This window comes from Caballeronia sp. ATUFL_F1_KS39 (genome assembly GCF_023630985.1).
In the GTDB taxonomy this organism is placed as follows: Bacteria; Pseudomonadota; Gammaproteobacteria; order Burkholderiales; family Burkholderiaceae; genus Caballeronia; species Caballeronia zhejiangensis.
Map to the genome: position 1 here is coordinate 53,377 of NZ_JALQDZ010000064.1, position 54,954 is coordinate 108,330.

The 54,954-nt window shown below is 62.9% G+C and carries 58 protein-coding genes and 1 pseudogene (2 of these 59 cut by a window edge); 42 read left to right on the forward strand and 17 right to left on the reverse strand.

Translation table 11 applies throughout. The annotated features are described in order from the left end of the window. On the forward strand, positions 1–734 hold the 3' portion of the coding sequence (locus NCR93_RS30695) for a GGDEF domain-containing protein (protein ID WP_008345652.1). The gene continues 484 nt to the left of window position 1, outside the view; the window shows 734 of its 1,218 coding nt (coding positions 485–1,218); the start codon falls outside the window, past its left edge; its stop codon occupies positions 732–734. Between the two features lie 46 nt (positions 735–780). On the opposite strand, the gene NCR93_RS30700 is transcribed toward NCR93_RS30695, so the two are convergent. Further along, the gene (locus tag NCR93_RS30700; RefSeq protein WP_250532391.1) at positions 781–2,280 is read right to left on the reverse strand and encodes an argininosuccinate lyase; all 1,500 of its coding nucleotides are present in this window, start codon (positions 2,278–2,280) and stop codon (positions 781–783) included. A 267-nt stretch (positions 2,281–2,547) separates the two neighbouring features. Between NCR93_RS30700 and NCR93_RS30705 the strand changes: the two genes are divergently transcribed. Both NCR93_RS30705 and NCR93_RS30710 read left to right on the forward strand, forming a co-directional pair. Further along, positions 2,548–3,924, forward strand: a complete 1,377-nt coding sequence (locus tag NCR93_RS30705) for a DEAD/DEAH box helicase (RefSeq protein ID WP_175982151.1) — start codon at positions 2,548–2,550, stop codon at positions 3,922–3,924. Between the two features lie 279 nt (positions 3,925–4,203). After that, complete coding sequence (locus tag NCR93_RS30710) at positions 4,204–6,300, forward strand: hypothetical protein (RefSeq protein WP_502799869.1); 2,097 nt, start codon at positions 4,204–4,206, stop codon at positions 6,298–6,300. Positions 6,301–6,480: 180 nt separating this feature from the next. On the opposite strand, the gene NCR93_RS30715 is transcribed toward NCR93_RS30710, so the two are convergent. The 4 genes from NCR93_RS30715 to NCR93_RS30730 are packed head-to-tail and all read right to left on the reverse strand — an operon-like array spanning position 6,481 to position 10,208. Further along, the gene (locus tag NCR93_RS30715; RefSeq protein WP_175982149.1) at positions 6,481–7,275 is read right to left on the reverse strand and encodes an ABC transporter substrate-binding protein; all 795 of its coding nucleotides are present in this window, start codon (positions 7,273–7,275) and stop codon (positions 6,481–6,483) included. Positions 7,276–7,321: 46 nt separating this feature from the next. Next, on the reverse strand, positions 7,322–8,782 hold the full coding sequence (locus NCR93_RS30720; RefSeq protein ID WP_175982148.1) for an NAD(P)/FAD-dependent oxidoreductase: 1,461 nt from the start codon (positions 8,780–8,782) through the stop codon (positions 7,322–7,324). Next, complete coding sequence (locus tag NCR93_RS30725; protein ID WP_008345641.1) at positions 8,779–9,081, reverse strand: (2Fe-2S)-binding protein; 303 nt, start codon at positions 9,079–9,081, stop codon at positions 8,779–8,781. Before NCR93_RS30725 ends, NCR93_RS30720 begins: the two co-directional genes overlap by 4 nt. 2 nt (positions 9,082–9,083) lie before the next feature. Continuing rightward, positions 9,084–10,208: an NAD(P)/FAD-dependent oxidoreductase gene (locus NCR93_RS30730; RefSeq protein WP_051078950.1), complete on the reverse strand. Its 1,125-nt coding sequence runs from the start codon at positions 10,206–10,208 to the stop codon at positions 9,084–9,086. 102 nt (positions 10,209–10,310) lie between these two features. Between NCR93_RS30730 and NCR93_RS30735 the strand changes: the two genes are divergently transcribed. From NCR93_RS30735 to NCR93_RS30765, 7 genes are all read left to right on the forward strand, one after another. Further along, a complete protein-coding gene (locus tag NCR93_RS30735; protein WP_175982147.1) occupies positions 10,311–11,219 on the forward strand; it encodes a LysR substrate-binding domain-containing protein in 909 nt (302 codons plus the stop codon). Positions 11,220–11,460: 241 nt separating this feature from the next. Next, on the forward strand, positions 11,461–11,865 hold the full coding sequence (locus NCR93_RS30740) for a thioesterase family protein (RefSeq protein WP_008345636.1): 405 nt from the start codon (positions 11,461–11,463) through the stop codon (positions 11,863–11,865). 24 nt (positions 11,866–11,889) lie between these two features. Next, a complete protein-coding gene (locus NCR93_RS30745; RefSeq protein ID WP_250530455.1) occupies positions 11,890–13,239 on the forward strand; it encodes a phenylacetate--CoA ligase family protein in 1,350 nt (449 codons plus the stop codon). After that, positions 13,236–14,006 (forward strand): enoyl-CoA hydratase/isomerase family protein, encoded by a 771-nt coding sequence (locus NCR93_RS30750; RefSeq protein ID WP_175982145.1) that lies wholly within the window; start codon positions 13,236–13,238, stop codon positions 14,004–14,006. Before NCR93_RS30745 ends, NCR93_RS30750 begins: the two co-directional genes overlap by 4 nt. Then, positions 14,003–14,722 (forward strand): HAD family hydrolase, encoded by a 720-nt coding sequence (locus NCR93_RS30755; protein ID WP_175982144.1) that lies wholly within the window; start codon positions 14,003–14,005, stop codon positions 14,720–14,722. The genes NCR93_RS30750 and NCR93_RS30755 overlap by 4 nt, the downstream gene beginning before the upstream one ends. Next, a complete protein-coding gene (locus NCR93_RS30760) occupies positions 14,719–15,852 on the forward strand; it encodes a branched-chain amino acid ABC transporter substrate-binding protein (protein ID WP_175982143.1) in 1,134 nt (377 codons plus the stop codon). Before NCR93_RS30755 ends, NCR93_RS30760 begins: the two co-directional genes overlap by 4 nt. An 83-nt stretch (positions 15,853–15,935) precedes the next feature. Continuing rightward, positions 15,936–17,792 (forward strand): sigma-54 interaction domain-containing protein, encoded by a 1,857-nt coding sequence (locus tag NCR93_RS30765; protein WP_175982142.1) that lies wholly within the window; start codon positions 15,936–15,938, stop codon positions 17,790–17,792. A 22-nt stretch (positions 17,793–17,814) separates the two neighbouring features. On the opposite strand, the gene NCR93_RS30770 is transcribed toward NCR93_RS30765, so the two are convergent. Continuing rightward, positions 17,815–18,699: an SDR family oxidoreductase gene (locus NCR93_RS30770; protein ID WP_175982141.1), complete on the reverse strand. Its 885-nt coding sequence runs from the start codon at positions 18,697–18,699 to the stop codon at positions 17,815–17,817. Between the two features lie 115 nt (positions 18,700–18,814). On the opposite strand from NCR93_RS30770, the gene NCR93_RS30775 reads away from it, so the two are divergent. Both NCR93_RS30775 and NCR93_RS30780 read left to right on the forward strand, forming a co-directional pair. Next, positions 18,815–19,708 carry a LysR family transcriptional regulator gene (locus tag NCR93_RS30775; RefSeq protein WP_175982140.1) on the forward strand — a complete coding sequence of 298 codons (894 nt, stop codon included), beginning with the start codon at positions 18,815–18,817 and terminating at the stop codon, positions 19,706–19,708. A gap of 204 nt (positions 19,709–19,912) precedes the next feature. Next, positions 19,913–21,196, forward strand: a complete 1,284-nt coding sequence (locus NCR93_RS30780) for a sensor domain-containing diguanylate cyclase (RefSeq protein ID WP_175982139.1) — start codon at positions 19,913–19,915, stop codon at positions 21,194–21,196. A gap of 42 nt (positions 21,197–21,238) precedes the next feature. Here NCR93_RS30780 and NCR93_RS30785 read toward each other — a convergent pair whose 3' ends face one another. Further along, a complete protein-coding gene (locus NCR93_RS30785; RefSeq protein ID WP_175982138.1) occupies positions 21,239–23,596 on the reverse strand; it encodes an acetamidase/formamidase family protein in 2,358 nt (785 codons plus the stop codon). A gap of 290 nt (positions 23,597–23,886) precedes the next feature. Here NCR93_RS30785 and NCR93_RS30790 point away from each other — a divergent pair, with 290 nt between their 5' ends. The 12 genes from NCR93_RS30790 to NCR93_RS30845 all read left to right on the forward strand — a co-directional run bounded on the left by NCR93_RS30790 (position 23,887) and on the right by NCR93_RS30845 (position 36,786). Continuing rightward, complete coding sequence (locus NCR93_RS30790; protein ID WP_175982137.1) at positions 23,887–24,768, forward strand: ABC transporter substrate-binding protein; 882 nt, start codon at positions 23,887–23,889, stop codon at positions 24,766–24,768. A gap of 18 nt (positions 24,769–24,786) precedes the next feature. After that, positions 24,787–26,370, forward strand: a complete 1,584-nt coding sequence (locus NCR93_RS30795; protein WP_175982136.1) for an amino acid ABC transporter permease/ATP-binding protein — start codon at positions 24,787–24,789, stop codon at positions 26,368–26,370. Between the two features lie 39 nt (positions 26,371–26,409). After that, positions 26,410–27,660 (forward strand): acetamidase/formamidase family protein, encoded by a 1,251-nt coding sequence (locus NCR93_RS30800; RefSeq protein ID WP_175982135.1) that lies wholly within the window; start codon positions 26,410–26,412, stop codon positions 27,658–27,660. Positions 27,661–28,039: 379 nt separating this feature from the next. Beyond that, a complete protein-coding gene (locus tag NCR93_RS30805) occupies positions 28,040–29,008 on the forward strand; it encodes a CobW family GTP-binding protein (protein ID WP_175982134.1) in 969 nt (322 codons plus the stop codon). A 34-nt stretch (positions 29,009–29,042) separates the two neighbouring features. Next, positions 29,043–29,546, forward strand: coding sequence for a DUF1097 domain-containing protein (locus NCR93_RS30810; RefSeq protein ID WP_008345611.1), 504 nt, complete (start codon positions 29,043–29,045; stop codon positions 29,544–29,546). Positions 29,547–29,574: 28 nt separating this feature from the next. Beyond that, on the forward strand, positions 29,575–30,318 hold the full coding sequence (gene nthB, locus NCR93_RS30815; protein ID WP_175982133.1) for a nitrile hydratase subunit beta: 744 nt from the start codon (positions 29,575–29,577) through the stop codon (positions 30,316–30,318). A 31-nt stretch (positions 30,319–30,349) separates the two neighbouring features. Then, entirely contained in the window at positions 30,350–30,973 is a 624-nt protein-coding gene (nthA, locus tag NCR93_RS30820) for a nitrile hydratase subunit alpha (protein WP_008345607.1), read from the forward strand. Positions 30,974–30,983: 10 nt separating this feature from the next. Then, positions 30,984–31,319 carry a nitrile hydratase accessory protein gene (locus NCR93_RS30825; protein WP_061119069.1) on the forward strand — a complete coding sequence of 112 codons (336 nt, stop codon included), beginning with the start codon at positions 30,984–30,986 and terminating at the stop codon, positions 31,317–31,319. A 29-nt stretch (positions 31,320–31,348) separates the two neighbouring features. Next, the gene (locus NCR93_RS30830) at positions 31,349–31,558 is read left to right on the forward strand and encodes a CbtB domain-containing protein (RefSeq protein WP_008345603.1); all 210 of its coding nucleotides are present in this window, start codon (positions 31,349–31,351) and stop codon (positions 31,556–31,558) included. A gap of 13 nt (positions 31,559–31,571) precedes the next feature. Continuing rightward, a complete protein-coding gene (locus NCR93_RS30835) occupies positions 31,572–32,357 on the forward strand; it encodes a CbtA family protein (protein ID WP_175982132.1) in 786 nt (261 codons plus the stop codon). Then, positions 32,354–33,346, forward strand: coding sequence for a GlxA family transcriptional regulator (locus tag NCR93_RS30840; protein ID WP_008345598.1), 993 nt, complete (start codon positions 32,354–32,356; stop codon positions 33,344–33,346). Before NCR93_RS30835 ends, NCR93_RS30840 begins: the two co-directional genes overlap by 4 nt. Positions 33,347–33,585: 239 nt before the next feature. Then, positions 33,586–36,786: a bifunctional diguanylate cyclase/phosphodiesterase gene (locus tag NCR93_RS30845; RefSeq protein WP_175982131.1), complete on the forward strand. Its 3,201-nt coding sequence runs from the start codon at positions 33,586–33,588 to the stop codon at positions 36,784–36,786. 113 nt (positions 36,787–36,899) lie between these two features. On the opposite strand, the gene NCR93_RS30850 is transcribed toward NCR93_RS30845, so the two are convergent. Beyond that, positions 36,900–37,601, reverse strand: a complete 702-nt coding sequence (locus tag NCR93_RS30850) for a TMEM175 family protein (protein WP_008345595.1) — start codon at positions 37,599–37,601, stop codon at positions 36,900–36,902. A 474-nt stretch (positions 37,602–38,075) separates the two neighbouring features. Here NCR93_RS30850 and NCR93_RS30855 point away from each other — a divergent pair, with 474 nt between their 5' ends. The 3 genes from NCR93_RS30855 (at position 38,076) to NCR93_RS30865 (ending at position 41,227) form a co-directional block, all read left to right on the forward strand. Continuing rightward, positions 38,076–39,767 (forward strand): methyl-accepting chemotaxis protein, encoded by a 1,692-nt coding sequence (locus NCR93_RS30855; RefSeq protein ID WP_175982130.1) that lies wholly within the window; start codon positions 38,076–38,078, stop codon positions 39,765–39,767. Positions 39,768–39,974: 207 nt separating this feature from the next. Next, a complete protein-coding gene (locus tag NCR93_RS30860; RefSeq protein WP_144403563.1) occupies positions 39,975–40,418 on the forward strand; it encodes a response regulator in 444 nt (147 codons plus the stop codon). A gap of 527 nt (positions 40,419–40,945) precedes the next feature. Then, complete coding sequence (locus NCR93_RS30865) at positions 40,946–41,227, forward strand: hypothetical protein (protein WP_175982129.1); 282 nt, start codon at positions 40,946–40,948, stop codon at positions 41,225–41,227. Positions 41,228–41,403: 176 nt separating this feature from the next. Here NCR93_RS30865 and NCR93_RS30870 read toward each other — a convergent pair whose 3' ends face one another. Next, positions 41,404–41,991, reverse strand: coding sequence for a MarR family winged helix-turn-helix transcriptional regulator (locus NCR93_RS30870; RefSeq protein ID WP_033535651.1), 588 nt, complete (start codon positions 41,989–41,991; stop codon positions 41,404–41,406). 235 nt (positions 41,992–42,226) lie between these two features. Here NCR93_RS30870 and NCR93_RS30875 point away from each other — a divergent pair. Beyond that, positions 42,227–42,475 (forward strand): annotated as a pseudogene (locus NCR93_RS30875) (MFS transporter); the annotation flags it as partial. 62 nt (positions 42,476–42,537) lie between these two features. Then, entirely contained in the window at positions 42,538–44,325 is a 1,788-nt protein-coding gene (locus tag NCR93_RS30880) for a recombinase family protein (RefSeq protein WP_250532393.1), read from the forward strand. Here NCR93_RS30880 and NCR93_RS30885 read toward each other — a convergent pair. From NCR93_RS30885 to NCR93_RS30915, 7 genes are read right to left on the reverse strand one after another with little or no spacing between them, the layout of a single operon-like run. Further along, positions 44,322–44,612 carry a hypothetical protein gene (locus tag NCR93_RS30885; RefSeq protein WP_250532394.1) on the reverse strand — a complete coding sequence of 97 codons (291 nt, stop codon included), beginning with the start codon at positions 44,610–44,612 and terminating at the stop codon, positions 44,322–44,324. The genes NCR93_RS30880 and NCR93_RS30885 overlap by 4 nt on opposite strands. A gap of 13 nt (positions 44,613–44,625) precedes the next feature. Then, entirely contained in the window at positions 44,626–44,799 is a 174-nt protein-coding gene (locus tag NCR93_RS30890) for a hypothetical protein (RefSeq protein ID WP_250532395.1), read from the reverse strand. Continuing rightward, positions 44,792–45,295 carry a hypothetical protein gene (locus NCR93_RS30895; RefSeq protein WP_250532396.1) on the reverse strand — a complete coding sequence of 168 codons (504 nt, stop codon included), beginning with the start codon at positions 45,293–45,295 and terminating at the stop codon, positions 44,792–44,794. Before NCR93_RS30895 ends, NCR93_RS30890 begins: the two co-directional genes overlap by 8 nt. Continuing rightward, positions 45,292–45,564 (reverse strand): hypothetical protein, encoded by a 273-nt coding sequence (locus tag NCR93_RS30900; RefSeq protein ID WP_250532397.1) that lies wholly within the window; start codon positions 45,562–45,564, stop codon positions 45,292–45,294. Before NCR93_RS30900 ends, NCR93_RS30895 begins: the two co-directional genes overlap by 4 nt. Further along, positions 45,561–46,802 carry a RecT family recombinase gene (locus NCR93_RS30905; RefSeq protein WP_250532398.1) on the reverse strand — a complete coding sequence of 414 codons (1,242 nt, stop codon included), beginning with the start codon at positions 46,800–46,802 and terminating at the stop codon, positions 45,561–45,563. The genes NCR93_RS30900 and NCR93_RS30905 overlap by 4 nt, the downstream gene beginning before the upstream one ends. After that, complete coding sequence (locus tag NCR93_RS30910; RefSeq protein WP_250532399.1) at positions 46,799–47,707, reverse strand: YqaJ viral recombinase family nuclease; 909 nt, start codon at positions 47,705–47,707, stop codon at positions 46,799–46,801. Before NCR93_RS30910 ends, NCR93_RS30905 begins: the two co-directional genes overlap by 4 nt. Next, complete coding sequence (locus NCR93_RS30915; RefSeq protein WP_250532400.1) at positions 47,704–47,961, reverse strand: helix-hairpin-helix domain-containing protein; 258 nt, start codon at positions 47,959–47,961, stop codon at positions 47,704–47,706. Before NCR93_RS30915 ends, NCR93_RS30910 begins: the two co-directional genes overlap by 4 nt. A gap of 770 nt (positions 47,962–48,731) precedes the next feature. Here NCR93_RS30915 and NCR93_RS30920 point away from each other — a divergent pair. From NCR93_RS30920 to NCR93_RS30975, 12 genes are all read left to right on the forward strand, one after another. After that, on the forward strand, positions 48,732–48,962 hold the full coding sequence (locus NCR93_RS30920; protein WP_250532401.1) for a hypothetical protein: 231 nt from the start codon (positions 48,732–48,734) through the stop codon (positions 48,960–48,962). 11 nt (positions 48,963–48,973) lie between these two features. Next, on the forward strand, positions 48,974–49,462 hold the full coding sequence (locus NCR93_RS30925; RefSeq protein ID WP_250532402.1) for an HNH endonuclease: 489 nt from the start codon (positions 48,974–48,976) through the stop codon (positions 49,460–49,462). A gap of 6 nt (positions 49,463–49,468) precedes the next feature. Next, a complete protein-coding gene (locus tag NCR93_RS30930) occupies positions 49,469–50,338 on the forward strand; it encodes a YdaU family protein (RefSeq protein ID WP_250532403.1) in 870 nt (289 codons plus the stop codon). Next, positions 50,322–50,918, forward strand: coding sequence for a hypothetical protein (locus NCR93_RS30935; RefSeq protein WP_250532404.1), 597 nt, complete (start codon positions 50,322–50,324; stop codon positions 50,916–50,918). The genes NCR93_RS30930 and NCR93_RS30935 overlap by 17 nt, the downstream gene beginning before the upstream one ends. Beyond that, a complete protein-coding gene (locus NCR93_RS30940; protein WP_250532405.1) occupies positions 50,915–51,082 on the forward strand; it encodes a hypothetical protein in 168 nt (55 codons plus the stop codon). Before NCR93_RS30935 ends, NCR93_RS30940 begins: the two co-directional genes overlap by 4 nt. 53 nt (positions 51,083–51,135) lie before the next feature. Next, positions 51,136–51,483, forward strand: coding sequence for a DnaB-like helicase N-terminal domain-containing protein (locus tag NCR93_RS30945; protein ID WP_250532406.1), 348 nt, complete (start codon positions 51,136–51,138; stop codon positions 51,481–51,483). After that, positions 51,476–51,682 carry a hypothetical protein gene (locus tag NCR93_RS30950; RefSeq protein WP_250532407.1) on the forward strand — a complete coding sequence of 69 codons (207 nt, stop codon included), beginning with the start codon at positions 51,476–51,478 and terminating at the stop codon, positions 51,680–51,682. Before NCR93_RS30945 ends, NCR93_RS30950 begins: the two co-directional genes overlap by 8 nt. Beyond that, the gene (locus NCR93_RS30955; protein ID WP_250532408.1) at positions 51,679–51,873 is read left to right on the forward strand and encodes a hypothetical protein; all 195 of its coding nucleotides are present in this window, start codon (positions 51,679–51,681) and stop codon (positions 51,871–51,873) included. The genes NCR93_RS30950 and NCR93_RS30955 overlap by 4 nt, the downstream gene beginning before the upstream one ends. Positions 51,874–51,875: 2 nt before the next feature. After that, complete coding sequence (locus NCR93_RS30960) at positions 51,876–52,412, forward strand: RusA family crossover junction endodeoxyribonuclease (protein WP_250532409.1); 537 nt, start codon at positions 51,876–51,878, stop codon at positions 52,410–52,412. Between the two features lie 17 nt (positions 52,413–52,429). Continuing rightward, positions 52,430–52,648 (forward strand): hypothetical protein, encoded by a 219-nt coding sequence (locus NCR93_RS30965; RefSeq protein WP_250532410.1) that lies wholly within the window; start codon positions 52,430–52,432, stop codon positions 52,646–52,648. Beyond that, positions 52,645–52,860, forward strand: a complete 216-nt coding sequence (locus tag NCR93_RS30970; protein ID WP_250532411.1) for a hypothetical protein — start codon at positions 52,645–52,647, stop codon at positions 52,858–52,860. The genes NCR93_RS30965 and NCR93_RS30970 overlap by 4 nt, the downstream gene beginning before the upstream one ends. A 73-nt stretch (positions 52,861–52,933) precedes the next feature. Beyond that, the gene (locus NCR93_RS30975; protein ID WP_250532412.1) at positions 52,934–53,506 is read left to right on the forward strand and encodes a hypothetical protein; all 573 of its coding nucleotides are present in this window, start codon (positions 52,934–52,936) and stop codon (positions 53,504–53,506) included. A gap of 73 nt (positions 53,507–53,579) precedes the next feature. Here NCR93_RS30975 and NCR93_RS30980 read toward each other — a convergent pair whose 3' ends face one another. Continuing rightward, a complete protein-coding gene (locus NCR93_RS30980) occupies positions 53,580–54,473 on the reverse strand; it encodes a hypothetical protein (protein ID WP_250532413.1) in 894 nt (297 codons plus the stop codon). Between the two features lie 201 nt (positions 54,474–54,674). Between NCR93_RS30980 and NCR93_RS30985 the strand changes: the two genes are divergently transcribed. Further along, positions 54,675–54,954: the 5' portion of a hypothetical protein gene (locus NCR93_RS30985; protein ID WP_250532414.1), read on the forward strand. It continues 38 nt past the right edge of the window; only the first 280 of its 318 coding nucleotides appear in the window; it begins with the start codon at positions 54,675–54,677; its stop codon lies beyond the right edge, outside the window.

A 54,954-nucleotide genomic window follows, 5' to 3' on the forward strand; every position in this document is an offset into this window, starting at 1 on the left:
GCCACGCGCTCTTCTACGCATTCAGGGCCGCGATTCTGCCGTGGCTGGCGGCGTCGTTCGGACCGCAGTTGCTGGCGATCGCCGGTCAGGCGACGATGTATGAAGGCGTGCTCTATTCCGTCGTTCTGCCGATGACGCTCCTGCGCCTCGCGCGCGACGAAGCCCACGCCGATCTGCGACGCGAATCGCAGACCGATTACCTCACGGGTCTCGGCAACCGCCGATGGTTCTTCGAAGAAGGCGCACGCGTCATCCGCGAAAGCGACGCCTTTCCGCCGGCGTCGTGTCTCGCGCTCGACCTCGACCGCTTCAAGGCGATCAATGACCGCTTCGGCCACGAAGCCGGCGATGACGTACTGAAGTCGTTCGCGAAGATTCTGCGCAGCGTGCTCGGACGCGATGTGATCCTGGCGCGCATCGGCGGCGAAGAGTTTGCCGCGCTGTTGCCGGGGCACGAAAGCGCCCGCGCGAAAGACCTGGCCGAAGCCGTCGTTCGCCGCTTCGCGCAGACGGTCACGCGCACGGCGGGCGGCGTGGAGATCGAGGCGACGGTGAGTATCGGCATGGCACGCATCGGCACCGATGAAGACACGCTGGAAAAAGTGCTCGCTGCCGCGGATCGCGCGCTCTACAGCGCAAAATCGCGCGGCGGCAACCGGCTTGAAATCGCGCGAGCCGCGACGGCCCGCGCGAATCTCGACGATGCGCCGGACCGCCGTCTGACGGCACTCTGAGCGTTCATTCGCCTGGGTCGAGCAGCCCGTTGCGACACCCGGACGATCACCGGCTGCTCAAGAGCTTGTCGAAGTCACGATCGAGTCCGGCCAACGATGAATCGATCGTCTTGCGCTTCTCGGCCACCCATGCGTCCTGCTGCGCGATCTTCGCTCTTGCCGCAGTCAGCATGCGTGCCATCTCGGCCGGTTGAGGCCCGCCGACGGTACGCCGGTTATCGACGATAGCCGCCGGATTCAGCGTCGAACGAAATTCCTCTTCGCTCATCGGCAGCACGCCGTTGCCGTAGCCTTTGGTCGTTTCGGCGTAGATGCGCTGCGCCTGATCGTAGGGGAAATCGCTGGGCTTGATATCGTTCGCTCGCGCGTATTCCACGACCTCCGACGCGAAGTGGTGGCCCAATCGGAAAGGCAGCTTGTATTTGCGCATCAGCACGTCGGCGACTTCCTGCGATGCGGTCCAGTCGCTGTTCAGTTCCTCCAGCGCCCGGCCCTGATCGATCACCAAAGCCTTGAGAATGTCGTCCCATTTGCGCAGGACGGTGATAGCGCTGTTCACCATTTCCTTGTTGTCCCTGACTTCCTTCGCGTCCGGCATGCCGGGCGGCAGATTGTGTGCGCGAATGACCGGTCCCATCGCGAGCGTGATGGCAGTCGATGCATCCGCGCGTGTCGAATTCAGCAGGCCCGGATTGCGCTTCTGAGGCATCGCGCTGGAAACGTAGGTGTTGTTGCCGCCTTCCTGAAGCAGAATCCACGGACGCGGCTGCGCATATTGCGTCATGACGTCCTCGATGAAACTGCCCGCATGAAGCGCGATGCTCGTCACGATCGAGCCGACTTCTACCGGATGATCGACCGCGGCGATCTGATGCGCGTCGTAGGCGTTGTCGACGATGTCGGCGAAGTCCAGATATTGCGCCATGCGAACGCGGTCCAGCGGCCAGCTCGTGCCGTTCAGCACCGTGGTTCCCATCGGGCACAGATCGATGCGTGCGTACGCTTCGCGGATGCGCTGCGCGTCGCGATCGAGGGCGGCAGCGTAACCGAGCAGATAATGCCCGTAGCTGTTCGGCTGGGCGGCGACGCCATTGGTGTAATTCGGCACGATGGTGCGCTCGTGCTTTTGCGCCAGCGTCACGAGCGTCGCGGATGTCTTGTTCAACTGTTCGGCGAGGCGCAGCATATCGTCGCGCAAGATGGCGGCGCGATACGTGGCATGCATGTCCTGGCTGGAGCGCCCGGCGTGCAGCAGCGTCACATCCATTCCTGCGGCTTGAATCAGCAGCGGCTCGAATGTGATGACGGTGGAAGGGCGCTTGCCGCCGGGTTGATTGCCGTCGTGAATCACTTTGGCGAGGCCTGCCGCGATGCCGGGCACCAACGCCTTGTCCAGCAACCCTTCCTGACCATTGATGACCGCGGTAGCCTTGTTGATTTCGCCGAGCCAGTAAAACTCGTCGCGGTTCGTCGTCTGCTGGGCGCTCGCGGGCAACGCATGGAGAAGAATCGCGAAAGCGAGCGGAATTACCTTCTTTCTGAGCATGGTCTCGATTGTCCTTGTCGCTGCAGTGACAGCGTTTGTTCGAATAGCCGTTGCGCCGATAGCGAAGAGCGCATTCTAAACGCGGGCCTTTTCATCCATCATCGCAATCGATGAAGCGGGTCATCGCGGTGTCTCCTCGATCTCGCAAGCGCGGCGGGGTCATCGATGCGAATCTGGAACCCGAGCTTTCGCGCCGCTTTCGATCGCGCGCGCCGCCGATGCGCGCTTCGTAAAGCTAAAATTGCGGTTTTTGCCCGGAATACGTGCATGTCCTTCGCCTCGCTTGGCCTGATCGGTCCGTTATTACGTAATCTGCAGGACCTCGAATATCGGACACCTACGCCGGTGCAGGCGAAGGCGATTCCTGCCGTGCTCGGCGGCAAGGACGTCATGGCTGCGGCGCAGACCGGCACTGGCAAGACGGCGGGTTTTGCGCTGCCGCTGTTGCAACGGCTGGTGCAGCACGGTCCGCCGGTGTCCAGCAACCGGGCGCGCGTTCTGGTGCTGGTGCCTACGCGTGAGCTGGCAGAACAGGTGCTGCAGAGCTTCATCGAATACGGCAAAGGCCTCGACTTGCGATATCTGGCCGCCTACGGCGGTGTGAGCATCAATCCGCAGATGATGAAGTTGCGCAAGGGCGTCGATGTGCTCGTCGCCACGCCGGGCCGTTTGCTGGATCTCAATCGGCAGAACGCGGTGCAGTTCGATCAAGTGCAGACGCTCGTGCTGGACGAAGCCGACCGCATGCTCGATCTCGGCTTTGCGCGCGAACTCAACGCTGTCTTTGCGGCGTTGCCGACCGAGCGCCAGACGCTGCTGTTCTCCGCCACCTTCACCGACGATATCCGCGCGATGGCGGCGGGCATTCTGCGCGGGCCGGTCAATATCAGCGTCAGTCCGCCCAATGCGACGGCCAGCAAGATCAGGCAGTGGGTCGTGCCGGTGGACAAGAGAAACAAGCCTGATCTCTTCATGCATCTCGTGGCCGAGAACAACTGGGAACACGCGCTGGTGTTCGTCAAAACCCGCAATGGCGTGGATTATCTGGCGGCGATGCTGGATGAAGCGGGATACGCCGTCGACACCATTCACGGCGACAAGCCGCAGCCCGCGCGCTTGCGTGCGCTCGAGCGCTTCAAGACGGGCGAAGTGAGCATGCTGGTCGCCACCGACGTAGCCGCGCGCGGGCTGGATATCGATGACTTGCCGCTGGTGATCAACGTCGATCTGCCGATCGTCGCGCAGGACTATGTGCACCGTATTGGCCGTACCGGACGCGCGGGCGCCAGCGGTGTGGCGGTGTCCTTGGTGTGTGCCGATGAAGCGCCGCAACTGGCCGCGATCGAAGCGCTGATCCGGCAAACGCTGCCGCGTGAAGAAGAGCCGGGTTTCGAGGCCGAACACCGCGTGCCGCAAACCAGCGCGACGGGCCAGATCATCAAGAAACCCAAAAAGCCGAAGAAGCCCAAAGTCGCGCCGGCCGCGACGTCCCGCGTTGCGGACGCGGACAAAGGCATGATCTCGCCTGGCAGCAATCCTTTCGGCGTGCAGAAGCCACGCGGCAAATCCGCCGGCAAGCCAGCGGCGGGGTCGCGCAAGCCCGCTGGTAAATCCGCTGATGGGCGAAGCAAACGGCGACCCTGATCCGGTCTGAACCTCAGCGTGGCGATAAACGACCGCTAGTGGCCAAGAGCAATCAGCGAGACCGGTGCCATGGGACGGCGGTCGAGCGTGACGTCACGGATGCGCCGCGCGGCCACGATCCGCTCTTCTTTGGCCTTTCGAATCCGCTGAACAACCGGCCGTTTTCGAGTCTGATCGCCGGATCGCGGTGCTGACGCTTGCCTTACGCTGATGACGTCGATGGTCGGCTTCCCGAAAGCCGCATCGGACACATCAAGCGCGGTTCATCGCCGCGCCCGCATCCTCATCGGTAAGGTCATCGTGAAGCCCATTCTTTTCACCGCCGCGGCGAGCGCGGCGTTTTCCCTGTGTCTGTCCGCGTGCGGCGGATCGACTCCGTCGACGTCGGGCGGCGTATACATGGGCCCGGTCGCGAACGCATCGGTGACCGTGCATGAGATCGCGGCCGACGGCACCGTCGCCGACAAGGCTTCCGCCGTCGCCACGACCGGCAGCGACGGCACGTTCAAGCTGACGGGCACGCTGCGCTATCCGCTGCTCGTGCGCGTGAAGGGCGGCAGCTTCGAGGAAGAAGCGAACGGCACGGCGACGACGCTCACCGGCGAACTCGCCGCGGTCTATCTGAGCGCGCCCTCGCAGATGGTCGTCTCCGCGTATTCGAACGCGATCGTCGCCGATGCGCGCGCCGCGGGCGGTCTTATCGCGGGCAATATCGCGGCGGCTATGTCGCGCGTGAACGCGTTCGCCGGCGATATCGACGTGCAGCAAACCATGCCGGCACTCGTCGCGGCCGGCACGGCGTCGACGGTCACGGACGGCGCGAAGATGGCGCTCGCCCTCGGCGCGGAGTCCGAAAGCCGCACGGCCGACGGCAGCAGCATCGAGGCGAGCACGCAGGACATCGTCGCGCAGGCGGCCAACGGCGACACGCTGACGTCGTGTCACGCGGGCGCGGGCAACATCGCGGAAGACGGCACGGTGAGCGCGCCGGGCGGCGGCAACTGCTCGATCACGACGGGCGCGGCGACGTATATGTCGAATCCGCGCAACCGCTCGGGCATCACGTCGGTCGCACAGATCGAGCCGGTGATGCCAGGCGCGGTGCAGACCGCGAAGGGCAGCGCGAGCACGTGCGGCGACCGCGTCGCGCTTCTGACCGATAACCTCGCGCTCTTCGATGGCCGCCGAAACGACGTGCAGGCGAAGCTCACCGGCAAGCTGACGAAGACCAACTGGTCGACGCTCAAGACGCCGAGCAGCTGGGGGCCGCTCGCCGGCCAGTACGGCGCGATCCAGGCGCCCGCCGGGTGCGCGGATATCGGCACGTTCCAGCGTGAACTGGTGATCGCGGTCGAGAATTACTGGGTCGATCAGAACATCAACTATTGCCACCACCATATTCCGGGCTGGCTGCCGTTCGACGATTCGTCGGACGCCGATCCGAAATATCGCAACTCGTCCAAGGGCAGCACGTCGGGCGGAAAGACCGATCCGGCGCAGACGTACGGCATGACATGCACGGCGCAGCGCAGCGGCATCGACGGCTCGCAGGTCGTGCAGCGCAAGGGCGAAACGAACGCGGCCGCGCTCGAGCCGGCGCAGATTCAGTGGCACGGCGTCGACTGCTCCGACTTCACCGCGTGGGTCTACAACTTCGCGGGCTTGACCACGGACAATCGCGAAGTCGAAACCGGCATCACGACGCAGGCGTGCATGACGCCCGCGGGCGCCACGACGACGCCGAAATGGGCGGGCGTCAAGCAAATGGGCGTGTTGCTCGACATCAACCACGGCAATTTCGATGCGACGTCGAAGCTGCTGTTGCCGGGCGATCTGCTCTATATCACGCAGGCGCCGAAGAAGGTCAACGGCGTGACGGTGCCCGAAACGGCGACGTCGACGATCGCGTTGTCGCACGTCGTCACGTGGACGGGCAAGACGTGGTCGCAGTTGCGCAACGGGCCGGACGGCTGGCGCTACGATCCGGCGCACATCGGCGAGCCGGGTTCGCGTCTGGGCGGCGATCTCGCGTACATCCTCAACGACGACGACGTCGAGGCCGCGCTGAAGCGTCTCGATCCGTACATGATCATCGACAGCCATTACGCGGGTCCGGCGTATCGCCCGTTCTACGGCTGGTATCGCGGCAGCGTGTCGAACGCGCGACGCATCATCGATGCGGACGCGGCGCGCGCGAACCCCGAACTCGCCGATCTGATCATCGAGCAACGTTCGACGCGCGCGGCCACGACGACCACGCTCGGCCAGATCGTGCTGGCGTCCAATCGCGGTCTCAAGAACGGCTACACGCTGCAGTACACGCAAGGCAGCAACGGCGCGATCGCGGACTGCGAACGTGTGGGCATCGCTAAATAAAGCGGCGTAAAAGCCGTCAAGCAACGGCGCGGCAAGACCACGGACAGTCGCCTCTTCGGCGCACTGCTGGACGTTTTTGGCCGCGCCGCTTCGACTAGGCGAGGACGTCGCCGCGGCCGGATAGCGTGCGTTCGAGGCCGCCCTCACGAGCGACCCTGTGTACGCGCCAAGCTACGGACATTACTTCCCGTACATGTCGAAATCGAAGTACCGTGCTTCGATCTTGCGATAGGTTCCGTCGCGCAGCATTTCGGCGAGGGCGCCATTCAACGCCTCACGCAGTTCCGGATCCGATTTGCGCACGCCGGCGGCGTCGCCGTCGCCCATGATCTTCGCGTCATAGACCACATCGCCCGCGAATGCGAAACCCTTGCCCGCGGGCGTCGCCAGAAAACCCAGCTTGCCCTGCACGGCATCCATCAGCACCGCATCGACGCGGCCCGCCGTCAGATCGGCATACGCCTGGTCGTAGCTCGGATACGCGACCACTTCGACGCCGGACGATGCCCACTTTTCCCGCGCATAGGTTTCCTGCACCGTGCCTTGTTCGACGGCCACCCGCTTGCCCGCGAGCTTCGACGCGTCGGGCAGCAGATGCGCGCTCTCCTTGGCGATGAGGCGCGTCTGGTTGCGGTACAGCCGGTCCGTGAAATCGATCTGCTCGCGGCGCTTCGCGTTCGCTGCCATCGATGACAGGATCACGTCGAACTTGCGCGCCTGCAGGCCGGGGATCAGGCCGTCGAAGCTGCTTTGCACCCAGACGCACTTCGCCTTGAGTTTCGCGCACAGTGCATTGCCGAGGTCGACGTCGAAGCCCACGACCTGACCGTCCTTCGCGACCGATTCGAACGGCGGATAGGTCGGGTCGACGCCGACGCGGATCGTGCTCCATTCCTTGGCCGATGCCATCGTGCTGACGGCCATCAGGGCGAGCGCGGCGGCGGTCAACATCGTCTTTGCGCGGGTGGTCTTCATTGGGGGCTCCGTGTGTGGGGTGTCGTTTCGTCTGTCGTGGATGGATTCAACTGGGAAATTCGCCGCGTGCGAAGTCGTCGTCGAGCGCGATGGACTCGGCGATTTCATCGACCGTGACCGGCTTGATCGGCGCGCGGATGCGGTAGTAACCGACATCGCCGACCGCGCGCTCCTGCACCTGCGCGATCAGTTCGCCGACCGTCGTGCCGCACCATCGGCCCTGACACGGGCCCATGCCGCAGCGTGAGAATGCCTTCATCTGATTGGGTCCCTGGCAGCCCAGCGCCGCGATCGCGCGAATCTCGCCCGCGGTGACTTCCTCGCACCGGCACACGATCACGTCGTCGGCGGGACGGCGCAGCGCGGCGGGCGGCGCGTAGAGCGCATCGAGCAGCGGACGCACGGCGAGATGGCGTTTCATCGCAAGCCGCGCAGGACGGCTGCGTGCATCGCGGGCTGGCGCATCGAGCGCGCCGAGTTCGCGCGCGATATCGAGCGCCGCAAGCGTGCCCGCGTGCGCGGCGGCCTTCGCCCCGCCGATGCCCGCGCCATCGCCCGCGATCCACACGTTCTTCACGCTGCTGCGCCCGCGCGCATCGGTGCGAGGCCGCCAGCAGGCCGACGACGCATCCCATTCGTGCTCGCAAGCGAGCGCGCGCGACAGTTGCGTCGACGGAATCACGCCCTGATGCAGCAGCACGAGCGACGTGCCGATCGATCGGGACGCGCCTTGTTCATCGACGAAACGCACGCGTTCGGCCCGTCCTTCGCCTTCGATCGAAAAAGCGCCAGCACGGCGATGCACCGGGATGCCCGCGCGCTTGACCGCGCCCATCATGCGCAGACCCTTGAGCAGATAGTCGGCGCCGGCGAGTGCGGGGAGCGCATGAGGCAGCGCGGCGCGCCAGGCATCGCGCGGTGTCGTGTCGATGATGGCCCGCACACGGCGTCCCGCATTCAGCAATTGCGATGCGAACAGCCACAAGAGCGGTCCGCAGCCGGCGAGCACGGCGTCTTGCGAGGGCGCCAATCCGGACGACTTCAGCAGCGTCTGCGCCGCGCCGACGCCCATCACGCCCGGCAAGGTCCAGCCGCGCACGGGCCACGGACGCTCCTGCGCGCCGGTCGCGACGAGCACCGCGCGCGCCGAAACGTCGAGCGTGCCGCCGGGCTCGCCGTCGTGCGCGCGGCGCGTGAGCATGGCGACGGCGCGGCCGTTTCCGGACTCGATCTGCCATACGACGCAGCGCGCGAGATGGGTCGCGCCGCTGGCCTCGAAAGCGTCGATCAGCGCGCGTCCGGCGAGATAGTCGTCGCCGAGCACGGATGCATCCGCGAGCGGAGACCGCGACGCGTTGCGATAGATCTGTCCGCCGGGCGCTTCGCCTTCGTCCGCGACTAACACCTCGAGGCCCGCGCGGCGCGCGACGATCGCCGCCGACATGCCCGCAGGCCCGGCGCCGATGATCAGCAGATCGCACTTCGACTGTGCCGGATGCCGGGTCATGCGAGTCTCGCCTTGCCGGACATCGGACGCACACGCATGCCTTCGCGCACGCGCGTCATGCACGCCTGCACGTTCGGCACGCCGTCGATTTCGACCAGACAGTCGAAGCACACGCCCATCATGCAGAACGGTCCGCGCGGTGCGCCGCTGACCGGCGTGTTCCGGCACGCCAGCGTGCCGCTTTCCAGCAGCGCCGCCGCGACCGTGTAATGCGTCGGCACCTGCCGATGCGCGCCGTCGATGTCGATGCACACCAGCGGCGTCGACAGCGTGGCGAGGGATTCGAAGTGCGTGGGCATGTCTAATTCGAAAAGCGCGTGGCGACGAAAGGATGAAGAATCGCGGGCCGTGCGCCGCCCGCGATCCACGGTGCGATGACGTCCGCGTGCGCGGCGGCGAGCGTCACGCCGCTATGACAAATGGCGAGGAACGCGCCGGGATGCGCCGCCGATTCCTCGTAGACCGGCAGTCCGTCCGGCGTCATGATGCGCAACGCGCCCCATGCCCGCACGATGCGCGCATGCGCGAGTGCCGGAAACGCGGTGCGTGCGCGCCGGGCGATATCGGCCATGACGGCGCGTGTCTGGCCGTCGTCGAAGCCGACCTGCTCGGCGGAGTCGCCGAGGAGCACGGAGCCTTCGCGCGTCTGCCGCACGACCAGCGTCGGATAGTCGAGAAACGGCGCGAGCCGCTCGGTCACCATGATCTGACCGCGCAGAGGCGTGATCGGCGCGTTCATGCCGACCATCGGCGCGAGGCGCTTGTTGTCGAGACCCGCGGCGAGCACGACGCGTCCGGCTTGCAGCATGCCGTGCGTCGTGTCGATCTCGAAGCGGCCCGCGCGAGGGCGAATCTCGCGCACCTCGCTATGCGGAAGATACGTGCCGCCGTGCGACGCAAAGGCCTGCTGCATGGCGCGCAGCGTGTAGAGCGGGCTCGCGTGGCCATCGTGCGGCGAATAGAGCGCGCCCGCAAGTTCGTCCGATGCCGAAGGCACACGCGCCTTGAGCGCGTCGATGTCGAGCACTTCGTAGTCGAGCGATGCGTCCTGCGCATGAATCGATTGGAGCAGCTGCCGGCCGGCTTCGAGCTGCTCGGCCGTCTCGCACAACTCGATGCCGCCGGGCCGTTCGAATCCGGCGTCGATGCCCGTTTCGCGCTTCAATTGCGCGGCGAAAGCGCTCCAGCGCTCCGACGACTCGCGCGACCATTGCGCATACGGCAGGCATCGTCCGCCTTTGCCCTGCACCCAGACAAGGCCGAAATTGCCGCGCGCCGCGCGATGCGCGGAGTCGGCTCCGTCGCACACGGCAACGCGCTGGCCCGCACGCGCGAGCCCGTAGGCGATCGCCATGCCGACGAGTCCGCCGCCCGCGACCACGATATCGAACCGGCAGCATGTGTTATGGGCGAGATCGACGTGCATGAATTGCGCTTTGTGCCTGCATTGATGTATCGAGACGCAACTTTCGGCGGATAAAAAACGCCCGTCAAATGCCGAATGATCGGTCATCTATAATTCAATGTTATGGAAATGTCCGAGCTCAAAATCCGGCAGATCGAAGCGTTTCGCGCGGTCATGCTTCGACACACCGTCACGCGCGCCGCCGAGTCGCTGCATATCTCGCAGCCCGCGGTGAGCCGTCTTATCGCCGATCTCGAAAGCCGCGTCGGCTTCGTGCTGTTCGAACGGCAGCAGGGGAGGCTTGCGCCCACGGCCGAAGCGCGCGTGCTGTTCGAGGAAGTGGAGCGCGCGTTCGTCGGACTGGACCGGATCACGCAGGCGGCCCACCAGATTCGCGCGATGCGACGCGGTTCGCTGCGCGTGGCAGGGTCGCCCGCCGTCGCGCTCGATCTGCTGCCGGCGGTGATCGCGCGTTTCGTCGAGCAGCATCCGGGCATCGACGTGAGTCTGCTCGCGCACAGTGCGACGACGGTGGTCGACAAGGTTGCGTCCGGCCAGTGCGACGTGGGCCTGACCGCCGAGGCTATCCCGCATCCGGCCGTGAAGAGCGAGCGGCTTCCGAACGCGGTGATGCGATGTATCGTGCCGCGCGGGCATCGCCTGGCGCGCCGTGCATCGTTGAGTCCCGACGACCTGCGCGGCGAGCCCTTCGTTTCGTTTCCGCACAGCTTCGACGCCCGCGCCGCGATCGACCGCGTCTTCGTGGAAGCGGGCGTGACACGCAATCTCGTGATCGAGGCGCAGTTATCGCAAGCGATCGTGGCGCTGGTCGCCAATCGAGCGGGAGTCGCGCTCATCGACCCGGTGACGGCGGCCTACGCACGGCAACGTGTGGCGGTGAAGCGTTTCGCGCCTGCCGTGCACGATCATTTTTATATCGTGACGAATGCCTCCCGGCCCGTTCCCGTTGTGGCCGACGCGTTTTGCGACGCCGTGCGGGAGGCCTTCGGACGGGTTGTCGCTGAGGTCTGACTTCATGCGGAACTCGCCCCGGTTTCATCCGTGATGGATGTCGAGACCCGCGCACGCTCGTCACCGTGCAGCGACTGCCGCATCAGCCGCCAAGACGTCCGTAGCGAATCGAAACGTCAAGAATCTTAACGGTCCGCCGTTCCAACGTCTTGCAAAATCGCCCGAAGCCCCGCTCGACGGGGCTTCGGCCCATATGGCCCGGACCTTGCCTTATTGGCGGCTACACAACCCGGAGCCGCACATGATCGAACGAGGCCGAGCCGCCACGCTCACCCACACCGTCACATCCGCGGATCTCGCATCCGCCCACGCGCGCGACGCGGACGAGCGCTACCCCGACGTGCTGTCCACGCCCGCGCTCCTGTCGCTGATCGAGCGCGCTTCTGCCGATGTGCTGCGCGACGCCATCGGTGACGGGCAACTGTCCGTCGGCGTGACGACGCATCTCAACCATCTCGCGCCGACGCCGCTCGGCGCCGAAGTATCCGCGACCGCGACCTTCCGCGACATCGACGGCGCGCTGTACTGGTTCGACATCGTCGCCACCGATGCGGGCGGGCCGATCGGCACCGCGAGCCACGCGCGGGCGATCGTCGAGCGGTCCGCGATCGAAGCACGCGCCGCCAAACGCCGCCGCGCCGAATAACGCCAACACGACAGAGGACCACACATGAACGTAGCAGTTCATTCGCCGGCGCACGGCGTCTACTTCGACGAAGCGTTCGAGACGCTCCCGCTCGACGAAGTGCGGCGTCATCAGGATGCGTTATGGGCGTCTCACTGGCCGTATCTGCGCGCGATGTCCGCGTTCTATCGCACGAAGCTCGAGCGCTGGGCCGGCCGCGACGACATCACGCTCGACACGCTGCAGGACATGCCCTTCACCGAGAAGGACGACTTGCGCGTAAGCCAGGAGAACGCGTCGCCGTATGGCGATTACGTCGCGTGCACGGAGAGCGGCATCGCGCGGCTGCATCGTACGTCGGGGACGACGGGACGGCCGCTGATCCTCGCCAACAGCGCGCGCGATGCCGCGGATATCGCCCGCGTCGGCGCGCGCTCGATGTGGGCGGCGGGACTGCGCCCGGAGCATCGCGTCGTGCACTGCCTCAACTACTGCATGTGGACGGGCGGCTTCACCGATCACACGATTCTCGAAGCCGCCGGCGCGACCGTCGTGCCGTTCGGCGTCGGCAACACGCGGCTTCTGATCGATTCGATCCTGAATCTCGGCATCGACGCGATTTCGTGCACGCCGTCTTATCCGGCGCTGATCGAGCAGGTGCTGCGCGAGACCGGCGGCCCCGCGCCGCGCGATCTCGGGCTGAAGCTCGGGCTTTTCGGCGGCGAGGCCGGTCTCGACAATCCGGAGTTGCGCGCCGCGATGGAGGAGAAGTGGGGCTTCGCGGTGCGCAATGCGAACTTCGGCCTTTCGGAAGTGCTGAGCATTCTCGGCGGGCAAACGGACTGGACGACCGATCTGCTGTATCACGCGGCGGACGTGGTGTTCGCCGAGATCATCGATCCGCACACGCTCGCGCGTCTGCCGATCGAAGCCGGCACGACGGGCGAACTCGTCTGCACGCATCTGCGCAAGCAGTGCCAGCCGCTCGTGCGTTATCGCACGCGCGACGTCGTCACGGTGACGGCCACCGACGCCGGCCCCGATGGCCGCAGCGCCTGGCGCTTTCGCGTGACGGGCCGCACCGACGACATGTTCAACGTGCGTGGCGTCAACGTGTTCCCGGGCGCGGTGCGGCTCGCGGTCGAGGCGTTGCCGCAATGGGCGTCGGGCATGTTTCGCATCGTGCTGAAAGGGCCGGGGCCATACGACCGCATCGCGATGACGGTCGAGGCCGCGAACGGCTTGCCCGTCGCACGCTGGAACGATGCCGCCGCGCGCATCGAGGCGGCCGTGCGCGAACGCATCGGCGCGAGCGCGGCTGTGACCATCGTCCCGTTCGAGCACTTTCCGCGCACCGAAGGCAAGACACGCTGGATCGACAGGGAGCCCGCATGAGCTACGTCAGGACACGCACGGAAGGACCGCTTCGGGTGGTGACGCTCGACCGCCCGGAGCGCATGAACGCGATCGGCGGCGCGCTGCTCGACGATCTGCACGAGGCGCTGCAAGAAGCGAACGACGACGCCTCGTGCCGCGTCATCGTGCTGACGGGCGCGGGCCGCGCGTTCTGCGCGGGCGACGATCTCAAGGAGTTCGGCGAGCAGAGCGCGACTGACGCAAGCATTCGTCTGCATATCGGGCGCATTCAGCGCATCACGCGCGATCTGATGTTCAACGCGAAGCCCGTCGTCGGCGCGGTGCATGGCTTTGCCGTCGGCGGCGGCTTCGAATGGATGCTCAATTGCGACATGGTCGTGGCGTCCGACGATCTCGTCGCGTTCTTTCCGGAGATGGCGTGGGGCCAGTTCGTCACGGGCGGCGTCACGCATTTGCTGCCGCAGGCGCTCGGCCATCAACGCGCAATGGAATTGTGGCTGCTCGGCGAGCGGCAAAGCGCGCAATCGCTGATGTCGATGGGACTCGTCAATCGCGTCGTGCCACGCGAAGCCATGCTCGATACGTCGATCGCGCTGGCCTCGCGCATCGCGGAGCAATCGCCGGGATCCATCGCGCGGCTGAAGCGCCTCGTCACCACGCAATTGAGCGAATCGCTCGCACGGAGTCTCGAACTCGAGTTCGACGCGACGATCGACGCCTTCGCCGATCCCGACGCCGCCGAACGCGTCAAGCAGTTCGCCACGAGAAAGGAGCGCGCGCAATGAACCCCAAAGCCCTGACGTTCGATTACTTCGGCACGCTCGTCGATGTGGATCGCGGCGGCACGCTCGGCATCGCGGAAGTGTTGCGGCGTCTGTCGATCGAGACCGGCGACGCGATGTTCGACATCTATCTCGACTGGGATATTCGCAATGTGCGGCTGTATCGCGGGCAGGCGTATGCGCGTTACCGCGACGTGGCGGGCGAGGCGCTCGCCGCCGTGCTCGATGCGCGCTGGCCCGGCGCGCGCAAGGGCCACGCGCTGGACGAGCTGACCGACCTGTTTCTCGCGCATCTCGTCGAGGCGTCGCCCGCGCATGAGGACGCCGAGCCGTTTCTCGACTGGGCGGCGTCGCGCTATCCGCTGATGCCGATCACCAACATGGACAGCGACCTGTGGCGGCGCACGCAGCTCACCCGCTTCTTCGAGCATGTGACGACGGCCGAGATGGCGCAGGCGTACAAGCCGTCCGAGGCGATCTTCAGGCTGGCGCTCGACCGCCTCGCGCTGCCGGCGCATGACGTGTTGCACTGCTCGCTCGCGAGCTGGGCCGACATCGACGGCGCGAAGCCGCTCGGCATGGCGGTCGCATGGATCAATCGCGGCGCGGACACGCTCGGCGCGTGGCAGCCGCGCCCGGATTTCGAGTTCGACACCTTGTCGCCGGTACGGGACCTTCTTGAGAATCTGACACTCACTGCGACGGGAGAATCACGATGAAACCGATGAAGACGGCAATCACGTTCATTGCATGCGCGGCGATGCTATGCGGCGCGGCGCATGCGCAGGAAGTCGTGAAGATCGGCGTGGCCGGCCCGCTGACCGGCAGTGCGGCGTCGAGCGGCAAGGACGACGAGCGGGGCGTGCGGCTCGCCATCGACGAATTGAACGCGAAGGGCTTCGCGATCGCCGGCAAGTCGGTGAAATTCGAGCTGATTTCGATGGACGATCAGGGCGATCCGAAGGTCGGCGTGAACGTCGCTCAGAAGCTCGTCGACGATGGCGTGTCGGCGGTCATCGGCCATTACAACTCGGGCGTGAGCATTCCGGCGGCGCGCATTTACAACGACGCCAAAGTCGTGATGATGACGGGCGCCTCGTCGAACCCGGATCTCACGCATCTCGGCTATCCGTACGTGTTCCGCCTCGCCACCAACGACAACGTGATGGGCGGGCGCATGGCGGTCTATGCGTCGAAGGTGCTGGGCGCGCAACGCGCCGCCGTCATCGACGACCGCACCGCCTACGGCACGGGGGTCGCGGACGTGTTCATCAAGACAGCGCAGAAGGAAGGCTTGCAGATCGTCGCGCGCGAGTACAGCACCGACAAGGCGACCGACTTCAAGGCCATTCTCACGCAGATCAAATCGCGCAATCCGCAGGTCGTGTTCTACGGCGGCTATTACGCGCAGGCCGCGACGCTCGCGCGGCAAATGACCGAGCTCGGCCTGAGCGCGACGCTCGTCGGCGGCGACGGCATCTGTTCGCCCGAATTCGACAAGCTCTCGGCGGGCGTCGCGGACAAGCGCATGTTCTGCGCGCAAGGCGGCGCGCCGCTCGACACGCTGCCCGAGGGCAAGACCTTCCGCGCGAAGTTCAGGAATGCGTTCAGCGCCGATGTCGATACCTACGCGCCCGCGTTCTATGCGGCGACGCTCGTCGTCGCGGATGCGATGCGCAAGGCGGGATCGGCGAAACCGGAGGTATTCGTGAAGGCGCTGCGCGATCAGTCGTTCGACAGCATTCTGGGCCCCGTCAAGTTCGATTCCAACGGCGACTGGATCGATGCGCCTGTCACGGTGTACCGGCTGAACAGCGGGGCGCTCACGGCGATCGCACAGAAGGACTGAGCGCGCGATGCCGCGATGCGCGGGGCGGCGGGATTTTGTCCTGTTACATTCGAAGCCGTTGACCCACCGCATCGCAGGTAGATATGGCCACCGTCGCGCTCGATCCCAGCATCGCCACACTCGAGAGCGCGCTCGCGTCGCCCAGATGGCGCGATGCGCGCCGCCTGGCCGCGCGCGAGGCCGGCGCGTGCATCTTCACGCTCGATCGCAGTGGCCATGTGCTCGAACCGCTCGCGCACATTGGCGACGCCGCGCTCGATGCCTTCCTCGCGCGCTGTCCTTCGGCGGGGCTCGCCGCGCTCGCCGAAGCCGCCACCGTCTCATCGGACGGCCGCTGCGTGACGCTGGCGCTGCAGGACGCCGATGCATCGATCGCGCAGGCGTTCGCGCTGCGTGTCGATGCGCATGGCCGCCGGGTTTTTCTCGTCGCGTTGCGCTGGCGGAAGGCGGCGAATGAAGCGGCGGATGAAGCGGCGAATGAAGCGGCGAATGAAGCGACGAATGAAGCGACCCCCGCGCCCTGGATCACGCTGCTCGGCGCGACGCTCGACGTGCTGCTGCAAAGCGCGTTCGACCTGGCCGCCTACGACACGCTCGTCGAGGAACAGCGCGCGATCATCGATCATATCGGCGATGGGCTGATGGTCATCGGACAGGGCCAAGTGTTGCGCCACGTCAATTCGGTCGCGGGACGCATTCTGGGCATCGATCCGCGGACGAGCATCGGCAAGACGCTCAACGAAGTGATCGATTTCGAGCCGATCGTCGGGCCGATCTATCGGACAGGTGTGGGTTACGTCGATCGCGAGCTCATCATCGATTCGCCCGCGCGCCACTTGCACCTGCTCGATACCGCTATCCCGATCAAGAATCGTTGCGGCGAAGTCGTGTCGGTGGTGAACACGTTTCGCGAGATGCGGCGCGTGCGCAAGATGGCGGGGCGCTACGCGGGCAATCACGCACGCTTTACCTTCGACAACGTGATCGGCTCCAACGCGGGCCTCAAGCGCGCGGTCGATGCAGCGAAGAAGGCGGCGCGCGGCGCGTCGAACGTGTTGTTGTCCGGCGAAAGCGGCGTCGGCAAGGAAGTGTTCGCGCAGGCGATCCACAATGCGAGCGCGCGCGCCGCGCTGCCGTTCATCGCGATCAATTGCGCGGCGCTGCCCCATGCGCTGATCGAAAGCGAGCTCTTCGGCCACGCGCCCGGCAGCTTTACCGGGGCGGCGCGGGAAGGCCGTCCGGGCAAGTTCGAATCGGCGGACGGCGGCACGGTGTTCCTCGACGAAATCTCGGAGTTGCCCATCGACGTGCAGGCGAAACTCTTGCGCGTGCTGCAGGAGCGCGAAGTCACGCGCATCGGCGACACGCGCGGCATTCCCGTCGACGTGCGCATCATCTGCGCGAGCAATCGCGATCTCGCTTCGATGGTGCTCGCGAAGACGTTTCGCGAGGATCTGTACTATCGCTGCAATGTCATCGAGATCATGATCGCGCCGCTGCGGGAGCGTCGCGAGGACATTCGCGCGATGGCCGCGTTCTTCCTCGATCGATATTGCGCGCGCATGCACAAGCCGAGGCCCGAAATCGCGGAGCGGGCACTGCGGCAACTAGAAGCGCATGACTGGCCGGGCAATGTGCGCGAAATCGAGAATCTCGTCGAGAAGATCGTCAACTTCAACGAAGGCGAGCCTGTCGCGGATGTATCGGCGTTTTTGGGCGGCGCATCGGTTTCGCCGGCGCGCGATGGGTCGGCCGAGCATCATGGCGAGCCGGTGTCGCTGAAGGAGGCGGAGCGCCTCGCCATCGAAAGTGCGTTGAAGGCGTGCCACCTCAATGTGACGCATTGCGCGAAGCTCCTGCAAGTGTCGAAGCCCGCGCTCTACGCAAAGATGAAGCGGCACGGCATTCGCGTCGAACGGTCGATTCGTCAACTGGACTGAGCGAGCGGGCTTTTCACGGCAATCAAATGGTGCGCTGCGATTGCCCCTCTGCCAGATCGGCGGCGAAGTCGCGATAGGCGTGCAGGGGACGGCCCAAAATGCCGACAAGGCGCTCGGCATCGCCGAGTTCGGGCACCATCCCGTCGCTGACGTAACGCTCGGCCATCAGGCGCATCTCGTACGCCATCCACTTTGGCATGAAGCTCGCCAGATTCTGCTCGAAGCCAGTCGGGTCGTCGCCACCGTAGCCAACGGGACGACCGAGCACGTCGGTCCAGATGGCGGCGAGTTGGGGGCCGGTCAGCGTGTCAGGCCCGACAAGGTTGATGACCTCCAGTGGAAGGTGAGCGGCCGCCTCGTCCCGACGGATCAGTTCGAGGGCCGCGACCTCCGCAATGTCGCGGGTGTTCACCATTGCGACGCCCTTCGTTCCGATAGGCATCGGGTAGACGCCGTGCTCGATGATCGCGTCCTTGATCATCAGTTCGTTATCCATGAAGTACGCGGGCCGCAGGATACTGGCGCTGAAGCCCATCGCCTCGATCATATGCTCCGCACCGGACTTGACGGCGAAATGCGGCACATTGACGAAGCGTTCTGCGTGCATCACCGACAGATACACGACGCGTTCGACGCCGGACTCGCGGGCGATATTCAGCGCGATCAGCGCCTGCGTGAATTCATCGCCCGAGACTGCGTTGAGCAAGAACAATGTGCGCACGCCGGCGAACGCGCGGCGAAGTGAGTCGATGTCGAGCATTTCGCCCTGCACGACACTCACGGCGCTGGGAAAGTCGGCCTTCGACGGATCCCGCACGAGTACGCGCACGTCGGCATTGCGACGCACGAGCTGGTCGACGACCTGGCGGCCGACACGGCCGGTGGCGCCGGTAACGAGAATAGTCATGGTGTTGCTCCTTGAGCGTGGTTGGGATGGCTCAAAGGTACGTGATCCAAATCTGGTCCGGAAGATGCTATAAAGAGACGACGTGTCTCACCAATGGAACGCTGGAATAGCGCGAATGGATCTTCTTGCACTTGCTGATTTCAACCTCGTCGCTCGTTACGGAAGCTTCGGCGAGGCGGCTCGCGCCGCGGGTCGTCCGAAGGCGACGCTTTCGCGAAGGGTGAGCGAACTCGAAAGCGACCTTCAAATCCGGCTTCTCGAACGGGGACCGCGAGGCGTAAAGCTCACGCAGGAAGGACTGGCGCTCTATGAGCGCACCGGTGCGCTTCTCGCCGAGCTCAGCGCCAGTGCCGCAGCGATAGCATCGAGCAGCGAGCAGCCTCGCGGCCGCTTGCGAATCAGCGCACCCGCGCTTTTCTCGCAAATCGCCATGGGAAAACTGGTCGCCTCGTTCGCGCTGAAGTGGCCGGAGGTTCGATTGGAAGTCACGACGGAAGATCGCCCGGTCGACATGATCGAAGAAGGTTATGACCTGGTTATACGGGTCAACCCGGCTCCCGACGAGAATCTGGTTGGACGGATCATCCTGCACGACCGGCTCGTCGTCGTGGCGAAGCCCGGACTGGAGCCGCCCGAGGGAAAAGCGCGCGTGCCGGCAGTCATCCGTGGAGCGGCCGATCAAACGTCGTTCTGGGATGTCACCGGCGCCGAGGGGAGAAAGCGCATATTCGTCGAGCCATTCGCCACACTGTCATCGCTCGTCATGGTGCGCGACACGGTCCGGCTTGGCGTTGGGATCGCGTGCCTGCCGCTGTCGCTCGTCAGCCGCGATATCGCCGCCGGTCGACTTTCACAGTGGGGCGAGCTGGACGGGTCCGACATCGCGCTGTGGGCGCTTTACCCTTCAAGGCGCTTTCTGAGCGCGCGCGTGTCCGCTTTCCTGAATCACCTCAAAGCATCGTTTCCCTCCGGCGCTCCGGAGGAATTGGCGGCGTTGATCGACGGGTAGGAGCGTCAGACGATGCGCTGATACGAGGGTCTCGCCGTTGCGTTCGTCTTCGAGCCGGCCGCAACAAGCTGCGCTGCGGTGAATCGCGCTCGGACGCTTCGCCCTCAAGCCTTTGCCCACGCTGCCGATAACAAACGCATGGTGGCGTCAGCGACGCAAGTGGATGATTATCGGTGCCGGACGACGGCGCGGCAGGATAGGAGTATGTCGGGGTTGCCCAACACATCGCGGGAGATTACGGAAGGCGCAACGATCGGCGTGGCTATCGTGGGCCGCGATGCGCGCGGCGGTCTGATCGTCAGGACCTGCAACGACGCGTTCATGCGCATGACGGACGCCTCGCGAGCGGACACGCCCGCGCTTCCCCTCGCGGTCGATGCCATGATGCCGGCCGAGGCGCATCCGATCCTCATCGAAAAGTTGAAGGCGTGCTTCGACGGCCAGACGCACACGCATCGATTCATCGACGGCGCGCGTTCGTGGCGTCTCGCGCTCGAACCGCTCAGGGGGCCGGGCGCGCTCGAAGCCGTGCACGAAGTCATGATTTCGTGCATCGACGATACGCCGAAGAAGCCGCTCCCGCGCGAAGTCGAATTCGACGCGTCGCGCTTTCGCGCGGTCGTGGACTCGGCGTACGACGCGATCGTGAGCATCGACGAGCGGCACGAGATCACGCTGTTCAATCGGGCCGCCGAGAATCTGTTCGGCTATACATCGGCAGAAGCGCTCGGGAGGCGCATCGAGATGTTGCTGCCGGAGCGCGCGCGTGCGCATCACGCGGACAACGTGCGGCAGTTCGCGAATTCGCCGATGACGAACCTGCGCGCGATGACCGCGCCGCGCATGGACGAAAGCAACAGCGTTTTCGGGCGGCATCGCGACGGCACCATCATTCCGGTGGAAATCGCCATCTCCAAGATCGACGTGGGCGGCGTGGTCGAGTTCACCGCGGTCATTCGCGACATCACCGAGCGCGCGCGGCTCATGGAACTGCTGAAGCAACAGGCCGTCACCGATGCGCTCACCGGTCTGCCGAACCGACGCGAGTTCATCGACTTCGTCGAAAAGCTGCTCGCGACCGACGAGATCCTGTCCGTCTTCATTCTCGACATCGATTTCTTCAAGGCGATCAACGATAACTACGGCCACGATATCGGCGATGAAGTGCTGCGCGTGCTCGCGAATGTCGGAAAGTCGATCCCGCTCGAATCCATGCTGTTCGCGCGCTGGGGCGGCGAGGAGTTCGTCGCGGCGCTGCCGGGCGCGGACGCGAGTGCCGCGCCGCGGATCGCGGACGCCTTGCGCCAGCGTCTGGAGCGGCAGGATGTCGAGCATGTCTGGCGCGTCAAGGCGATTCCTTTCACCGTGAGCATCGGCGTGGTGACACGCGAGCCCGGCGAGCGCGACGTGGATGCGCTCATGCGGCGCGCGGACCGGGCGTTGTATCACGCGAAGGCGGCGGGGCGTAACCGTGTCGAGGTCAGATGAACGCGGGCAGAAGCCCGGCCTGCACGAAGCGCGGGACCGCGCTCAATCCGTGAACAGCGCCTTGCGGATGATCGCGTGCACGCCCCAGTTGCCATCGACGACTTGCGTGACGCCGAAGTCCACCGCCACCGACATCAGCGAGATGGCTTCGTCTTCGGTGAGTCCCTTGGTGGACATCAGAAACCGCCGCGTCTTGATGAAGGCATCGCGCATGGCCTGATCCAGCGTGGACTTCTGATAGACCTCGCTTTGCGCGCTGGTGCCGAACTCGGCCAGATAGTCGGGATGGCTGAAGCCGTGCAGCACCCATTCATCGGCGGTTTCGACGAGCGGATACGTGAGGTCCGCGAACGACTGCGAGGCAAGCGTGTGCTTCTTGTGCAGGATCAGTTCGAAGTCGCCGGTGAGCGAGCATTCGATGGCCGTGCCGCACAACTCGGAATCGCCCTGCGACGCGTGCGGGTCGCCGATCGACAAGAGCGCCCCGGCCACGCCGACCGGCAGAAACACGCTCGCACCCGGACCGACGCGCCAGTTGTCGAGATTGCCGCCGAAGGCCGAAGGCGGAATCGAATCGATCAGACCGTTCTGCTGCGGCGCCACGCCGATCACGCCGAAGTGCGGTCGCACGGGAATGGTCACGTTCTTCAGCACGTCGTGATTCTCGACGACGCTCGCGTGATCCACCGGCACGCCCGGATAATCGATGATCGGATGCAGCACGCCGAAAGGATCGCGCTGCGGCGTCCAGCGGTAGTTGTAGACGGCGCGCGCATAGGCGCTGTCGTCGCGCGCTTCGTCCGTGTGGATCTCGTAGATGGTCACGACTTCGCGCGGCTTCGGTTCGGTGAGCAGCTCGCGATAATGAAAGCCCCACCACGCCGCGACGTTGCTGCCGAACGCGCGGCCGTGGAACTTCGGGTTCCTGCAGCGGCGAGGATGAATATCGACGATGCGCACTTCCAGGACATCGCCCGGTTCCGCGCCTGTCACCGCAATCGGCCCGGTGCAGATATGCACGCCGAAGCCTTCGCCCGCGCCGCGTCCATAGATGGAGGCGTTCATCGGGCCCGCGCCGCGACGGTCCACGTTCTTGCGTTCGGCTGTCCAGTGGAACACGCTCTCCGCGCCGGGATCGCCTTCGATCATGCGGTCCCAGTCATCCGACGCATGCTGCGTGAGCGCTTCGACCGTCACCGTATCGCCGCTCGCGACTTCGAGCACGGGCTTGAGATCGTGGCTGAAATAGCCCCAGTGCACCGTGTTCGCCGTTGCGCGCAGCAAATGATGCCGCGGCCTGCCGCCCGTCCGCGCAGGCCGCGCTTGCACGGCATCGCTTTCGTCGCGCACGGCGACGAGCGTGTCGCCCGTCTCTTCACTGCGCGCCTGCGCGATCAGACTCGCGGCGTTCACCGGCAGCCCGCGCGATAGCGAATGCACGAGATGGCGCGCGAGTTCCAGGTTCGCTTCGTGCCGGAACGTGCGCGGCGATGCGCCATAACGCTCGCGGAATACGCGGCTGAAGTGCGCCGGATCGTTGAAGCCCCAGCGAAAGCAGATGTCGGATATGGAGACTTTCTCCGAGAGCGGATCGGCCAGTTCCGCGCGGCAGCGTTCGAGGCGGCGCGAGCGCACATACGTCGAGAAACTCTGTCCGGCGAGTTCGAACAGCTTCTGCACGTAACGCGGCGACACGCGTTCGTCTTTGGCGAGCGAGGCCACGCTCAGGGTCGAATCGGCGAGATGCGTTTCGATGAAGCGGCACAGTCGCGCGAACAACGCCGACTGCGGCGGCGTCAGCCCGTTGAACGAACCTTTGCGTTCCTGTCCGGCGAGACAGGCCACGAGCATTTCGGCGAGCGCGAGTTCGGTGGGACGCAACTCCTCCGCGCTCAGCGTTTCGAGGCTTTCCACGACCGAACGCAGAAAGCCCGAGAAGATGTGGCCGATGCCCGTCGCGCCCGGCAACAAGGCCACGCGCAGCGAGAGCGGCGAAATGAGACGCGCGTTGATGGCGCTCCTGGGCGCCCGCACGATGAACGCGCGAAAGCGTCCCGCGAAAACCAGCGACGCGCTCTGGCCCGGCGCGGCATAGACGATGTCATGCGGGCTCACGCGCTCGCGCAGACCATCGGCGACGAGCGTGGCGTCGCCATCGATCAGCAGCACGAGCATGAGACTGTCCGCGTGATCCGCGCTCATCTGCAGCGTCTGCGCGGCCGAGGCGATGGTCGTGAACTCGATCCCGCCCGCCGATACGCGCGATGTCAGCGTGCCGTGCAAACCGCGTTCGCCGCCTTCGATCTTGCCGCGCCATCCGAGACGTGCGAGCGCCGCGTTCCATTCATGCCGGCGCTCGAACTCGGGATACGACTCGGTGGTGAAGCGCGACAGATTCAACGAAAACTCCACGATAGGCGAAGCAGCAAGCGCTTTTCAAAAGCAACCTTCGCGCCATCGCGATGCTGACGGCGGCGGGTGCATCGCGTATCGAAGACAGTGCATACATGCGCCATCGCGGCGCACGTCTGCACTTGCGCGCATCACCCGACGCGCGGCCTCATGCGTTCTTGGACGAGCGTGCACGTCAATACCAGCAGTTGTGCGCAGCCAGTCAAGTTCGCGGGATTTCGGTCGCCTACGCTCTGGGCATCGCAAGTCAATCGTCATCAGCCGTCAGGAGCGTATCGATGCAAAGGAATCTCGTGGGCCGTTTATCTCGCGCAGGACTTGGCGCGCTGTGCGCGGTGTTGTTCGCCTTCGCGGGACAGGCGCACGCCGCCGCGCCCGCCGAATGCAGCGCGTTGCAGGCGAAGTACCCGCAGTTCAAGGGCAAGACACTCACCAATGCGATCAATCCGCATACGCCGGGCTATGAAGCGCTCGACCCGAACGATCCGAGCAAGTACATCGGCTTCGATATCGATCTGGGCGAGTTGATCGCGCAATGCCTCGGCTTCACGATGGCCTACAAGCCCGTGACCTTCGCCGCGCTGCTCACGACCTTGCAGAGCGGTCAGGCCGATATCGTCATCTCCGATATCTACGCGACCGAGGAGCGCGCCAAGGCCGCCGACTTCATCACGTACTCCAAGGTGTTCGACGGCGTACTCGTCGCCAAGGGCAACCCGAAGAAGATCACCGGCATCAACACGTCGATGTGCGGCACGACAGCCGCCGAAAACACGGGCTATGTGGAAGTGCCGCTGATTCAGGCACTGGCGCCGCAATGCAAGGCGGCCGGCAAGCCCGAAGCCACCGTGCAGCTCTACGACAACAACGCCAACTGCATCCAGGCCATTCTCGCGGGCCGCGCGGATACGTACATCAACGACGTGAACACGGTCGACCAGGCGGTGAAGGCGTATCCGGACAAGCTGGAGAAAGCGACCGCCGTGACCTTGCCGTACTTCGTGGGCATCGGCGTGCCGAAGGACAAACCCGATTTCCGCGATGCCGTGATGGCCGCGCTCGTCGCCATTCAGAAGAGCGGCGCGCAGTCCGAACTGCTGAAGAAGTGGGGCCTCGGCGTCGAGAATCTCGCGACACCGCAACTCGTCGTTGCCAAGTAAGCGCGGAAGCATCGGCATATGGACCTGTTCCTTCACTATCTCGGCCTGCCTTATCTGCTCGACGGCATCCGCTTCACGATCACCGTCACCTTGCTCGGACTCGCGGGCGGGCTCGTGCTGGGACTCGTCCTTGCCGCCATGCAACTGAGCCGAATCGGACCGCTCGCGGCCATCGCGCGCGGCTATACGGTGATTTTTCGCGGCACGCCGCTGATTCTGCAACTCGTGTTCGCCTACGACGCCCTGCCGCATATCGGCATCAAGCTGAGCGCCATCGGCGCGGCGGGCCTCGCGCTCGCCGCGAACGAAGCGCCGTTCATCGCGGAGATATTCCGCTCGGGCGTGCTCGGCGTGGATCGCGGACAGACGCTCGCGGGGCAGGCGCTCGGCATGACGCCTTCCGTGCTGATGCGCCGGATCATCGCGCCGCAGGCCCTTCGCTCGATGATTCCCGCGCTCGGAAACGAAACCGTCAGCGCGTTGAAGAACTCTTCGCTGGCTTCGGTCATCTCGGTGGGCGAGCTGACCTTGCGCAGCACGCAGCTTGCTTCGTCGACGTTCGACTTCTTTTCGATCTTCTTTGCGTCGGGTCTCTTGTATTTGTGTCTGACGGGCGCGATCGCCGCCATTCAGCTGATGATCGAACGCGCGCTCGATCTGGACCGCGCCAGCTCGCGCGGCGGCTTCTGGGGACGACGCCGGAGCACGCCCGTATCGACGAAGCCCGCAGGCCCGACCGATCTGCCGCCGGTCTTCGTCCCGGCTCGCGTCACACCCGGCGACCGCGCACGCCGCTACGACGCGCTGTCTCGCAACGGCACCGCCGTGCAGATCAATGGCGTACACAAGCGCTACGGCGAGCAGCCGGTGCTCAATGGCTTCGATCTCGACATCCGCTCGGGCGAAGTCGTCGCGTTGCTCGGACCGAGCGGCTCGGGCAAGAGCACGCTGCTTCGCTGCATCAATCATCTGGAACAGTGGGAACAAGGCGAGATACGCGTGGGCGGACGGCGCCTGGGCTTTCGCGATGACGGGCGGCGCATGAATCCGCGCGAGCTTGCGAAGGAGCGCGCGAGTCTCGGCGTCGCCATGGTGTTCCAGCAGTTCAATCTTTTCGGCCATCTGACGGCGCGCGAGAACATTGCATTGCCGCTCGTCTGGGTGCACGGCGCGACGCTCGCCGATGCCAACCGACGCGCGGATGCCCTGCTCGAACGCGTGGGCCTCGCGCATCGCGCCGATGCGTTGCCGCGTCATCTGTCGGGCGGCCAGCAACAACGCGTGGCGATTGCGCGTGCGCTCGCGCCGAATCCGCGCGTGCTGCTGCTCGACGAGCCGACTTCCGCGCTCGATCCGGAACTCGTGGGCGAAGTGCTCGAAGTGATCCGCCGCCTCGCGCTCGACGATGGCCTGACGATGATCATTTCGACGCATCAGTTGCGCTTCGCCGATGAAGTGGCCGACCGCGTCGTGTTCCTGAGCGGCGGCAGCGTCGTGGAGGACGGACCCGCGCATCAGGTCTTGACGCGGCCGCATCATCCGTTGACGGCGCGCTTTCTCAACGTGATGGGCGCGGGGAGCACGCTCGAAACCGTGCACTGAATCGCATCGATAACACAGCCACTCGCCGAGGACGAATCAATGAAGCATTACACGCTGCCCGTTTCATCATCCACCGTGCATTGGGGATACTTCAGCAAACGGGTAGAACCGCGCCTCACGCTCGAGTCGGGCGACCGCGCCACCATCGAAACGCTGACGCATCACGCGAACGACGACCACGAGCGCATGATCGCGGGCGATCCGGGCGCGCAGAGCGTGTTCGAATGGACGCGCGAGCACAAGGCCGTTTCGCGGCGCGGCGCGGGTCCGACCGAAGGACCGTTCCGCCTCGGCGCTGGCGAAGGCGTGGGCGTGCATCTGCTCACCGGTCCGGTGGCAATCGAAGGCGCCGAACCCGGGGACGTGCTCGAAGTGCGCATCCTCGACGTCAGGCCGCGGCCGAGTTGCAGCGCGTGTCATGCAGGCAAGTGCTTCGGCTCGAACGTGGCCGCGTCGTGGGGCTTTCAGTATCACGATCTGATCGAGGAGCCGAAGCCGCGCGAAGTGGTGACCATCTTCGAACTCGATACTTCCGGCGAGCCGTATGCGCGCGCGGTCTACAACTATGTGTGGACGCCGCAGACCGACCCGGATGGCATCGTGCACGCGACGATCGATTATCCCGGCGTGCAGGTGGATCACCGGCTCGTGACGAAGCGCGAAAACATCTTGCCGGATATCCGCGTGCCGGCGCGACTGCATTTCGGCACCATGGGCGTCGCGCCCGCCGAAGCGGACTATGTCAGTTCGATTCCGCCGAGCTACACGGGCGGCAACATCGACGACTGGCGCATCGGCCGGGGCGCGACCATGTATTACCCGGTGGCGGTCGAAGGCGCGCTTTTCTCGGTGGGCGACCCGCATGCCGCGCAGGGCGACAGCGAACTGGGCGGCACCGCTATCGAAACATCGTTGACGGGGGACTTCGAATTCATCCTGCACAAGAAAGCGGATCTCGAAGGCACGCTCCTCGAAGGGCTCACGCATCCGCTGCTCGAAACGGATCAGCAATGGTCGGTGTACGGCTTCACGTTCCCCAACTATCTGGCCGAACTCGGGACGAACGCGCAAGTGGAAGTGGCGCAGCATGCGAGCCTCGACAAAGCCATGCGCGATGCCTTTCGCAAGCTGCGCCGCTTTCTGATGACGGTGCACGGCTTGAGCGAAGACGAAGCCATTGCGCTGATGTCGGTAGCGGCGGACTTCGGCGTGACGCAGGTGGTCGACGCGAATTGGGGCGTACACGGTTCGATCCGCAAGGAAGTGTTCAAGAACTACAAGAAGCGTTGATCGACGCGAATCAAGACATCGATCCATAGCCTGTCAATCCGCGCGCACGCGCGCGTCGCTTGCCTGACTGAGGCGAGCGGCCTGTCCATCCATCCATAACGTTCACGAAACCCTCGCCAAGGGAATGCCGGGTCGCGTCCGTTCGTATCGGCGGGCGAGAAGAGGGCATCGCCTGCACTTCGGCGATGCGCGTCGCGCACCAATGTGTTTCGTCGCCTTACGTGCGTTTTTGTCCGTCCGTGTCGCTTCGGAACAGAACGGACATGCGCTCATGCACGCCGCGCCAAGTATCGCCCGATGGCGGCCAAGCGCGGGAAATCGGAACGGAAGCCGCTAAAGGGTAGGCGTTCCTAATCGACGCACGCGAAGGATAACCCTCATGCGACCCGCCAAAGTGCCTGCCACTGTCATTACCGGTTTCCTTGGAGCCGGCAAGACCACGCTCGTGAATCACCTGCTCGAATCCACGCGGCCGATGCAGATCGGCATCGTCGTGAACGAATTCGGCGAAGTCGGTATCGACGGGCAGTTGATCGTCGCCGATGAACGCGCCGTGATCGAGATCAACAACGGCTGCGTCTGCTGCACGGTCCGCACCGATCTCGTCGCCAGCGTGCGCGACATGTTGATGCGCTTCGGCGATCGCCTCGCGCGTCTCATCATCGAAACGTCGGGCCTCGCCGATCCCGCGCCGGTGCTGCAGACCTTTCTCGCCGATCCCGACGTGCGCGAGCGCGTGGAACTGGAATCGGTCGTCGCCGTGGTCGATGCAATGCACGCGCAATCCCAGCTACATGACGACATCGCGCGGGAGCAAGTGGTGTTCGCGGACCGCATCGTCATCAACAAGACCGATCTCGTTTCGACCGATGCCATCGATGCGCTCGTCGCCGGGATTCGCCGGCTCAATCCCACTGCACGCATCGAGTACGCGCAGCGTTCGAGGATCGACGCCCATGCGCTTTTCGGCACGCGGAGCTTTTCGGTCGACAACCTGCTCGCCATCGAGCCGAATCTGCTCGACGAAGACGGCCACGATCACGAACACGACGACAGCATTGCATCATGCGCGATCGTGGTGCCCGGCGGCATCGATGCGACGCGTTTCAACCGCTGGATCAATCAGCTCGTGCAAACGCAAGGCACACAACTTCTGCGCATGAAAGGCGTGCTCAACATGCACGACGAACCGCGACGCCTGCATTTCCATAGCGTGCATATGTTGCTCGACACCACGTTCGGCCGTGCGTGGATGCGCGACGAAACACGAGAGAGCCGTTTCGTGATGATCGGCCGCGACATCGACGCCGCGCGAATGCGCGACGGCCTTCTGAGTTGCATGAACTGAAGCCTTCATTCATTTCTTCTTCAAGGAGCTACGCATGAAAAAGCCAGAGGCATACACGGTGAGCATCGGCGTATTGGCGGTCGTCGATACATGGCTCACCGGCACGATCTTTCCGGTTCCGGTTTGGGTGACGTTCATCGCGTGGGCGTCGTTCTTCGTGCTCGGCGGCGGGCGCGCGGGCTTCGTCAAGAGCGTGGCGTCGAATCTCACGGGACTCGTCATCGCTTCGCTTACCTTGCTCTGCATTGCGACGACGAGCGGCGGCGCGATCGCGGTGGCCGTGCTGGTTGGCATCGGCAGCGCGGCGATGGTTCAGGCGTCGAAGATCAAATTGCTCGATGTGTTGCCCGCGATCGTCTGGGGCTTCGCCTCGACGGTCGGCACGATGGTCGCAACGGGCAAGGCGATCACCACGGCCGGCATCGGCAATCCTGCGCTGGTCGCGGCCGCCGCGCTCGTTACCGGCGCAGTGTTCGGCTTCGTCTCGGAAGTGGTCGGCGAAGCCCTGCAATTCAGACGCGAGCATCGGCTCGGATAAGACCGTTTCCATTCAAGCGGAGCACAACATGAAGCTGCAACATCATCTCGGCGGCATCGAAAATCTGGGGCCGGTCAGCACTGAAAAGCGCGTATTCGTCGAGCCGTGGGAGAAGCGCATCTTCGGCATTCATACGGTGATGATGGCGGAGAGCGCGCATCTGTCGGACACGCCGCATCGCTATCCAGTCGATACGCTGCCCACCGCCTTCAAGAGCAACTGGACCTGGGCCTCGCTGCGCACCGGCGCCGAAGACATGCAGCCGTTCGAGTACTTCAAGTATCGCTACTACGAGAAATGGCTCGGCGGCATTGCGCAGTTTTTTGTCGATCAGGGGTATGTGTCGGCGGAGGAACTCGCTGAGAAAACCGCCCACTACAGCGCGCACCCGGACGCGCCTTTACCCGATCGCCCCAATGCCGAACTCGCGGCGCAGATCGACGCCTATTTGCAGCACGGCGACTCGGGCTATCACGCGCTCGACGGCGCGGCGCGCTTTCGAGCGGGCGATGCCGTGCGTATCGCCGATCCCGAAGCGGTGGACCACACGCGCTTGCCGGGGTATTTGCGCAACAAGACCGGCGTGGTGGATCTCGTCTATCCCGGCGCGTTCTCCTATTTCGTCTCGACGGGCGTGGACGGTATCGGCGCGCCGATGCCTGTGTATCGCGTTGCCTTCGACGCCGCGTCGATCTGGGGCGCCGGCAAAAGCGAGCCGAACACGACCATTTACGCCGACCTGTACGAAGCCTACGTGCAGGCCGCCGATTGAACTCGAACATAAGCCAACCCCGAGCGAACCCATGAGCCAACTCTTCGAATTTTCCGGCGACCGCGAAGCATCGAGCGCCGCCAAAGTGCGTGCGCTGGAAGCCTTGCTGATCGAAAAAGGCGTGATTGCCACCGACTCCGTCGATGTCGTGCTCAAGCACTTCGAGACGATGGCCGGCCCGTTCAACGGCGCGAAGATCGTCGCGCGCGCATGGGTCGATCCGGACTACGCGAGACGTCTCGTCGAAGACACGCCGAAGGCGATCGCCGAACTCTCGCTTCCGCTCGGCATGGCGGGCGCGGAAGGCGAGCATATGGCGGCGGTCGCAAACGACGCGAACGTGCATAACCTCATCATCTGCACGCTGTGTTCGTGTTATCCGTGGCCGGTGCTCGGCCTGCCGCCGTATTGGTATAAGGACCCTGTATTTCGCGCGCGCGGCGTGCGCGAACCGCGCGCCGTCCTGCAGGAATTCGGCGTACAGGTGCCTGCCACGAAGGAGGTGAAGGTGTGGGACAGCAGCGCGCAGATTCGCTGGTTCGTGGTGCCCGAGCGCCCCGCGAACACGGAGCATCTGAGTGAGGAAGAACTCGCCGCGCTCGTTACGCCCGAGTCGATGATGGGCGTCGCACTCGTCGAAGCGCCCGCAGCCTGAGGAGCGTGCCATGTTCACGCGTTTCGAAGAATACGCTGCCGCGTCGATGCTCGGCGCACCAGATTCTCCGCCGCGTCTCGACGGCAAGCTGCTGTTCACCAATCGCTGGGAGCGCGATGTGTTCGGCCTCGCGCTCTCGCTATCGAAGGCGGGATGTTTCGAGTGGGAGGACTTTCGCCAGAGCCTGATCGCGTCCATCGCGAAGTGGGAAGCAATCGAATGCGCGAATCAGCCGCGCTGGGACTACTACGAACGTTTTCTCGAAGCGCTGCTGAACGTGGTCGAGACGAGCGGCGTGCTGTCGCGCCGGGAGATCGAAGCGATCGTCGCGGCGCGCAGCCGTTAACATTTTTCCGACTCTTTTGGAGGTACTTCATGAATCAAGCTGTCCTGCATTCCACTGACACGTTCGAACCGATTCCACTGCGCGAACTGCTGCCGTGGACGATCTTCGGCGGATTGCTGATGCTGCTGGCGCTGTATTTCGTCGGCGCGGAGCAGGGTGCTACCGCGGTCTTTCAGGGCACCGCCATTCACGAGTTCGTGCATGACGGACGCCATCTGTTGGGCTTCCCCTGCCACTGACGAGGAGACGACGATGGTCGGCAAACTGTTGATGCGCGGCATGCTCGCGGGCCTCATCGCGGGACTGCTGGCGTTCTGCTTCGCGCGGGTGGCGGGCGAGCCGCAAGTCGAACGCGCGATCGCTTTTGAGGCCCATGAAGCGCACGAGCACGCTCACGCCGGCGATGCGCCCGAGCCTGAAATCGTCAGTCGTGAAATGCAAGCGGGCGTGGGCTTGCTGACGGGCGTACTCGCGTACGGCGCTGCATTCGGTGGGCTCTTCGCGTTGTGCTTCGCCTATGCGTGGGGACGCGCGGGAAGCATGGGCGCGCGGCCGCTTGCAGCATGGCTTGCGCTCGCGGCTTTCGCCGCCCTGGTGGTGCTGCCGGCGCTGAAATATCCGGCGAATCCGCCTTCGGTGGGCGCGGCGGAAACCATCGGCGTGCGCACCGCGCTTTATTTTTTATGCATGGGGATTTCCGTCGCCATTACACTGCTGTCGATAGCTTTGCGCCAAGCCCTGTCGCGCAAATGGGGCGATGCCAACGCGACGCTCGCCGGTCTGCTGGCTTTCGCGATCATGGCCGCCGCGATGCTCGCGCTGTTGCCGGCTATCGACGAAGTGCCCGCCGAGTTTCCCGCCGCGTTGCTGTGGCAATTCCGGGTGGCGTCGATCGGCATGCAGGCGATCATCTGGACGGTCATCGGCGCTGCGTTCGGCGTGGCGGCGGAGCGCATGGCGTTGCCCGGCGCTGCGCGCGTGCGTCGAGGCATGCCCATGAGCAAGTCTGTTCTCAGAGGATCCGGATATCCGCGATGAAACGCATCAAGGTCGGAATGCTCGTCTTTCCTGGATTTCAGCTGCTCGACATCGCCGGGCCGAAGGATGCGTTCGCCGAAGTCAAGGTGCTGAGTTCAGGCGAGTGCGAGTACGAAATGATGATGGTCGGCACGACGCGGGGCACGGTGCAATCGTCGAGCGGCCTGACTACCGTGCCGGATCGTACGATCTTCGATCCGTGCCCGGAGTTCGACACCATCATCGTGCCGGGCGGGCTCGGCATCTTCGACGCCTTCGACGATCCGGCGCTGAGCAACTGGCTGCGCGCGCAGCATCGGCAGTGCCGCCGCGTGTCCGCTATCTGCAACGGGTTGTTCGCCCTCGGCTCGGCGGGGCTGCTCGACAACAAACTGGTGACGACTCACTGGATGGACGTGCCCCGGCTCGCCAGCACTTTTCCGAAGGCGCGCATCGAGCCGGATCATATCTTCGTTCGCGACGGCAGCATCTACACGACGGCCGGTGTCACGGCGGGCATCGACCTCTCGCTCGCGATGATCGAAGACGACTTCGGCCGGCAAATGGCGCTCGATGTCGCCAAGTATCTGATCGTCTATCTGCGGCGCTCGGGCGGGCAGTCGCAGTTCAGCCCGCTGCTGGAAACGCAGGCTTCGCCGGGTTCGCAGACTATCGAAGTCCAGCAATTCATGCTGGATAACCTGCATGTGGATCATACGGTCGCGTCGCTCGCGGAACGCGTGCATATGAGCGCGCGCAATCTCTCGCGCATCTTCGCCAAGGATTGCGGCATCACGCCGATGACTTACCTCGCCAATGCGCGCATCGATGCCGCGCGGCGCTACCTGGAAGCCACGGACTTGCCGCTGAGAGTCATCGCACACCGATGCGGCTTCGAGGACACCGACAAATTCCGCCGCACCTTCCTGCGCCGTCTGCAGATCAGTCCGGTCGATTATCGCAACCGGTTTAGATCGATGAACAAGCAAGAGTCGCTCAGTGCGGTCTGAAGAGACTCGCCACGCGGGGATGATGCGCTGAGCGTGACTTTTCCGGCACTAAACGCGTGCATGGCCATGCACTTCTTCGGGGCTAAAGCGGCGCACTAGGACTTTAATTAAAGGTTAATTTTGGCGAGCCGTAAGAGGCGTAATAGATAGGTGGGCGAACACGATCGCCGGCGGCCATTCGCTGCCCTGTGAGCGCCCGCCTGCATGACTCTTCTTGCACGTTTCCAAACGTCTCGCCCATGAAACGGAATCCTTTCTTCAAGCTGCTCGCGCGTTTGCGCGTGGGGCACAAGTTGCTGCTCATCTACCTGCTCGATCTCAGCGCGGTGATCTACATCAGCGGGATTCTGATTCACGAAAAGTATCTGGCGATCGATTTTTCGAACAAGGAGATTGTCGGCAACGCGTATGTTCACGAGGTCGAACATGGCATCACGTCCATCGCGATGGCGGGCGCGGGCAAACCGCCGACGGCGGCGCAACTCGATGCCGAGATCGACAGGCTCGTTCGTGCCGAGCAGCAATACGGCGCGCAGATGGGAAGCGCGGAGCCGAGCAACGCGCTGCGGACCGCTCTGCAGACGATGGCGCACGAACGCGAAGTCGGGATCGCGTCGACGGACCAGGCGCTGACGGCCTCCCGCGATCTGATAACGCGCATCGGTAATCAGTCGAACCTGATTCTCGACCCGGATCTCGACAGCTACTACGCGATGTCGCTCTCGATCTTGCGCTATCCCGCGCTGCTGACCGCGGTGAACAGCATCGGGCGCCATCTGCACGACGGCGCTCACGCCCGCTCGCGAGAGGAAGTGCGTTCGCGTTATCTGGTCCTCGAAGGGCAACTCGACGGGGTCATGCAAGGTTTGCGGTCGGACTACGCCGAGGCGGGGGCTGCCAATCGTCAATTCGAGCGCACACTCAGCCCGTCGTTTGATCGAATGCGCATTGCCGTCGAGGCATTCAGGCGTGCGGCGCGCGTGGTGGTGGACGACAACGTGGCGCCGGATGCAGCTGTGCTGATGATCGTCGACAGCGCGCAGCAAGCGCTCGTTCAAAGCGTAGACGGCCTCTGGCGCGATACCGGCGAGCAGCTAGACGGCCTGCTGCATGCACGCGTGCAAGCCCTGTTTTCGCGCATGTGGCTGCATTTGGGCACGGCGCTTTTCCTGCTCTGCGCCATCCTGACACTGGTTTATTGCGTCGCGCAGCAGATTTCGTCGCCGCTACGCAAACTCGCGCGCGTGATGGATGTGGTGCGCCGCACCGGCGATCACACGAAGCGCGCCGACTGGGACAGTCAGGACGAGATCGGCCAACTCGTGCGCGGCTTCAACGAAATGCTTGCGCAACTGGATCGCGAACGCGTCGTGCAGAAGGAATTGGCGGCGACCGCCCGCGCGTCGGCCGCGCAATCAGCGCTCGTGGAAGCCACGCCCGTGCCGATGGTCGTCACCGCCATTCCCGGCCACGAGGTATTGCACGCCAATGCGCCTGGACTCTTCTGGCTCAATGGGAGCAGCACCGACCCGTGGGCTCAGGGTCTCGACTCCGCGACCCGCGCGCGCTTCTTTCAGCAACTTTCCGACCGCGAAGCCATCGACGAATTCGAAGTTCACTGGAAAGCGACCTCGCAGCCGAGCTGGGCGATGCTGTCGGCGCGCCGTCTCGACTTCCAGGGACGCGACGCCATTCTCACCGCCTTCACGCCGATCAATCAGATCAAGCTCATGGAGCAGCGGCTGGAACTGTGGGGCAAGGTGTTCGAGGCATCGTCCGAGGCGATCGTCATCCTGAACGCCGAGGCGCGTCTGCTCACTGCGAATCCTTCGTTCTTTCGCGCAACCGGTTATCGGATGGACGACGTGGCGGGCAAGCCGCCGGCCTTCATCGACACGCAGGCGCAGGAAGACGAAAACGGTCCGCTGGGTAACCTCTTGCAACGCGTCGGGCGCAGCAGCACCTGGCACGGCGAAGCGCAAATAAGCCGCCGCGAGGGCGGTGATTATCCGGCGTGGCTCATGATCAGCGCGGTACACGACAAGCGCGGCACCGTATCGCATTACATCTGCACGCTGATCGACATCACGGACCGCAAGAAGAGCGAAGCGCGCATTCAGTTTCTCGCGCAGCATGACGTGCTCACCGAACTGCCCAACCGTGCACTCTTTGCCGCGAAACTCGGCGTTGCCATCGCAGCAGCGCAGCGAACGCGGCAGCGCGTCGCGGTGCTGTTCATCGATCTGGACCGCTTCAAGAACATCAACGATTCGCTCGGACATCACATCGGTGATGGCCTGTTGCGGTCCGTGTCGCGACGCCTGCTCAATGCGGTCGGCACCCACGACACCGTGAGCCGCCTGGGCGGAGACGAGTTCACGGTGCTGCTCAACGGAGTCGGTCACGCGAGCGAAGTGGCGCGCAGCATCGAACAGCGGCTGCTCCCGCTGCTTCGCGAAGCGCATGAAGTGAGCGGGCTGACACTGCAGGTTGCGAGCAGCATCGGCGTCGCACTATATCCGGATGATGGCGAAGACATCGATACGTTGATGCAGAACGCCGACGCCGCGATGTATCAGGCCAAGTCTGCCGGACGAAATCAGGTCAAGTTTTTCTCGGCCGACATGGCCGAACAGGCGAGGCATCGGCTCACGCTGGAAACGTGTTTGCGCACGGCTATCGAGTTCGGCGAGTTGCGGCTCGAGTGGCAGCCGTGCCTCGAAGCGCGGTCCGGTGCGCTCGCGAGCGTCGAAGGACTGCTGCGCTGGAAGAGCGCGGTACTGGGTGAAATCGGTCCGGCTGTGTTTATCCCGGTGGCGGAGGACACGCGCCTCATCGTTTCCATTGGCGCGTGGGTGATCGAGGAAGCGTGCCGGCAGCTTGCCGCCTGGCGCGACGAAGAGGGCCTCGAAATACGCGCGTCCGTCAACATTTCGGCGCTCCAGCTACGCGAGCCGGAGCTCGTTGCGGCGCTTGGCACGAGTCTGCTCGCGCATGGCGTGCCGCCGCATTGCCTGGAACTCGAAATCACCGAGACGGTTCTCATGGATGGCGCCGAACACTACGCGCAAGCCATTCACGCCATTCGCGGGCTAGGCGTCAAGCTCTCGCTCGACGACTTCGGCACCGGCTACTCGAGTCTCAGCTATCTGAACCGGTTTCCGCTCGACCGTCTGAAGATCGACCGCGCGTTCGTGCGAGACATGCTCGACGCATCTGCCGATCTTGCCATCGTCAAGGCGATCGTCGATCTCGGGCATGAGCTTGGTTTGCGCGTGGTGGCCGAAGGGGTGGAAACCGGCCATCAAGCGCAGGTATTGCGCAAGATCGGCTGCGATGAGTTGCAAGGTTTCCTGTTCGCACCGGCGATCCCAGCCGAGGAATTGGTGCTGTGGAACAGGGCGCGGCAGGACGAGGCGCTCGATGCTTCGCCGGCTTGAGGCGAAGCATCGAGGCCGGCGCCCGTACAGCCGTCGAACTCTGCTGGAATGACGAGCGAGAATTGAGCAGACGGCCGGATTTGGCCGATCCCGCTCGAGGCAGCGCGCCCCCTTTACTTGCCTAATTTCTCAGCCTCGCTCGGCTCCTCTCTGGGGTTGTAGCGCGGCGTGGGCTGTGGCAGCAGAAAGAAGGCGATGGACAGCAGTGCAATGGCCACGCCGATGCGGCACGCCGCGATCGCGACGGGAACTGCAGCGATCTGAACCAGCGTCGCAGCGCCGTAGCGGCGCGTCATCTGCTGGAGGAAATCCGGCGCGAGCCGTTCGTCCATCAGCCGGCGGCCTGGCATTGCATAGAACCACTTCGCCATCCAGGTGCAGGCGGTCAGGGCAAGACCGGCAACGAGGGTTACTGATGCGACGGGCTCGAAGCCCGTGCCGAGGTGAAAGCACCACACGCGGATCGGATAAGGAATGACGACGATCGCCAGCAAGAACAGGAGGTTGATCACGCCGAACCAGTGATCGCTCTTTGCATAAATGCGACCCGAATAATGGTGTTGCAGCCAGTAGGCTCCGATCACGACATAGCAGAGAACGAGCGCGAGATATTCGCGCCACTGCTCCGCCATGGCGCTTGCCAGGTCGCTGTAGTCATGCGTGCCCTCGGGGGATCCGGGAACCTTGATCTCGACGATCAGCAGGGTCAGCGCGATCGCGAAAACCGCGTCGCTGAATCCCTCGAAGCGGTCGAGTCCGCGCTCGGCACCATGCGTTTCCGTGTCGGCAGATTTACGCCTGTTACGTAGCATCATCTGAGTCCTTTCGCGCTCGGCAAGATCAGAGTCACCGGCCGAAAAACGGCAACGCTTTTCCTTTGCGTGCCGCCTTCATTGGCAGCCGACGAAGCACGGCCCGGACGACTCGCGCGTTCGCAAGGCTGACTCGAGCGCCGAACCCGTCTGACGCGGCCCCGCTACGACGGCGTCGCGGCGGAAAGACTCGAAGCATTCGGTGTGCCGCCCACGCGTTCGCAAGCGGCGGTTGGGCATCACGATACCGGCCGACCAGACGTAGTTTTGCTTGAAAGGGGTCAAGTCGACCTTTGAACACGTCCGACGGGGGAACGCTCGCGTACCGCGGCAGCGTGTCCGCAGCGCGTCCCGCGGTCGGCCAGACGAAAACCGGATGTCCGCCGCGATCCTCGACTCAAGTGCTTGCGGTTAGTGCCGTTAGCAGGGAGGACGCCGCGAATTGCCGCGACCACAACCATGCACACGGAATCTGCAATGAAAGTTTCTACTCGGCTGACACTGTTAGCCGTCACAGCGCTTATCGCTTTGCTCGCAGTCGGAGGATACAGCGTCTATAGCGAGCGACGCGCAATGCTCGATGCGAAACAGGCGGAGATAGTCAACCTGTTGAAAATGGCCGAGCACCTCGCTGAGTATTATCACAATCAGGAAGTTGCCGGTGCGATGACTACGGAGCAAGCGCAGTCCGCAACGAAGACCGCTTTGAACAGGATGAATCATTCCGATCAGAGTTACTTCTGGGCCCGCCTTCCGGATGGGACCTCGCTCGTTCATCGCAAACAGGAGAACATCGGCAAAATCCTGCTGGGCAAGGCGCCGGACGGACGGCCAGACACAGAGTTCTATCGCGAGATGCTCGCCAAGGAGCACATCCCCGTGGTGATGGTGGTTACCGCCCACCCATCGACCGGCGTCATGACAGGCAAGATGAACGGCATTGTCGAGTTCAAGCCTTGGGGCTGGTGGATCGGCACCGGATTCTTCACCGACGATATCAGCGCCACCATCCTGCATACGACGCTTCAGACTGCCGGCTTGATAGGTGTAGCGCTCTTGGTCATTGCTGCGTTGGCGTGGAAAATCATACGCAGCGTCACGGGAGCCCTCGGCGGAGAACCAGAGTTTGCCGCGCGCGTTGTTCGGGAGATTGCAGGCGGAGACCTCGGTTCGCCAACGCCCTTGAAGGACGGTGATGACCGCAGCCTTCTCGCGGCAGTCGAAAGCATGCGCCGTGGTCTGCAAGACATGGTTATCACGATCCGCACAAGTTCGGAATCCGTATCATCTGGCGCTGTTCAGATTGCGGCTGGCAATACCGACCTCTCGAGTCGCACAGAGCAGCAAGCGGCATCGCTGCAAGAAACCGCCGCGAGCATGGAGGAACTGACGGCGACGGTTAAGCAAAACTCGGAGAACGCCCAGCAAGCGAGCGGACTGGCGGACAACGCGAATGCGGTCGCCAACGAGGGAAGCGCCATCATCGGTCAGGTGATTCAGACGATGGATGGCATCGAGCAGAGCTCCGAAAAGATCGCCGAAATCATCGGGATTATCGAAGGCATCGCATTCCAGACCAACATCCTAGCGCTCAACGCTGCAGTCGAAGCAGCACGCGCCGGCGAGCAGGGCCGCGGCTTTGCCGTCGTTGCGAGCGAAGTGCGCAACCTTGCGCAGCGGTCATCGACGGCCGCCAGGGAGATCAAGGATCTCATCGAAACGTCAGGCGGAAGAGTCCAAGAAGGGACCGTACTCGTCGCACAGGCAGGCGAGACGATGAAGCGCGTGGGCACGGCGATCCAGCGAGTCACCGACATCATGGGCGAGATCGCGTCCGCATCCAACGAGCAAAGCCGTGGCATCGAGCAAGTGAATCAAGCTATCTCGCAGATGGACGAGGTGACGCAGCAGAACGCCGCGCTCGTTGAAGAGGCAGCGGCCGCGGCAGGTTCGATGGAGGATCAGGCGAAGCAACTGACCGCCGCCGTAGGCGTGTTTCGCACCGGTCAGACGCTCGCCGTCAAGCCAATCAGTCATCGCGCTCCTCAGACGCCGCGACCCGCACTCGCCGAAAAGAGCGGGACGACGCCGCGCGTGCCGAAGCCTTCGAGCGGGCAGAAGCCGGTTGCAGTCGCGGCGGCGGCTGACGGCGACTGGTCGACGTTCTGAGCGTGGCGGGCGGCCGATGCCTTGGCCTGAGTCGGCGGCGAAGGCTTGCGTCGAATTCGACGCGTTGTCTCGATCGGACGTCCTTGGGCTCGCTCAACACCGTCGTCTCGAAAGGCGGCCGTTGTAGTGAATCAATAGTGCGAAGCATCTTGCAGGGGCGATAGCCAATACTTGCGAGCGCTTCTTTGAATGAAGGAGAAGGAAAGGGTGGTAAATGCTCACACGCGTTTGTTGGTGGTCGATGACATGGCCACCATGCGCAATCTGATCCGGAAAATGCTGAGAGCGATCGGTTATACGACCATCGACGAAGCAGAGGACGGAGTGTCAGCGCTCGAAAAGTTGCGCACGCAACAGTTCGATCTCGTCATAACTGATTGGAACATGCCCAATATGGACGGGCTGACTCTCCTGCAGGAGATCCGCAAGTCCGATCTGGCCGAACTGCCGGTATTGATGGTGACCGCCGAAAAGCGGCGCGAGAACGTGCTCGCCGCGATCAACGCCGGTGCGAGCGGCTATATCGTGAAGCCGTTTTCAGAAGCCGCGCTCGCAGACAAGCTGGCTCAAATTGCGCCGCCTTTAGCCAGCGCCGCGCCGACAGGTAAGGACACATCGGGATTCGGCGCGATCTTCGAGAGAACCCTATGATGGCGCGAGCGCTCTGCTTGGTCGCTCGCAAGCGACACAAGAGGATTTTTTCGGCGTCTGCGAGAAGCGCTCGAGCGTAGTTTCTACATAACCGGCGGCGTAGACGGCAGGGCGCTGAGCATGGAGCGCGACCGGTGGCCGGATGCTGACTCGCGTTTAATCGACTACGCGATGCGTCTGGCTGGCCGTCGCTGGGACTCACCATCCGCCTCGGTGCGCGCGTGAGGGCCGTGCCGATGCCGCGGATGTCGCGCTGAACCTGCATCGCGTGCGCCCACCCGAGCAGGTGCGCCCGCCGTTTGCATTCGACGATGGACCATGACCAGCCTCCGTGAGCCGGCCGTCAACGTTGTCCTTCATTCGCGCCAGTGGACGGCACGCCGGCCGGACTTGGAGGATCGCGTAATTCAGCGTCTTCGTTAGCGCGGTGGGGCGGGTTCTTGGGCTGTGCCGGACCGAGATCGGTGAGCCCGTCGAAATCGATCGGATTCTGAGGCGGCTTGCTGTTTTCCGTTCGTGCGGCGCACATGATCGGCTCCATCGTTGTCTTGATTCTCAAGAACAGCAAAGGGTGTTCCGGCCGTTTGGGCATTCTTCGTGCTGCAGTCGATGTTGGGCGCCTCGAGGCGCTCACATTCACGTACCGATTGGAGCCGATCATGACCATTCCGCAGAACGAACCCGGCACTGACGTTGTCGATACCGACAAGGCGAAGCAACCCGACACGAAGCGCGCTGAACCGAAACAGGATTTGCCTTTGACGGAGGCTGATGACGGCAACACTCGGACGCCGCCGAATCCATCGTGACCGGCAAGGGACCGGCCATTAGCAAGCGTCCAAAACGCCCTTTGCACGTCATTCCCGCACCAGGCGCGCTTCTCGATCAGCACCCAAAAACTCGATGCGGAAATCGTGATGGATGACCGCCCAATCGATCCGTTCGAGGTCGCATGACGCGATCGGCGCGGAGGCGCTACGGCGCATCACGCGTCTTCAAAACTCTCGCCGCGCTCGGCGATCAGCTTGCCCAGTTCGCGCGTCGATAAGACGCGTCGCATGGGATTGGTCGAGCCCGACTCATCATCCGCGAGATTCTCGATGATCGTGAGCAGCACCTTGCGCGCTGTCTTGATTTCGCGGTCAGTCAAACCCGTCACGCTGATCTCGTTAACTTCCTCGGCAAGCGGAACCAGTTGGTCTTTCAATGCGCGCCCTTCGGCGGTGAGGAACACATGCGTGTTCTTCTTGTTGTCCGGCCGCTGCTGACGCTCGACGAGGCCCAGCTTCTCCATCGCAGTGACGGCGGCGAAGGTCGTCGGCGCCATCACGCCGGCCTGTTCGCTCAATTCGCGCTGCGTCAGGCCGTCTTTCTCCCACAGAATGCGCAGGAAAGTCCAGTGCCCGAACGACACCGAGTGCTCGGCGAGCCGCATCTGCAGTGCGCGCACCATCGAGCGCGTGGCGTCCTTTACAAGGTGCGCGAGGCGATCGTTGGGCACCGATTCGTGCCAATGGCGCAGCATCTCCGCGGTCTCGCGGGGCGCGCCCTCCACAGCCTTCTTTCGTGTCATGGCGGTTCGTTCCCGAATGCAGTTGGTCTTCCCGACATCATAGCCGCGCAGCCGTCGCGACCGCATCCGTTGCAAAGCGCGCAGAACTCCGTGCAAACCCGAACTTGTCCGCGCGCGCCTGTCTCCTTACCATAATGATTAGATATCGAATAAAAATAAGGTATGTCCGGGTCGCGGGAGGCATCTTTCTGCGCCAGGGCATCGTCCTCATGAGCATGGGAATCGGAGACGCTTTGTGGCCAAATCCACAGTCACGCAATTCATATCGGAATCGGACGCGGCGGCAGCGCGTGTAGAGGCCACATATCACAAGGTCACCTGGCGGCTGATGTCGTTCATCTTCGTCTGCTGGGTGCTCAATTATCTGGATCGCGTGAACGTCAGCTTCGCGCAACTGCATCTGAAGCAGGATCTCGGTCTGTCCGACGCCGCTTACGGTCTCGGCGTGAGTCTGTTCTTCATCGGCTATATCCTGCTGGAAGTGCGCTATCGAGCCATTCGTATACTAGACTTTAGAACGCGACCACAACAATTTGAGGACGCGTTATGACAAGGGCAAAAAAAGCGACGGTAGCGGCGAACAGCGCAAAACCGCGCGTGTATAGCTATCTGCGGTTCAGTAACATGCGACAGAAAGCGGGAACGAGTATGGAGCGGCAGCTTGAGTATGCGACCAAGTGGGCGACGGAACGCGGACTCGAACTCGACACGAATCTCGTGATGCGTGATGAAGGCCGATCGGCCTATCACGGCGAGCATATCAAGCGCGGTGCGCTCGGCAGGTTTTTGGAAGAGATCGAAAACGGAACAATCCCGCCCGGTTCCATTCTGATCGTCGAGGCGCTTGATCGACTGTCGCGCGAGACCGTACCCAAAGCGTTGACGCAGCTGCTCGCGATCATCGCACGCAACATTGCGGTCGTGACGCTGGCAGACAACCGCGAGTACAGCGGACCCGGCATCGAGAAGAACCCGATGGATCTGATGTTCTCGATCATGCTGATGGCGAAAGCACGCGAAGAAATCCAGAGCCGCGCAACACGTATTCGCGATGCGGCGCGCATCCGCGCCACGACGTTTGAGCGAGAACGCAAGCGCGTGGCCGTGGGCAAGGACCCGGGCTGGGTCAGATACAAAGAGGAAACGAACGAATACGAACTCGTCCCCGAGTTCGTCACGCCGCTGATGGCATTGATTCGCTACTTTCGCGGCGGCGCGTCTATGCGGTCCTGCTTCAAGATGCTGCGCGAGGACGGCATTCCGCTGCCGCCGCCACGGGTCACGAGCAAAGGTCGGGTATCGAAAAGCAGGCATGGGAAGGTTGAGCACGGACTTGCGAACACCTCGCGGCTTGTCGAGATGCTGAGCAATCGCGCGCTGATTGGCGAAAAAATTATTGTTCTCGGGCGGTCGGAAGAGAACCCGGACGGTGAATCGCTGACGATCAAGAACTACTATCCGCCTCTTATGACTGAAGCCGAGTTCGAGGAGTTGCAGCAGCTTCGCACGGTAAAAGGGCGAACGGTCAGGAGCAGCAGCCGTATCGTCGGCGTCATCAACGGTATCAACATAACGAAGTGCATGGTCTGCGGCATGGCGATGGGAGCGCAGAACGCGCTGTCGCGTAACCGGCGCGCCGACGGTCTGCCGCAGGACGGTCATCGGCGACTCGCCTGCACGGGCATCAAGAAAACCGATGTTCCTTGTCCGGCGGGATCGTTTTCCATCGTACCGATCGAGCGCGCCATCATGAACTACTGCAGCGACCAGATGAACCTGAGCGCGCTGTTCGTCGAGCAGAACGCGCAGCGTAAGAGCTTGAACGGAGAACTCGCATTGGCGCTCGCGCAAGTCGCCAAGACGAAAGCGATGATCCAGAAGCTGCTGGACCTGGTCGAACAGTCGGACGACAACGATACGGACGTCTATCGTGAACGCGTCAAGCAACGCAAAGCGGAGCAGAAGCAACAGGAGCAGCACGTTCTCGATCTGAAATATCGCATCGAGTCGGTCGATCGGGCGGCGCATCCGAAGATGGCCGAGGTCTGGCGTGATCTGCGCGAAGGTGTCGAGCGGCTCGATAATCAGGCGCGCACCAAGGCGCGGCAGCTGGTCTTCGATACGTTCGCGGAAATCCGAATCAAACGGACCAAGACCAATGCTGATGTTCTGATGATCGTGCTCAGATCACGTCGCGACGTGATACGCGTGTTCTACATCGATCGAAAGACGGGCGAGCGTGTTCGTGATGAAACGGTCGAGGAATACGTCGAAGAACTGACGCATCGTCGCTCGACCCGTAGAGGCCGAGCAGCGCCGGCGAAAGCGGCTTAGTTCGCGTCCGGTTCTTTATCGGCGAACAGGCCCTGCGGTCCAGACGTGACCCGCAGGGCCTTTTTTCCAATCAGCAAACGACGATACGCTTCGACCGCGACGTCCCAGACCTCGATAGCGAGCGCGGGACCGCTTTCGATAACCTGTCCGCTTGCCGTATCGATGACGGCGAGCGTCGCCGGCCGCCCGTCCTCGGTCGTGAACGTGAATCCGTCGCCCGCTTCGCCGATTACGACCGCATGCGCGAGCGCGGCATCGTCGAGCCGTTCCTGTTCACGCTTCTGCATGATGCCCGTCCGTTCACGGTGCCGTGTTGATTAGATAGAGTATGCCCCACGCCGACGCGGTGATCGCGAGCAAGATCAGCACGATCACGAGCGTCGTCAGCAGCCCGCCCACGATCTGCGCAACGACCGGCACGCGCCGTTGCCGTGCATCGAGCGAGCGCGGATCAAAGTAGCGTCGATCAGTCATCGTCCTCGTCTCCGTCAATCGTCGCTTCGCTCGTGTCGAGCGTGCCCTTGATCGTATGCTTGAGCACGGTCATGACGCGCGCAGCTTCTTCCTCGCTCGGATGGAACTGCAAGCGCCATATAAGTTCACACGTCCCGCCGGCATACGGCGTGATGCGCAGCTTATTGAACGTCGCATCGGCCAAGATGACCTCGTTCTTTTTCGCGCCGAGATGCAGCGTGAGCACGACCGGCGAAAGCGACAGATTCCACGGCAAGGGACCAAGTTGAGGGAAGCGTAGATGCGGCATATGCTGCGCGTCCTTGCCGAGCAGATCGCCGTCGCCGTTGGCGCGATAGAGCGACGGGCGCAGCTGATCGCTCAGCTTGTCGAGGATCGTGTTCGGTACGTTCATCTCGATACGCAGGTCCATTGCCAATACTTCGTCATCGCCATGAATCTCGACGCGCGGATTGGCTTTCGTGATCCGCAGTTCCGTTTGCTGGAAGTCGATCATAACTGGGCGTCTCCCTGAACGAGTACCGTGCCAATGTTGACCTGCGCGACGGCGTACGCGTTCGCTTCCTCGCGTACCTCGTCTGTCGCCTCGATTGCCTGCGCGTCGTCGAGTTCGACCAGAATGTCGGCGAGCTTGAACATCAGGAGCACACCGCCGAAAAATGCGCGCTGCATATCCGCGTGCTGGCCAAGACTCGCGCCGGGCGGAATGTTGGCTTTCGCAAAGTGCTGAAACTCCGTCGCGGTGAAGCGCGGACCGAGGATCATGACACGTCTCCCGTCTCGTCGCCGCCTTGCAGCCGGTTCATCGCCGCCTCGAACATCGTGCGCAGTTCCGCCTGCTGCTCCTTGCTGTCGACCTGCGCGATCAGATCCGCCGCGGCCCCGAGCGCGTCCGTGTCGCGGCGTCGTTCAGCGGCCTCCAGCGAACTCGCGACCTCGGCGAACGTTACCGTAAAGCCGTTATCGGCCGGAGCGCTCTGGGCGCTCGTAGGCGCGTCCCGGGCGTGTTTCTGGTCGTCCTGCTCGGCGGGCTGCTCGCCGCGCTGCTGTTTGGCCGCGCGCCGTCCTTCCTCGCGGCGGTCATCGTAGGCCGTGCGCGCGATCGCCTTTTCTTCATCGGTGCGCAGCCGTTCCGCGAGCGCGGCCGCCGCCGCCATATCGACCTTGTTCTTCGCATCACGAATTGCGATCAGCACTTCATCGAGCGTCGGGACGGGCTCGCGCGCAGCCGGAGAGCGGCGGTTCATACGCTGCTTCAATCGGGCGTTGCCAGTCTTGGGCACATCGTCGTCGCGCACCTCGTCCACCGCACCCATATCGCGCTCGTGTTCCTGCGCGGCGAGTTCTTCCGGCGTGTATGCGCCGAGAATCACATCAGGCGCATAGCGGCGTGACCACTTGCGCACGGCCAGATAGCCAAGCTGCTGCGCGGGATCGGTGGCCCATTGCGTCGAGAAGCGCGGATAGGCTTGCTGCATCGTGACGACAATCTCGCGCGGTTCGTCCTCGCCGATGAACGTCGCGCGCACGATCACGCCCAGCCCTTTCTCGTCGTCTTTGGTATAGGTGGCGACGTAGTACTTGCCGCCCTTATCGGACTTGCGTTCTTCGCACTTGCCGTTGACCTTCGACCAGTCACCGAAGTATTCATACTCGGGACGGCTGACGATCGGTGCGTTCTTGATGATGATCGCGTTGATTAGCTGCGCCTCGTAGCCGAGCAGCCCGCCCTGCGTGATATGCGTCTTTTGCAGTACGCCAATCGGGTTAATGCGCCACTGCATCGCCTGAATCATGACCGCGAGTACCGCGCCGGGCTTGTTGCGAAAGTGCTCAGGGATGACGATGCCGCCCTGGGCGATCGACTCGGCTACCGACTTAAGATCGACCATCGCCTGCGGCGATAGATCGATTGTCGTCAGCGCGCGACGCTCGGCTTCGATCGAGGGTTGCTGCTGCTGCCCCGGCTGTCCCTGCTGCTGCGGCTGCGGGATCGCGTTCATGCTGTTTCCTCCTTGGGGAGTTTGATTCGCAGTTCGAGGTATTGACAAGCGTCGACCGTATAGGCGCGGCGCTGGATGAATTTTCGATGGACTTCGCCGAAACCTTCGACGATGCCCACGGCGCTGTTTTCCATCGCCTTGAGAATGCGCGCCTTGCAGGTCTCGATTGCGGCGTCAGCCTGTTTCCTGACTTCCTGCTCGGCAATCATCATCTCGACATACGGGCGGATCTTCGGATCGAGATGACGCACCGACCCATCGGAGTGGGGATAGACTTTCTTCAACAGTTCGATCGCGCCCGGATGATCGAGATCATCGTCCTCGAGCGGCGGCGGCACGTCGGGCAGGACGTAGTTCTCCCAGAACTCGACGCACTTGGCGACGATCTCGGTGCTGATCGTGTCGTCGCGCGGGACCTCATAGATTTCCATCTTCTGTCCGCCGACCAACACCGGTACATAGAACTTTTCGAAGGACGGCCAGAGCGCGAAATAGAAGTGCACCTGAGCGAGCACGTACGCCGGCGCTGCGTCCGTGCCGGGCGTGCCCCAGTACTGCTTGAACGCCCAGTCGCTGGTCGTCTTGCCCTCAACCGCGGCGGCTTCGCCGACGACGCGCCGATCGATATGGCCGCCGAGAAAGTCGAATTGAGGATGCACGGTCATCAGGTTTTCGCGGCGCACGGACTTGCCGGTACGATGGGCGAACTCGTTCATGAGGATCGGTTCGAACAGCGTGCCGAAGCGCACGGCTTCAACGTCATCGAGATTGGGCCGCTCGATGCGGCCGGTCTGCTCCATCCACAGTTGCATGCGCAGCGCGAACGGCGAAACGCCGGCGATGATCGGTGCGTCACTGCCGCCCAAGATGCCGATGCGATCTTTGACACTGCGAGCGATCTTCATGATTTGCGACGCCTCTTGCTGATGGGAAGTCTCCCGCCTTTGAGCGTCAGCCCGAAATCGGCCAGCGCGAATTCAATATCGACGATCGCTCCGGGCCCGAGTCCGGGCAGCGCACGCAGATACGCGCGATCGACCTTGGTCAGCGCGTCCACCGTGCGCAAGCCGTCTCGGTCGAGCGCGTTACAGATTCGTCTAGGAAGGTTCAGAGCGGCACGAGTCGGAAACGGCCGCGTTTCAGATTCATCGTCGTCCATCCTTGTTCATCCCTGTGTGGCTGCCGTTATCCGATCCCGCCGCGCGAAGGTGCGATTAGATAAATGGCAACGAAAAAATGACCGCCGTCTATTCAAACTTTGAGAATCGACGGCATTCGCCCTTTCGCCTCGGAATCACACTTATTGGATTTCCGTGTCGTAATTAACGACTATCGCGCCGATAGGTTTTTTTCGTAGTTGGGTCGCAGCGCTGAGACTGAGTTGTATTCTCAGCGTTGAACAAAAGGAACATAGGGTATTTACCGCCGGGAAAACCCGCGCAACGTTTTATCCGCCGGATTGTCAGAGCTTTATTTGGTAGGGATAATGATTTACACGAGATACTTCGTTTATTGGTTTATTTAGTTGTCACACATTCGGCTAATCTACTGACTTACCCTTATGATCCGGACAGGAAACCCATAGGGTCTATAGCCGACGCCGGCGCGATCGCGCTTAACGATAGTCAAAAACCGTGCCGGAGAGATGCCCGTACGCTTTTCGTACGCCGCTACAAAGTCAATTTTCATGCCATCTATTTTTGAGAAATTTACCCGTTTGCACCGTTTTTGAGCGTGTTGTAAGTAATCGGTCGTTCGCCTTGCGGCGCGCGGGTTTGCGCCGAATATATGCGCGTTTTCCACGAAGCAGTATTTACTAAGCTCCGGTTTTTCTATCGCGAAGCCGTTGCCGCGGGCAGATTAAAGGAATAGCATTTTCTCCCGTGATCCCGTCGCGCGACGGTTGCATTTCGAGACCGGAGAAAATCCATGAACTCGAATCGGGAGACGTTTGCGCCTTCGAAAACGCGACGCCAACAGCAGTGGACCGACGCGCACGAGCGTGAGATTCAGTCGAGGACAGGCGACCTGTTCGAATGGTGGATCAATATGCGCTTCAAGGGCCGCCTCGCCGGTCCGAACACCGACATCAGCATGAGCGACGAGCTGCGCCTGTACAGCGCGCAGCAGGTCGCGCCATTACCGTTCACGTTCGCCTGACGGAGGCGATCATGACGGACTATTCCGAGAAGCTGCGCGACCCGCGCTGGCAAAAAGCGCGACTCGAAATCATGGAGCGCGACGGCTGGCGCTGCACGAACTGCGGCGCGACCCGCTCAACCCTCAGCGTTCATCATCGACGATACGTCAAGGGTCTACAGCCTTGGGAGTATCACGAAAGTTCGCTTGTCACGCTTTGCGGATGCTGCCACTACTGCTTGCATCAAGACGGAGGGCTATCAACGGTCGAACTGTTTGAGCGCGTCATGCTTGAACATGGTGCCGATCCTCGCCACATTTTCACAATTCTGGCCGCAGTCTGCGCGACGTGCGGACAAGACAGACTTGAGTCCCCGCAGTGGGACAGAATCGTTCGTCGATTTTTCGATGTGCTGATCGAGGAACAAGGTCTCGACGACCTTCGTTTTCCGAATCGTCGCGAAGCCGAAACGTGGATTGATGATCGATCGCGTAAATGGTTCGGTCCGGCGCAAAGGTGATGCGCAATGAATTTCTACAAGCGTCATCTCGGCGACTTCGCGAAGCATACTGCGCATTTGAGCGCGCTCGAAGTGGGCGTATATGACCTGCTGCTCGACTTCGCGTACGTGTCCGAAGAGCCTTTACCGCTGGACCAGAAGCGCCTGTACAGCATCGCCCGAGTCACGAATTTACAAACTCGGAATGCAATTCAGGTGATCCTTTCCCAATTTTTTGTGAAGACGAAAAGCGGCTATGTCAACAAGCGAGTGCAGGAAGAACTCGACGCAGCGAACGCCAAGCGTAGCGCGGCTCAGCGGGCAGCACAAGCACGTTGGAACGCAAGCAAACGCAAAGCGGACGCAATGCCGAACGCAATGCGAACGGATAGCGAAACGCATAGCGGACGCAATGCTAGCCAGACTCCAGACTCCAGACTCCAGAATAAAACCAAAGGTACTAAGCAGAGCAGCAGGAAGCAACGCGCGCGCGCGTATACGCGCGAGGCCGAATCGCTTGCTGCTCTGCTGCGCGATCGAGGCGTAAGCGATGCTTCTCCGACGCACCCCGCCGTTCTGCGATGGGCGAGCGAAAGCGCGTTCACCGACGCGATACGGGACGAAGCATTGCGGCGGTTCGCCAATCGCGGCGGCCCGATGCACGCGCCATGCAGCTATCTCGTCCCGATCGTCGATGACGTGCTCGCGGAAGCCGCGGCGGCGAAGGTTCGACCGATGCCGAGCGTCGATGCCGGCTCGATGCCGCGCGTCAATGGCAAGCCCGAGTTCTATCGCGATCGCCTCGCTCGCACTGCGCACCGTCTCACGACCGTCAGTGACGACGATCGAACGATCGAAGCTGAGACCAAGGAGATCGGCCATGCCAAGCCTGCCTGAACCGGTCCTCGCGAAGCTGTTCGATCGCATGCTGGCGATGTACGGCTCGCGATTCTCGGCGATGTGGGCGGACGCCGATATCGCCTCGGTCAAGGCGCTTTGGAGCCAAATGCTCGGCGATCTGAAGCCTGCCGATCTGCGGCGCGGCACCGCGGCGCTCTTTCACGTCAAGCATCCGCCGACGCTGCCGGAATTTCTCGCGCTGTGCGCGGAACCGCCGACGCCCGTTGCGCCGACGATGGCCGCGCATCCGTGTCTGACCGAGCAACGGTGGACCATGACGGCCGAGGGCATCCAGCAGCTTGCCCACGTGAAGCGAATCGTGACGCGGACGTATGAAGACGCACGGCCCGATGGTATCGCATGGGCGCGGCGCTTACTCGCGAATGCTAAGCAAGGCCAAGCGATCAGCGCGATCCAGATCGCGTTCGCCGAGGACGCGATTCGACGTTGGGAAATGACGCATCATCAGGTCGAGTGCGGCGGCGATCAGCCCGACGAACTTCCGCCGCGCGTGCCGAGTCCGCATATCTATGGCGATCGTGAGCCCGGCAGCGATGACGAGGAGCTAGCGTCATGAGCACCTTCGCCCGCATCGCCGCCAATCGCCTACGCGACATGCAGTATCCGCTGACCGAGAACGAGCGGCTTCAATACGCGACTTTGCACGGACGTTGGGCGCTGTCACGGGTGCCTGCAACAGATGGCGACGATCATGGGCGGCGAGTTTATTGCCGGCGCTGATCTGTCCATCGAACTGCCGCTGCGCCTTTACCGCATCATCAACGGAGAAAAGAATGATTGACGAAGGCTTCCCGTCCTACGAGACCGATCTTCAGTCGCGCGGCGAGCGTCGCGTGCTCGCGTGTCTGTTGCGCAAGAATCACGCGATATGCCATTGCGCATGGTTGATGCCGCGTCACTTTTCGAGTGACCTCAACGGCATGATCTTCGCCGCGATCCGCGCGCTAATGGCGCGCGACCAGCGGGCCAATAGCGAAAGCGTGTACACGTATCTGCGCGAGACGTTCCCGCGCTATCACGTCAAGCCCGCCTACTTTCATGCGCTCGAAGACCTCGACGTTCAGGTCTCGCATATCGGTTCTTATGCGGCCAAGATGCGAGAGGTAGACCATCATGCTTAATCCGCTCGAAGAGGCTCTGTTCAATGCGCTCGCCGAAATCGCGAAGTGGCCGGATACGGGCAAGCGCTACGGCCAGCAGCACATCAAGCGCTATGCGCGGGAGCAGCTGACGTATGCGGCTGGATTGCGCGAGTCGGTCGAACCGCCGGCGCTGCCGCCGCTCAAGAAACGCAAGAGCAGACAGGGAGAAGCGGCATGATGCTGACACTCGATTTGTCGTCGGGCATGACTCCTGTCGTGCTCATCAACGGCGAACAACTCAAAGGCGTGACGCGCTGCGAGTTGGTCATCACGCCCGACGACACGCCCGTTGTCCTGCTGCACCTTGTTCACTTCAAGGTTATCGGCGCGACGTTGCCGGTGTTCCATCGGCCTAAGGAAACCGCGTAACTATGGCCGGCCATCGCGCTCCCGATCTGCCGCCGTCGATCGCGCTCGACCAGCCGCTGACGCTGACGCTTCCGTATCCGCCGTCGAGCAATCGATATTGGAAGTCGTTTGTCATCAGCGGTCACGTTCAGGTCGTCGTCTCGGCCGAAGCGAAAGCGTTCAGGCGCGAGGTCCATTGGCTGTTGAAGCTCGCCAGAATTCGCGAACCGATCTATGGCCGGATCGCGCTGACCGTGAAGCTCTATCCGAAGCTGCCGCTCGACGCTCGCACGCGTATGCGCAAACACGGCGACGAGTGGGAAGACGATGTGCGCTGCATCGACCTGGACAACAGCCTGAAAATCCTGCTCGACTCGATGAAGGGCCGCGTCTTTATCGATGACTCGTTCGTCTGGAGGCTGCACGCCGAGCGCGGCGAACCGAGGCCCGAAGCGTGCGTCGAAGTGACGATCGAGCGTATCCCGTATATGAAGCCGCAGCAGTCGCTATTCGACTCGATGCCCGTTCAGCCGTTGATTGAAGATCCGTTTGAATCATGAACCGACAAGGAACTTTGATGGCTATACGGCAAGACGCGATTCGCCGTCATCTGGCGAACGACAACGATCGTCTGCGCGCTGCGCTGCGCCTGATCGTCGAAATGTGCGCCGGCCAGCCCGACAACGAAATGACGTGTCACGTCGCGCGAATTGCGCGCGTCGCGCTCGTTTCGGCTGCACCCGAAAACGAAGCATTGCGCAATCCCGCGCAACCTACGGAGGGAGAACCCGCATGACCTCGGACAATCAGCAATCCGGCCAGCAGCCGGCACAGCAGCAACCCGGCAGCGTTCCGCCCGATACGCAGAAACAGCAGGACGACAACCAGCGCCAGCGCGACGACAATCAGCGTCAGCGTGACGACAACCAGCGCGAGCGCGACGAGCACCAGCGCGAGCGCGAGGAACGCGAAGGCGAAGAGAACGGCGACGGCAAGGACGCCGCCTGAAAACGGAGCAACGACGATCATGCGCGGTGAGGTTTTTCGGGACGTGAACGTAGCGCTGACCACGAGCTATCGATTGGCGAATCAACCCGCCGTGGATGCCGGTGCGACGCGTCGAGCGCTCGTCACCGTCGCCTGTCTCGCGCCGTCGCGCAGTCGCATGCACGCCGATTGGGTCAAGCGTCTGATAGGTCAGCCCTCGCGTGTCGTGGACTTCTCGGGCCTAGACCGGCTCGAAACGCGTGCACAATGCGCGCTCGTGCGCAAAGCCGTGCTAGATCGTCTGTCTCAACCGCAAGCGTGCGCCGTCGTCGCACGTTTTTCTCAAACTCCCGGCGAGAAGCAAAAGGGCGTGTCCGGTCTGGTCAAGTATCTGTCGTCGACCAGACCGGCTTCTCTACGCGCTGCGCTCGATGACGATCCGCTAGCCGATCCGCTTTACGACCTGCTCTGGCGTCGCTACTGGCCTGGTCACTACGGCGATGGCCTGTCGCTTCGGGATATTGCGCGCCGCACGCATACGAGCAAGTCCTCGCTCGCGCGTCAGGCACAGCGCCTGGACGACGACCTCGACGCGATCGAAAAAGATGCGCTCGCTACGTTGGAGCGAGCATTCGTGGATGAGGGTCTATGCGCTAGGTCTCTATGACGACGCGATTCGGGTCATCAGTAGGCGAGAGGATCAATATGCAGCGCCCCTTAGACGACCGCATGCGTTGCCTTTATGATGCATCTTGTTTCCCGCGGCTATCTATTCTGAGTCCTGCCCGAAGCGATTTGAGGCGCTGTCCCGCCTTTGCTCGCCAGTCGTCGGGAATGCCCGAGCTTGTACTCATTACCTCAAGCACTTGGCACAACGCATGGACTTCGGCAAGCGAGGTCACGTCTGCGCTTTGAAGAATGGTCTCGGCTCTGGCTAGGGCTTCTGCTAAGTTTTTAGGGGCATCCGAATCAGTGATGTGAGCCGCGCTGACATACCTTGGTTGGCGCAGCGTTCGAACTTCCTTTTGCAACTCGGTAAGCATGTCCAGCATGACCGTTTCTGCGGTCGCTTCTTTCTGGTCCAGATGGGCGACCTTGAACGTACCGAAGCTTTTTAGGAAGGTCGAATGGCTCGGATCGTTTTTGGCGGCCTCGTATGTTGCTGCGACCTTCGATGCGAGTTTTTCTTTGAATGCGACGATGCGATGGAAGCGAAGATCGCGTGGATACAAGACGTGTTCGATCACACCTGTATCGAACATAAAAGGAGTGACTTCGTCCTTGATGATTACCGTTGGTTTGTCAAAAGCCAGCCGCATACCAAGCTCGAAAAGGACGTTGGGATTACGACCACTGACGTCGCACACAACGATGTCTGCGTTGTAAACGTTCTGAACGATCCGTTTTTGAATAACGCCGCTTTCGTCCGCGTCGCTCACGAGGGCAGTGGTGAATTTAGGCGATTTGATCGTGCTTACCGCTTCGACGATGATCGACTTAACGTCGGACCAGTGCTCAGCAGTGAGACCGTCCATCGCCGCGATCGGCATTACGATTCCACAATGTGCTGATTCCCCGTTTGCCTGATTCGCGGTTGCTGATTGTTTTGTCTGGCCGTCGCCTTTTGTCGTCATTTCCCGAGGCCCTCACGCGAAGTCGCAAGGATAGCATCCCTCCGATAGAAAGCTGCTGCGCCCCTTGTTGTCGCGGGACAAATAGCCTACCCTGTGGCCATAGTGGAATTCCCATGACTTCCGCTGTGGCTTTGTGATCTGCCTCGGTCCGCGCGTTCTCTTTTTGAGACGCAGCGGATTTTTTTTGGGGGGATTTTTCTCATGGCGATCGGTCAGTGGTTGCATCGGCTGCTCGGCTATCCGTCCGTCAGCGCTATCCAGATTGCGAGTCTGCGTCCTGGTGATCTGCTCGTCGTCAAGCTGCCCGATCACACGACGCCCGAAGTCGTGCTGCAGATCCGCGATCTGCTCGAACAGCGCATTCCCAAAACGGTGAACTGCGCCGTCATGGTAGGTGAGGAAATTCGTTTCGAAGTCGTTCGCGTCGTCAATCCGGCTAATCGTCCGTTCCAGCGGCCAATCGGTGGCTTTGCTGCGGGCT

Excerpts from the sequence above, each read along its gene's own strand:
- NCR93_RS30885 (WP_250532394.1), bottom strand. The coding sequence starts at position 44,612 with ATGCAGAAGCGTGAACAGGAACGGCTCGACGATGCCGCGCTCGCGCAT.
- NCR93_RS30735 (WP_175982147.1), top strand. The coding sequence starts at position 10,311 with ATGGAAATGTCCGAGCTCAAAATCCGGCAGATCGAAGCGTTTCGCGCG.
- NCR93_RS30790 (WP_175982137.1), top strand. The coding sequence starts at position 23,887 with ATGCAAAGGAATCTCGTGGGCCGTTTATCTCGCGCAGGACTTGGCGCG.
- NCR93_RS30800 (WP_175982135.1), top strand. The coding sequence starts at position 26,410 with ATGAAGCATTACACGCTGCCCGTTTCATCATCCACCGTGCATTGGGGA.
- NCR93_RS30740 (WP_008345636.1), top strand. The coding sequence starts at position 11,461 with ATGATCGAACGAGGCCGAGCCGCCACGCTCACCCACACCGTCACATCC.
- NCR93_RS30910 (WP_250532399.1), bottom strand. The coding sequence starts at position 47,707 with ATGAAGATCGCTCGCAGTGTCAAAGATCGCATCGGCATCTTGGGCGGC.
- NCR93_RS30950 (WP_250532407.1), top strand. The coding sequence starts at position 51,476 with ATGCTTAATCCGCTCGAAGAGGCTCTGTTCAATGCGCTCGCCGAAATC.
- NCR93_RS30925 (WP_250532402.1), top strand. The coding sequence starts at position 48,974 with ATGACGGACTATTCCGAGAAGCTGCGCGACCCGCGCTGGCAAAAAGCG.
- NCR93_RS30965 (WP_250532410.1), top strand. The coding sequence starts at position 52,430 with ATGGCTATACGGCAAGACGCGATTCGCCGTCATCTGGCGAACGACAAC.
- nthA (WP_008345607.1), top strand. The coding sequence starts at position 30,350 with ATGAGCCAACTCTTCGAATTTTCCGGCGACCGCGAAGCATCGAGCGCC.
- NCR93_RS30870 (WP_033535651.1), bottom strand. The coding sequence starts at position 41,991 with ATGACACGAAAGAAGGCTGTGGAGGGCGCGCCCCGCGAGACCGCGGAG.
- NCR93_RS30770 (WP_175982141.1), bottom strand. The coding sequence starts at position 18,699 with ATGACTATTCTCGTTACCGGCGCCACCGGCCGTGTCGGCCGCCAGGTC.
- nthB (WP_175982133.1), top strand. The coding sequence starts at position 29,575 with ATGAAGCTGCAACATCATCTCGGCGGCATCGAAAATCTGGGGCCGGTC.
- NCR93_RS30750 (WP_175982145.1), top strand. The coding sequence starts at position 13,236 with ATGAGCTACGTCAGGACACGCACGGAAGGACCGCTTCGGGTGGTGACG.
- NCR93_RS30900 (WP_250532397.1), bottom strand. The coding sequence starts at position 45,564 with ATGATCCTCGGTCCGCGCTTCACCGCGACGGAGTTTCAGCACTTTGCG.
- NCR93_RS30810 (WP_008345611.1), top strand. The coding sequence starts at position 29,043 with ATGAAAAAGCCAGAGGCATACACGGTGAGCATCGGCGTATTGGCGGTC.
- NCR93_RS30780 (WP_175982139.1), top strand. The coding sequence starts at position 19,913 with ATGTCGGGGTTGCCCAACACATCGCGGGAGATTACGGAAGGCGCAACG.
- NCR93_RS30895 (WP_250532396.1), bottom strand. The coding sequence starts at position 45,295 with ATGATCGACTTCCAGCAAACGGAACTGCGGATCACGAAAGCCAATCCG.
- NCR93_RS30745 (WP_250530455.1), top strand. The coding sequence starts at position 11,890 with ATGAACGTAGCAGTTCATTCGCCGGCGCACGGCGTCTACTTCGACGAA.
- NCR93_RS30730 (WP_051078950.1), bottom strand. The coding sequence starts at position 10,208 with ATGCACGTCGATCTCGCCCATAACACATGCTGCCGGTTCGATATCGTG.
- NCR93_RS30725 (WP_008345641.1), bottom strand. The coding sequence starts at position 9,081 with ATGCCCACGCACTTCGAATCCCTCGCCACGCTGTCGACGCCGCTGGTG.
- NCR93_RS30845 (WP_175982131.1), top strand. The coding sequence starts at position 33,586 with ATGAAACGGAATCCTTTCTTCAAGCTGCTCGCGCGTTTGCGCGTGGGG.
- NCR93_RS30765 (WP_175982142.1), top strand. The coding sequence starts at position 15,936 with ATGGCCACCGTCGCGCTCGATCCCAGCATCGCCACACTCGAGAGCGCG.
- NCR93_RS30715 (WP_175982149.1), bottom strand. The coding sequence starts at position 7,275 with ATGAAGACCACCCGCGCAAAGACGATGTTGACCGCCGCCGCGCTCGCC.
- NCR93_RS30835 (WP_175982132.1), top strand. The coding sequence starts at position 31,572 with ATGGTCGGCAAACTGTTGATGCGCGGCATGCTCGCGGGCCTCATCGCG.
- NCR93_RS30855 (WP_175982130.1), top strand. The coding sequence starts at position 38,076 with ATGAAAGTTTCTACTCGGCTGACACTGTTAGCCGTCACAGCGCTTATC.
- NCR93_RS30920 (WP_250532401.1), top strand. The coding sequence starts at position 48,732 with ATGAACTCGAATCGGGAGACGTTTGCGCCTTCGAAAACGCGACGCCAA.
- NCR93_RS30880 (WP_250532393.1), top strand. The coding sequence starts at position 42,538 with ATGACAAGGGCAAAAAAAGCGACGGTAGCGGCGAACAGCGCAAAACCG.
- NCR93_RS30945 (WP_250532406.1), top strand. The coding sequence starts at position 51,136 with ATGATTGACGAAGGCTTCCCGTCCTACGAGACCGATCTTCAGTCGCGC.
- NCR93_RS30955 (WP_250532408.1), top strand. The coding sequence starts at position 51,679 with ATGATGCTGACACTCGATTTGTCGTCGGGCATGACTCCTGTCGTGCTC.
- NCR93_RS30865 (WP_175982129.1), top strand. The coding sequence starts at position 40,946 with ATGATCGGCTCCATCGTTGTCTTGATTCTCAAGAACAGCAAAGGGTGT.
- NCR93_RS30795 (WP_175982136.1), top strand. The coding sequence starts at position 24,787 with ATGGACCTGTTCCTTCACTATCTCGGCCTGCCTTATCTGCTCGACGGC.
- NCR93_RS30915 (WP_250532400.1), bottom strand. The coding sequence starts at position 47,961 with ATGGACGACGATGAATCTGAAACGCGGCCGTTTCCGACTCGTGCCGCT.
- NCR93_RS30720 (WP_175982148.1), bottom strand. The coding sequence starts at position 8,782 with ATGACCCGGCATCCGGCACAGTCGAAGTGCGATCTGCTGATCATCGGC.
- NCR93_RS30775 (WP_175982140.1), top strand. The coding sequence starts at position 18,815 with ATGGATCTTCTTGCACTTGCTGATTTCAACCTCGTCGCTCGTTACGGA.
- NCR93_RS30960 (WP_250532409.1), top strand. The coding sequence starts at position 51,876 with ATGGCCGGCCATCGCGCTCCCGATCTGCCGCCGTCGATCGCGCTCGAC.
- NCR93_RS30805 (WP_175982134.1), top strand. The coding sequence starts at position 28,040 with ATGCGACCCGCCAAAGTGCCTGCCACTGTCATTACCGGTTTCCTTGGA.
- NCR93_RS30850 (WP_008345595.1), bottom strand. The coding sequence starts at position 37,601 with ATGATGCTACGTAACAGGCGTAAATCTGCCGACACGGAAACGCATGGT.
- NCR93_RS30935 (WP_250532404.1), top strand. The coding sequence starts at position 50,322 with ATGCCAAGCCTGCCTGAACCGGTCCTCGCGAAGCTGTTCGATCGCATG.
- NCR93_RS30980 (WP_250532413.1), bottom strand. The coding sequence starts at position 54,473 with ATGACGACAAAAGGCGACGGCCAGACAAAACAATCAGCAACCGCGAAT.
- NCR93_RS30930 (WP_250532403.1), top strand. The coding sequence starts at position 49,469 with ATGAATTTCTACAAGCGTCATCTCGGCGACTTCGCGAAGCATACTGCG.
- NCR93_RS30940 (WP_250532405.1), top strand. The coding sequence starts at position 50,915 with ATGAGCACCTTCGCCCGCATCGCCGCCAATCGCCTACGCGACATGCAG.
- NCR93_RS30755 (WP_175982144.1), top strand. The coding sequence starts at position 14,003 with ATGAACCCCAAAGCCCTGACGTTCGATTACTTCGGCACGCTCGTCGAT.
- NCR93_RS30760 (WP_175982143.1), top strand. The coding sequence starts at position 14,719 with ATGAAACCGATGAAGACGGCAATCACGTTCATTGCATGCGCGGCGATG.
- NCR93_RS30905 (WP_250532398.1), bottom strand. The coding sequence starts at position 46,802 with ATGAACGCGATCCCGCAGCCGCAGCAGCAGGGACAGCCGGGGCAGCAG.
- NCR93_RS30830 (WP_008345603.1), top strand. The coding sequence starts at position 31,349 with ATGAATCAAGCTGTCCTGCATTCCACTGACACGTTCGAACCGATTCCA.
- NCR93_RS30700 (WP_250532391.1), bottom strand. The coding sequence starts at position 2,280 with ATGCTCAGAAAGAAGGTAATTCCGCTCGCTTTCGCGATTCTTCTCCAT.
- NCR93_RS30825 (WP_061119069.1), top strand. The coding sequence starts at position 30,984 with ATGTTCACGCGTTTCGAAGAATACGCTGCCGCGTCGATGCTCGGCGCA.
- NCR93_RS30705 (WP_175982151.1), top strand. The coding sequence starts at position 2,548 with ATGTCCTTCGCCTCGCTTGGCCTGATCGGTCCGTTATTACGTAATCTG.
- NCR93_RS30970 (WP_250532411.1), top strand. The coding sequence starts at position 52,645 with ATGACCTCGGACAATCAGCAATCCGGCCAGCAGCCGGCACAGCAGCAA.
- NCR93_RS30890 (WP_250532395.1), bottom strand. The coding sequence starts at position 44,799 with ATGACTGATCGACGCTACTTTGATCCGCGCTCGCTCGATGCACGGCAA.
- NCR93_RS30840 (WP_008345598.1), top strand. The coding sequence starts at position 32,354 with ATGAAACGCATCAAGGTCGGAATGCTCGTCTTTCCTGGATTTCAGCTG.